Source organism: Streptomyces sp. NPDC103540, from assembly GCF_055584445.1.
Genome location: NZ_JBVJMA010000005.1, coordinates 284,646 through 342,078, shown reverse-complemented (window position 1 = coordinate 342,078; position 57,433 = coordinate 284,646). Strand labels below are relative to the sequence as shown.

Here is a 57,433-nt window from a genome sequence, read left to right as displayed (position 1 = left end):
GGTGCTGACCACCAGGACGCCGAAGACGATCATCGCCAGCTGACCGAACTGCATTCCGGCGAAGCTCATCAGGGTGGGGTCGAAGGTGGCCTGCTCGATCCGGCTCATGTCGTCGAAGCCCGCGGCGGCGGCGGTGCAGATCAGCGTGCCGAGGCCGACGGTGACGACCAGGGCCAGGGCGAGCGTCCAGCTGGTGGAGGCCACGGTGCGGATCTTGGTCCACTCGGACCGCAGGACGGGGAGGAAGGCGGCCATGGTCACTTGCCTTCCTTGCGCGTCGCGTCGAAGCCGGCGCCCCAGGCGGGCACGTCGGCCGGCCGGGCCGGGTTGTCGAAGGCCCCTCCCGGCGGCGGGCCGACCTCGCCCGGCGTGTGGGCGTGGTACTCGACGGAATCCGCCGTCATGCGCATGAACGCTTCCTCCAGTGAGGCCCGCTGCGGGCTCAGCTCGTGCAGCACGATCCGGTGCTGGGCGGCCAGCTCCCCGAGCTGTTCGGCCGCGACGCCGTCGATCTCCAGCGCGCCGGTGGCCGGCACGCTGATCGCGTCGATGCCGGCCTCGTGCAGCACGTCCTTGAGCCGCTCCTGCTGCGGCGAGCGCAGCCGTACGTAACTACGGGAGTTCTGCTGGATGAAATCGGCCATCGGCAGGTCGGCCAGGAGCTTTCCTTGGCCGATCACCACCAAATGGTCTGCGGTCAGTGCCATTTCGCTCATGAGGTGAGAGGAGACGAAGATCGTTCTCCCCTCCGCCGCCAGGCCCTTCATGAGATTGCGGATCCAGAGAATTCCTTCCGGGTCCAGACCATTGACGGGTTCGTCGAACATCAAGATCTCCGGATCGCCGAGCAGGGCGGCGGCGATTCCCAGCCGCTGGCCCATTCCGAGCGAAAATCCTTTCGACTTCCTCTTCGCCACGGACGTGAGTCCGACCAACTCCAGCACCTCCGCGACCCGGCGCTCCGGAATGCGGTTCGACTGGGCCAGGCACAGCAGGTTGTTGTAGGCGCTGCGCCCGCCGTTCATGGCTTTGGCGTCCAGCAGCGCGCCGATGTACTTCAGCGGTTCCGGCAGGTCCCGGTAGTGCTTGCCGTCGATCCGGACCGTGCCGCTGGTCGGGTTGTCGAGGTCGAGCATCATGCGCATGGTGGTGGACTTGCCCGCTCCGTTGGGGCCGAGGAAGCCCGTCACCACCCCCGGCCTGACCTGGAAGCTGAGGTGGTCCACGGCGGTTTTCGTGCCGAATCGTTTCGTGAGGCCCTCAAGCTCGATCATGCGGCCAAACCTAGAACGACGAAGGGCCGTACGCCACCTCGAACGGGTGACGTACGGCCCTCGACTCCGGATGCGCGCCGGACACGCGCCGGGTACCGCTGCGGTACTAGCGGCTCTGCTGCGCCGGGACACCACGGGTGACCGGCTCGTCGTCGATCGGGGAACCGGCGGCGGCCACGGCCGCGCCGGTCAGCGTCGCCAGCATCTCGCGGACGTTCGTCAGCTGCGCGTTGATGGAGTCGCGGCGGTTGGTGAGCGCCGCCAGCTCGCGCTCGGACTCGCTCCGGATGCGGTCCGCCTTGGCGTTGGCGTCGGCGACGATGTCCTCGGCCTGACGCTGCGCGGTCTCCACCGTCTGACGGGCCCGACGCTCGGCGTCCGTACGCAGCTTCTCGGCCTCCAGGCGCAGCTGCTCGGCGCGGTGCTCGATCTCCGCCAGGCGCTTCTCGGCCTTCTGCTGACGCGAGGCCAGGTCGCGCTCCGACTGCTCGCGACGCTTGGCCAGGTTGGTCTCGAAGTCCGCGGCGGCCTGGGCGGCCTTGGCGCGGGTCTCCTCGAAGAGGGCGTCGGCCTCCTCGCGCTTGGACGCCGCGTCCTTCTGCGCCTCCGCACGCAGGGTGGAGGCGTCGCCCTTGGCCTTCTCGACGATGCGGACGCCCTCGTCCTCCGCCTTCGACTTGCGGTCCGCCGCGAACGACTCGGCGTCGTTGCGCACCTGCTGGGCGGCCGACTCCGCCAGCTCGCGGTGCTGCTCGGCCGCGCGACGGGCCTCCTCACGGAGGTCCTTCGCCTCCTCCTCGGCCAGCCGCAGGATCTTCTCGACCCGGGCGCCCAGCCCGGCGTACGACGGCTCGGCGTCGCTCACCTGGGCCTGGGCGTTCTGCGTTTCGAGGTGTAGCTCCTCGATCCGCTTTTCCAGAGCATTGATACGACCCAGTGCGCTGTCGCGGTCGGAGACCAGCTTGGTAATGCGGTCGTCCACCTGACCGCGGTCGTAACCACGCCGCACGAGCTCGAAGCCGAAGGGGGAGGAAGTGTCGCTCATGGGGTTCCTGTCGAATGAGACCGATGAGGTGCTACGTGAGGTGTTGGGGGAATCCTAGGCGCCCGGACGGCGTGTCATCGAGTCAATCCGCGTTTGCCCTGGACAATGACACCCCTTTTGAGTGGCAAGGCGACGGAATGCTTGTCACCCGTTCACCTGAACCTTCATCAGGAGCACACATCCATGCGTTCTGACTAGCCCTCCGACGACTTGCCGCCCGAACGAGTGGATCCCGCTGTAGCGCCGGCCTTCACGCCCCCCGCGCCCTGGCCGCCGATCGCTGACTTTCCGCCACCCGAAGGTGCCTCGAAAGATTCCAACGCCTCAAGAACGTCCTGGACACGGGAGATCTCGGCCTGAATGTCCTCGCGCCTGCGCACCAGGACCTCCAACTCGCGCCGCCCCTCGTCGACCAGCTGCTCCGCCTCCGCCTTCGCCTCCGACAGGGCCCGTTCGGCCTGGCGCGCCAGCTCCGCCTTCTTCTGCTCGGCCTCCTTCAGGAGCGCCTCGGCCTTGCGCACCGCGGCGATGCGGACCTTGCTCGCCTCGCTGCTCGCGTCCGAAACCAGCTCCTTGGCCTTCGCCTCGGCCTCGACGCTCTGCTCGGTCGCCGCGCGCACCAGCTTGTCCACGCGCTCGCCGGCCGACTTCATCTGCTCGGCGGACTCGCGACGGGCGCGCTCGTGCAGCTCCTCGACCTCGGACTCCACCCGGCCGCGCAGCTCCTCCGCGCGCTCCCTTATGGCGGCGGCGTCCGTACGCGCCCCGACCAGCAGCTCGTCGGCGTCCGTACGGGCCTTCTCCACCACGGAGTTGCCCTCGACGGTGGCCTCCGAGGTGATCCGCGCGGCCTCCTTGCGGGCCGCGTCGACCATCGCGTCGGCCTGCTCCTCGGCGGCCGTGGTCGCGGCCAGCGCCTGACGGCCCGCGTCCGAGGTCAGCTTGTCGGCCTCCGACGCGGCCTCGGTGATGAGCCGGTCCACCTGCTCGGCCGCCTCGGTGCGCCGCTTGTTGGCCTCCTCGCGCGCCTCGTCCAGCACCCGCTCGGCCTCCGTACGGGCCTGCGTGCGCGTACGCTCCGCCGCCGTCGCCGCCTCGGACTTGACCCGCTCCGCCTCGGAGCGCGTACGGGCCGCGTGCTCCTGGGCGGAGGCCAGCGCCTCCGCCGCGTCGGCGCGCAGCCGCTCGGCCTCGGTCGCGGCCTCGCCGACCGTGCGCTCGTTGTCCTTGCGGGTCCGCTCGGTGAGCTTGTCCGCCTCGGACGCCGCCTCGGTGATGAGCCGGTCCGCCTGCTCGGCGGCCTCGGTGCGCTGCCGGCCGGCCTCCGTGCGGGCCTCGTCGAGCGTCTGCTCGGCGTCCCGCTCCGCCCCGGCCAGGGTCTCCTGGGCCGCGACCGTGACGCGCTCCGCCTCGGCCGTGGCCTCGCCGATGATCCGGCCGCCCTCGGCGCGCGCCTCCTCCAGCGTCCGCGCGGCCTCCGCGACGAGCCGCTCGGCCTCGGCCGCGGCCTCGCCGACCGTGCGCTCGTTGGCCGCGCGGGTCTCCTCGACGAGCCGGTCGCCCTCCGCGCGGGACTCCACCAGGATCTTCGCCGAGTCCCGCTCGGCGGCGGCCAGGGTCTCGGCCGCCTGCGCCTTCAGCGCCTGGGCCCGCGTCCGCGCGTCCTCCAGGACCCGCTCCGCCTCGGTCGTCAGCCGCTCGGCCTCCGCCGCGGCCTCGCCGACCGTGAGCGCGTTCGCCGCGAGGGTCTCCTCGGTGAGGCGCTCCGCCTCGGACGCCGCCTCGGTGATGAGGCGGTCCGCCTGCTCGGCGGCCTCGCTGCGCAGCCGGTTGCCCTCGGCCCGGGCCTCGTCCAGCGTGCCCGCGGCCTCGGCGCGGGTGGCGTCCGCCGCCTCGACGGCCTCGGCCGTGAGCCGTTCCGCCTCCGCCGCGGCCTCGCCGACGGTGACGGAGTTCGCGGCCAGGGTCTCCTCGGTGAGGCGCTCGGCCTCCGCCGTGGCCTCGGCCACGATCCGCACGCCCTCGGCGCGCGAGGTCTCCAGGGACTCCGCCGCCTCGCCGCGGATCCGGTTCGCGTCGTCGCGGGCGTCCGCCCGGGTGCGCGCCGCGTCCCGCTCCGACGCCGCCAGGGCGTCCGTGGCCTCCGTACGCACCCGCTGCGCGTACTCGGCCGTGTCGGCCCGCAGCTGCTCGGCCTCGGCGATCGCGTCGCCGACCGTCCGCGCGGCCAGCTCCTTCGCCGCGTCCGTCTCGACGCGGGCCTCCTCACGGACCCGGCCGGCGTCCTCGGCGGCGCGCTCGCGCTCCGCGTGGGCGTCGGCGCGGACCCGGTCCGCCTCCTCCTCGGCCTCGGTGCGCGTACGGTCCGCCGCGTGCTCGGCGGCACTGCGCAGCCCGGAGATCTCCTCCTCGGCCTGCTCGTGCAGCCCCGCCACGGAGTCGCGCACCTGCTGGGCGGTGGCCTCCGCCGCCGCGACCAGCTCGGCCGCGCGACGCTCCGCCTCCTCGGTGAGACGGGCCGCCTCGGCCTGCGCCTCCTCCGAGCGCTTGCGGGCCTGCGCCAGCAGTTCCTCGTTCTGCTCGCGGGCCTGCGCCCGCTCGTTGCCGGCGTCCGTCCGGGCCGCCGACAGGGTCTCCTCGGCCTCGCGGCGCCGCCGCGCGGCCTCCTCCTGGGCGGCGGCCAGCGCCTCCGCGGCCTCCTGCGCGACCCGCTCGGCGGCGGTCTTCGCCTCCGCGCGCAGCCGGTCCGCGGTCTCCTGCGCCTCGGCGCGCACGCGCTCCGACTCGGCCTCGGCCTCGGCGCGCAGGCGTACGGAGACCTGCTCGGCCTCCGCGCGGACCCGGCCCGCGTCCTGCGCGGCCTCCTCGCGCAGCCGGCCGGCCTCCGCCTCCGACTGGCCCTGGAGCGTGCGGATCCGTTCCGCCGACTCGGCGCGCAGCCGGTCGTTCTCCTCGGTGGTCTCCCTGCGGATGTTCTCCGCCGCCGAGCGGGCCTCGCGCAGCGTCTGCTCCGCCGACGCCAGCCGGTCCTCGGCCTCGCCGTGCAGGCGCACCAGCTCGGTGTCGGCCTCCGCCCGCTTGGCGGCCAGGGCCTGCTCGGTCTCCTCGCGCCGGGCGCGGACCGCGGCGTCCGTCTCCGCGGTCAGGGCCTCGGCCCGCTCCTCGGCCTCGGCGCGCAGCCGCTCGGCCTCGGCGCGGGTGCGCTCCAGGGTCTCCTCGGCCTGCTTGCGCAGGGTCGTGGCCCGCTCGACGGCCTCGGCGCGGACCCGCTCGCTCTCGGCGCCGGCGCCGGCGCGCAGCTCGTCGGCGTCCGACTTGGCCTTGCCGAGGAGCTCCTCGGCGGTACGGGCCGCCTCCTCGATCTGCTGGACCGCCTCGCGACGTGCCTCTCCGCGGATCCGCTCGCCCTCGGCGACGGCCTCCGCGCGCAGCTGCTCGGCCTCGCCGCGCAGCCGGCGGGCCTCCTCCTGGAGTTCGACCGTACGGGCCCGGTACTCCTCGGTGTCGTCCTTCGCCGCGCCCTTGAGCTCGTCGGCGGTGGCCGCCGCCTGGGCGCGCAGCCGCTCGGACTCGGCCTCCGCCTCGCGGCGGATCCGTTCGGCCTCCTCGGACGCGGCGCGGGTGGTGGCCCTGGCGTCCTCCGAGGCCTTGTTCAGCACGTCCTCGGCGGTGCGGGCGGCCTTCGCCAGCTGCCCGGCCATCTCCTCGGCGGCGGCCGTACGGGCCTTCTCGCCGGCGTCGGTGCGCAGCCGCTCGGCCTCGGCGCGGGCGTCGGCCATGGCCTGCTCGGCCTCGGCCTTGAGGGCCTCGGCCTCCTTGGTGGCCTCGCCGACGAGCCGGGCGACCTGCTCCTTCGCGGTGCGGGTGCGCTGTTCGTTGACGGACTCGGCGGAGGCGAGTTGGCGCGCCGCGCTCTCCTTGGCCTCCGCGAGGAGGGTCTCGGCCTCGGCGCGGGCGGTGCGCAGGGCGCTGTCCGCCTCCTGCACCCGGGACTCGGCCACCCGGCCGAGGTCCATGGTCTGCTGCCGGCTCTGCTCGGCCTCGGCGCCGGCGGTGGTGCGCAGCCGCTCCGCGTGCTCCGTGGCCTCCTGGGCCTGGGAGGAGGCGGCGGCCAGCAGCCGCTCGGCCTCCTTGCGGGCGCGCAGCAGCGTGGTCTCGGCCTCGCTGCGGGCGGCCTCCGCGTCGGCGGAGAGCCGGCGGCGGGCCTCCTCGGCGGTCCGGGCGGCCTCGGCGCGGGCGGCGTTCAACGCCTGCTCGGCCTCGGCACGGGACTCGTCCATGAGCCGACGGGCCTGGGACTCGGTCCGGGCGCGCAGTTGCTCGGCCCAGGCGACGTTCTCGTTGACGTGCGCCTCGACGGTCTGGCGGCGCTCGTTGAGCTCCTGGTCCAGGCGCTGGCGCCGGTTGACGGCCTCGGTGTGCAGTTCGGCCTGGAGGCGCGCCTGGTGCTCGGCGTGCTCCTGGAGGATCCGCTGCGTCTGCGCCCGGGCGTCGCGCAGCTCGCGCTCGGCGTCCGAGCGCATCTGGTCGGCCTGGATCTGGGCGTTGCGGAGCAGCTGCTCCGCCTGGTAGCCCATGTCCGCGCCGTCGTAGGCGGGACGGGACGCGAGGGCCCGGCGCACCTCATGGAGCTTGGCGCGCAACACCTCGACCTGGTAGCCCAGGTCCTCGGCGTGTTGGACGGCCTTCCCGCGCTCCTTCTTCAGCCGCTCCATCTCGGCCTCGAAGCGCGAGAGATGGTCGGCCTCGGCCTGATGGCTCTCCTGGCTTTCGTAGCCCCGCACAGCGCGGTCCCATCCGTCCCCTGGTCGCAAGCTCACTCCCAAATGAGCATCGCTCGCCCGCTGAACGACGCCCCCGGGGAATGGTGTCAGATACCGGGGCAGGGGTCACAGGCCCCGACCCCGTCTCCGCACCGAACCCCGGCCGAGCCACCCTCACTCTACCGGCCGGGGAATGGGGGCATCAGTGATCGGGGTTGGAGGTGACCAGTTCGGTCAGGACGCCGTGGCAGTCCTTGGGGTGGAGGAAGGTGATCCGGGAGCCCATGGAACCGATCCGGGGCTCGTCGTAGAGGACCCGTACGCCCTTGCCGCGGATGGCCTCCGCGTCGCCGTCGACGTCGGCGGTGCCGAAGGCGATGTGGTGGACGCCCTCGCCGTTCTTGGCCAACCATTTGCCCACCGCGGAGTCCTCGCGGGTGGGCTCCAGGAGCTGGAGGTAGGAGGCCCCGCCGTCCGAGGTCCCGTTGATCTTGAGCATGGCCTCGCGGACGCCCTGCTCCTCGTTGACCTCGGTGTGGAACACCTCGAATCCGTACGTGGCACGGTAGAACTCGACGGTCTTGTCCAGGTCGAAGCAGGCGATCCCGATGTGGTCGATTCTTGTCAGCATGGGACCAGTGCACCGCCGAGGAGGGTGGTCACGCAACGTGCCAGCGATCACACCGACTGCCCGGTGACTGCGCGGGTACCGCTCAGTACATTCGGGTAAACCCTCGTTCACTCCTCATCCAAGGGGCTGTGCCTCATGTCCGGAACGAACAACACCACTTCAGTGATCGTCGCCGGGGCCCGCACGCCCATGGGGCGGCTGCTCGGCTCGCTGAAGTCCTTCTCGGGCGCCGACCTCGGCGGCTTCGCGATCAAGTCCGCGCTGGACCGGGCCGGGATCTCCGGCGACCAGGTCCAGTACGTGATCATGGGCCAGGTGCTCCAGGCCGGCGCGGGTCAGATCCCCGCCCGCCAGGCCGCCGTCAAGGCCGGCATCCCCATGAACGTGCCCGCCCTCACCATCAACAAGGTGTGCCTGTCGGGCCTCGACGCGATCGCGCTGGCCGACCAGCTCATCCGCGCCGGGGAGTTCGACGTCGTGGTCGCGGGCGGCCAGGAGTCGATGACCAACGCCCCGCACCTGCTGCCGAAGTCCCGCGAGGGCTTCAAGTACGGCGCGATCGGGATGCTCGACGCGATGGCCCACGACGGCCTCACCGACGCCTTCGAGAACATCGCGATGGGCGAGTCCACCGAGAAGCACAACACCCGCCTGGGCATCGAGCGCGCCCCGCAGGACGAGTTCGCCGCCGCGTCCCACCAGCGCGCCGCCGCGGCGCAGAAGAACGGCGTCTTCGAGGCCGAGATCACCCCGGTCGAGATCCCGCAGCGCAAGGGCGACCCGGTGCTGTTCTCCGCCGACGAGGGCATCCGCCCCGAGACGACCGCGGAGTCCCTCGGCAAGCTGCGCCCGGCCTTCGCCAAGGACGGCACGATCACCGCCGGCACCTCCTCGCAGATCTCCGACGGTGCGGCCGCGGTGGTCGTGATGAGCAAGGCCAAGGCGGAGGAGCTGGGCCTGGAGTGGATCGCCGAGATCGGCGCCCACGGCAACGTGGCCGGCCCGGACAACTCGCTCCAGTCGCAGCCGTCCAACGCGATCCTGCACGCGCTGAAGAAGGAGGGGCTGGAGGTCTCCGACCTGGACCTCATCGAGATCAACGAGGCCTTCGCGGCGGTCGCCGTGCAGTCAATGAAGGACCTCGGCGTGACCCCGGAAAAGGTGAACGTCAACGGTGGCGCGATCGCCCTGGGCCACCCCATCGGCATGTCGGGAGCGCGTGTCGTGCTGCACCTGGCGCTGGAGCTGAAGCGTCGGGGCGGCGGGGTCGGCGCGGCCGCGCTGTGCGGCGGCGGCGGCCAGGGCGACGCCCTCGTCATCCGCGTCCCGAAGGCGTAGGTGCCCGTATGACGACGGTGGACGTCCCCACGCTGGTGGCCCAGGCCCGCGAGGGCCGGCCGCGTGCGGTGGCCCGGCTGATCTCACTGGTCGAGGGGGCGTCCCCGCACCTGCGCGAGGTCATGGCCGCCCTGGCCCCCCTCACCGGCCGCGCGTACGTGGTCGGCCTGACGGGTTCGCCCGGGGTCGGCAAGTCGACCTCGACCTCGGCGCTGGTGTCCGCGTACCGGGCCGCCGGCAAGCGGGTCGGCGTGCTCGCGGTGGACCCGTCCTCGCCCTTCTCCGGCGGGGCCCTGCTCGGCGACCGGGTCCGCATGTCGGACCACGCCTCCGACCCGGGGGTCTACATCCGCTCCATGGCCACCCGCGGCCACCTGGGCGGGCTCGCGTGGGCCGCGCCGCAGGCGATCCGGGTGCTGGACGCGGCCGGCTGCGACGTGATCCTGGTCGAGACGGTCGGCGTCGGGCAGTCCGAGGTGGAGATCGCCTCGCAGGCCGACACCTCGGTGGTGCTGCTGGCGCCGGGCATGGGCGACGGGATCCAGGCGGCGAAGGCCGGGATCCTGGAGATCGGCGACGTGTACGTGGTGAACAAGGCCGACCGGGACGGCGCCGACGCGACCGCCCGGGAGCTGAACCACATGCTGGGGCTCGGCGAGTCCCGGGGCCCCGGCGACTGGCGGCCGCCGATCGTGAAGACGGTGGCGGCGCGCGGCCAGGGCATCGACGAGCTCGTCGAGTCGCTGGAGAAGCACCGGGCGTGGATGGACGAGCGGGGGGTGCTGGAGCAGCGGCGCACGGCCCGTGCGGCGCGGGAGGTCGAGACCATCGCGATCACCACGCTGCGCGGTCGCCTGGCGGACCTGCGCGGCGACGCGCACCTCGACGCGCTGGCCGCGCGGGTGGCGCAGGGCGAGCTGGACCCGTACGCGGCGGCCGACGCGCTGCTGGAGAGCCTGACGGAGGGCTGAGCCCGCGGCGGGGTGCCGGACGTGCGGGGCGGGAGCGTGCGGGCACGCTCCCGCCCCGCCGTGCGTCGGGCGCCCGGCGGTGCCGTGCGTCGGGCGCCCGGCGGTGCCGTGCGTGGGCGTCCGCTCCGCCGTGCGGCGTCCGGTCGTCGGCGCGGCGTCGTGCGGGTCGCGGGGCGTCGCGCGGGCGGCTCAGTTCCCGTCGTCGTCCTGATCGGAGTCGTCGTCGGAGTCGTCGTCCGCGTCGGACGCGGTGACCTTGCCGGTCTTCGCGTCGACGTCGACGTTCCAGGTCTTGCCGTCGGAGCCCTTGACCTCGACGTTCCAGTGCGAGCCGCCGCCGTTGTCGTCCTCGTCGAAGTCGACGGACACGACCTCGCCCTTGTGGGCGGCCAGGGCGGCCTTCATCGCCGCCGCGGCGTCGGTCGCGGCCTCCTTGAGCCGCTTGGAGTCGTTCGGGTTCTCACCGGTGTCGACCTCGCGCCGTACGACGCCGCCGTTCGCGTCGAGCTCGACCTCGGCGTGCGATTTCCCGTCGGCGCTGATCACGTCGACGTGCCAGGTCGTCCCGTCCTTGTCGAGGGACTCGACCTTGCCGGGGAAGGACTTCAGGGCGGCCTGGACGGCCCCCTGGGCGTCCACGGCGGTCGGGACCGCGAAGGCCGCCGCGGTCGCGGCCGACGGGGCTCGCGCCGCCTCGGCGCCGGCCGCCGCGGCGACCGCCGGGCCGGTCGCCACCAGGGCGACGGACGCGGCCGCGCAGACGTACAGGTTGCGCTTCATGGGCTGGACCTCCTCGGGCCGGTGGCCCGAGCGCCTGCGACGTCCGGCGGCCGACCGGCGGTGAGCGATACCGCTCACCATTTTCCGGCCGGAGGCCCGCCGCGGCGCGGCGGGACCCCGGATCGGCCCTCCGCCGGGGCCGCGGAGCCCCGCGCGGACCGCGCGGATCAGATCTTGCCGCGGTTCTCCCGCAGGTGCTCCGCGACGGGCTTCAGGGAGGCGTGCAGGGCCGCCAGCGCCTCCGGGGGCAGCAGGTCGATGAAGTGGTCGCGCACGGACGCCACGTGGTGCGGCGCGACCTTGCGCATCGTCTCCATGCCCTCGTCCGTGAGCACCGCGTACAGGCCCCGGCGGTCGGACTCGCAGTTGACCCGGCGCACCAGTCCCGCGGTCTCCATGCGGGTGATCTGGTGGGACAGCCGGCTCTTGGACTGCAGGGTCGCGGTCGCGAGGTCGCTCATGCGCATCCGCAGGCCTTCCGACTCCGAGAGGTTCACGAGGATCTCGTAGTCGTTGTTGGTGAGTCCGAAGGGCTGGAGATCCTTTTCCAGCTGGTGCATCAACAGTCTGCTGACGTCCAGGTGGGTGCGCCAGGCGCACTGTTCGGCATCGGTAAGCCAGCGGGTGGCCGTCTCGGTCTCCATGAATGAACTCTACCTAAGAAGTTGAATTACGTACAAAAATCGGAAGATCTGCCGAACGGACGCCCGTCGGCCGTCACAGCCCGAGGCGCCGCTGGATGTCGCCGAGCTGCCCCGGCATCCGCGGCACGCCCATCTGCCCCAGCGGGCCCTGGCCCGCCCCCGGGACGCCCTGGGCGTTGCCCGTGGCCGCGTTCGCGCCCACCGCGCCGATCGCCTGCTCCGCCATCAGCAGCTCGGACGACTGCAACAGCACCGTCCCCGCGCCGACGAACTCGAACTGGTGCTCCTCGCCCGAGGCGCCACCGATGCCGGTGAGCGCGCGCAGCCCGCCCATCACGCCCGACATGTACCCGTGGTCGTAGTGGTGACACGGAGAGGGGCAGTCCGCCCAGCCCACCAGCGCCTGGGGGTCCACGCGCAGCGGCGGCTCCATGAACACCACCGGACCGTTGGACGCCGCCACGAACTTCCCGGTTCCGATCAAGGTCAGGAAGCCCGGGACGATCGACTGCTTCAGCGCCAGCGACGGCTGGTACGCCAGCAGGTTCCCCGACCGGATCGTCAGGTTGCCCTCGTCCAGGTCGTAGGAGTTCACGTCGAAGGCCCGGTCGGCGAGGAGCATCTTGCCGGAGCCCTCGGCCACGACCCAGTCGCTCGCGTGCAACGGAGAGTGGAAGCTCGTGCGCAGCAGCCGCTCGAAGCGGCCGTTGCCGACGCCGTTGAACTCGATGTTCCCGTAGTACGAGATCATCTTGCCCTTCTGGAGAAGCCACTGGCTCCCCTTGAGCTCCACGCAGAAGGTGTAGGCGTTGACGTTGTCGTCGGAGGGCAGGGTGTACGGGTCGAAGACCGTCGGGCCGCCGGGGCCGCCCGTCACGGGACCGAAATTCACAGCTTCTCCTCCGAGGCCTGTACGAACACCGCGCCCTGCCCCGACAGCTCCAGCTGGAACGCCTCGCCCGAGCCGCGCCCGACCATGTCCCGCCAGCCCAGCGCCGCGGACAGCTTGTTGCGGACCTCGCCGTGGTGGGCGACGTAGGCCTGCGGATCGACGTGGACGGGCCGGTTCGGCGTGATGGGCAGTTCGATCACCCCGCCGTGGGCCATCACCGCGACCGCGCCGTGGCCCTTGAGCGTCGTGGTGAACAGGCCCTGGCCGGTCACCTGGCCGCGCACCATGCCCATGACCCCGCCCTGCGAGCCCATGAACATCGTGCCCTGCTGGAGGGCGCCGTCGAAGGCCAGCAGCCGGTCGGCCTCCACGTAGAGGGTCTCGCCGGTGAGGTTGATCACCTGGATGTGGTGGCCGCCGTGGCCGAACAGCACGGTGCCGTTGCCCTCGACCGACATCAGCGGGGTCTGCTCGTTCGCCACCCGGCGCCCGATCATCCCCATCACGCCGCCCTGACCGCCCGTGATGCTGGGGGTGAAGGAGACGTCGCCGCGGTAGGCGAGCATCGCGCCGCGCTGGCTGTACATCTTCTGGCCGGGGGCCACCCGGGCCTCGACCATCTTCGAGTTGATCTCGCGGAACGGCATCAGACGTCGCCCCCGACCGTGTTGCGCTCGCTGGGCTGCACGTAGACCAGGCCCTCGCCCTCGAAGCGGATCTGGAAGGCCTCGCCCGAGCCCTCGCCGATCAGGGTGCGGAAGTTGACCCCGGACTGGAAGGACTGTCGGAGGTCGCCGGTGTGCGCGACGTACGCGCCGGGGTCGACCGAGAGCGGGTACTGCGCGCTGACGCGGAGCACCACCGCCGGGCCGTCGGACATGATCGCGGCCTGGCCCGAGCCCTCCACGGTCGTCGTGAACAGGCCGTTGCCGGAGGTGGCGCCGCGCAGCCCGGTGAAGGTCGTGCCGGTGCGCAGGCCGGCGTCGGCGCACAGCAGGTTGCTGGACTCCACGTACAACTTCTCGCCGCGCAGATTGACCAGATTGATCTCACTCGCGCGGTCCGCGAAGTAACAGGTGCCGTGCCCCTGTACCTCCATCACCGTCATCTGCTCGCCGGTCAGACGGCGGGTCACCATCCCGCGGAGGCCCTCACCGCCGCCGGTCATCTTCTTGAAGGCCATCTGGCCGTCGTACGCGACCATGGCGCCGTTCTTCGCTTTCACGGCGTCACCGGTCAGGTCGACGGCGAGCACCTTGCTGCCTTGGAGTCGGAACTGAGCCACGGGATGACGGTATCCGCAGCGGGCGGGAGCGAACAGGGCCCCGTGGCCGAGATATGCCACACTCCGTCCCCTTCGGGGGCCCGGAGCAAGATCTCCACGGGCGGCTGAGACACTGGGGAGGACCCCCGGCCTCCCACCCGCGAAGGTTCCACGTGGACATCAAGACCGCTTCCGCCCTGCACCGGCTGCGCCTCATCTCCGTACCGGAGGCGCTGTCGTTCCCGGCCCTGCTGATCTTCGGCTCGCTGCTCAGCCGGGTGTCGGACATCGACTACCTGATGATGCCGCTCGGCGTCCTGCACGGGATCCTCTTCGTCGTCTACGCCCTCTTCCTGCTCGACGTCTGGAACAAGGCGAAGTGGCCGCTGAAGAAGGTCGCCCTGTTCTTCGTCCTCGCGCTGCTGCCCTTCGGCGGCCTCTACGGCGACAGGCTGCTCAAGCGCGACGAGACCGACAGCGTCATCGCCGCGCGCGCCCGTCAGGCGGCCGACGCGTGATCGTCGCGTTCTCCGTCACCCCGCTGGGGGTCGGCGAGGAGGTCGGCGAGTACGTGGCCGAGGCCGTGCGCGTCGTGCGCGAGTCGGGACTGCCCAACCGCACCGACGCCATGTTCACCACCGTCGAGGGCGAGTGGGACGAGGTGATGGACGTCGTACGGCGCGCGGTGGCGGCCGTCGAGGCGCGGGCGCCCCGGGTCTCCTTCATCCTCAAGGCCGACGTCCGGCCGGGTGTCACCGACGGGATCACCTCGAAGGTCGAGACCGTCGAGCGCCACCTCGCGCGGGGCTGACCGCCCGGCGCCGTCCGAAGCCGACGCCCGTACGCCCCCGGTCCCTTCCAGGCCGGGGGCGTACGCGTTCCCCCTCCGGGCGCGCCGCCGGTCTCACTCCCGGGCGCGGCGGGCCAGGCCCAGCGCGTGGTCCGGCCACCAGACGCCGGCCTCCGGCCCGCCGCGGCAGGTGCCGTCGGAGGCGCCCGGCGGCTTGACCCACAGGTACGCGTCCACGAGCGGGTCGCCCGTACGGTCGGTGGGCGGTGTGCCGAGGGCCCGGCCCGGAGGGTTGCACCAGGACCGGTCGGCGGTCGCGTCGGGGGCCCCGGCGGACTCGGAGGGCGGGCCCGCGCCGTTGCGACCGGTGTCCACGACGAAGTGCCGGCCGCCGAGGGCCCGCGAAAGCCGGGCGCCGTACTCCCGGACCTCCGTGTCGGGGCGGAACCCGGCCACGTTGAGGGCGAATCCGTCGGCACGCTCCAGGCCCGAGCGGCGCAGGGGTTCGACGAGGTCGTCCGGGTCCCGGATCCAGTCGGGGTGCCCGGCGTCCAGGTAGACCCGGGTGCCGGGGTCGCGCTTGAGCCGCTCCACCGCCTCCGCGAGCAGCCGGTACCGCTCCTCGCGCGGGCCGGGCCCGGCACAGCCGTCGACCAGGTGCGCCACCGCCCCCGGCTCCAGGACCACCAGGGCCCGGGCGCCGGCGAGGGCGTCGGCGAGGGAGCCGATCCAGGCCCGGTAGGCGCCCGCGTCCCGGGCCCCGCCGGTCGGCCGGTCCGCGCAGGAGGGGCGCGGGGCGGCCCGGTGCGGGATGTTGTACGCCGCCACGACCAGGGTGCGGCCCGCGGCCCGGGCGGCCGAGGCGGCCCGGCGGACCGCGGGGCGGGGGTCACCGCCCGGCGCCCACAGGGCCCCCGGCCGCTCGGAGATCCGGCGCAGCAACTGGGCGTCGCCGTTGCGGCCCTGCGCCTCCCAGGCGGCGACCTGGCGGGCGGCGGGGCTGTTCGGGTCCACCCAGAAGGGCGGGGCCGCGGCGTCCGGGCCGGCGGCGGGGGAGGCGGGCGCCCCGGGCCGCGGCCCGGGGGCGGGGTCGGCGTCCGAGGCGCAGGCGCCGGAGCCGGCGAGGAGCAGGACGAGCCCGAGTGCGGTGGCGGGGCGGCGGGGTCGGCGGTGTGCGGCGGGTGGCATCCGGCTCCTCGGGGCGGTGTACGAGGCGTGTTCGGAACCGCCATATCGTGACATAACGGACAGTCAACCTCCTGTGCGACACCGCCCCGCACCCCCCCCCGCCCGAGGCTCAGGTGTCGGGGGCGCGCGTCGTCCTCGGAGATCGGCGGCTGCGTGCCCTGACCCTGTTGTGTTGGCTCCCGCCCGTCTTCGTGATCGTGCCCGAGGCCCTGCTCGCCCCGTACGCCGCCGGCATCGGGGCCGGGACCGTCACGCTCGGGGTGCTCATGTGCGCGCTCCCGGTCGGCACCGTCGCGGGGGAACTCTGGGCGGGCTCCGCCCTCACCGCCCGAACGCGTTCACGGATCGTGGCCCCGCTCGCCCGCGCCGCCCCGCTGCCGCTCCTCGTCTACCTCGTCCGCCCCGGCGCGGGCGCCGTCCTCGCCGCGCTGCTGCTCGTCGGGCTGGCCCACGCCTACACCCTCGGCCTCGACCGGATGTACGTCGACGCCGTCCCCGAGGAGCTGCGGGGCCGCGCCATGACGCTGCTGACCACCGGCATGATGACCGCGCAGGGCCTCGGCATGGTCCTCGCCGGGTTCGCGGCCGAGTTCCTGCCCGTCCACGTCGTCGTCGCCGGCGCCGGGGCCGTCGGGGCGGGCGTCGTCCCGCTGTTGCTCGCCGAGGTGCGGGCCACGGAGCCCCGGGCCGTCGGGGGCGAGGGGCGGGGGCGAAGGAGGGGGTCGAAGGATGAGACAGGGGTGGTCGCCAAATGACCGCCCGGTAGGGTCTGGTGGGTGCCCAAGCCGCTCAGTCTCCCCTTCGACCCCATCGCCCGCGCCGACGAGCTCTGGCAGCAGCGTTGGGGGCCGGTGCCCTCCATGGCCGCGATCACCTCGATCATGCGGGCCCACCAGATCCTGCTCGGCGAGGTCGACGCGGTCGTCAAGCCGTACGGTCTGACCTTCGCCCGCTACGAGGCCCTGGTGCTGCTCACGTTCTCGCAGGCCGGCGAACTGCCGATGTCGAAGATCGGCGAGCGTCTGATGGTCCACCCGACCTCCGTGACGAACACCGTGGACCGTTTGGTGAGGTCCGGCCTGGTCGACAAGCGGCCCAACCCGCAGGACGGTCGCGGCACCCTCGCGTCCATCACGCAGAAGGGGCGCGAGGTGGTCGAGGCGGCCACCAAGGACCTGATGGAGATCGACTTCGGGCTCGGGGTGTACGACGCCGAGGAGTGCGGGGAGATCTTCGCGCTGCTGCGCCCGCTGCGGGTGGCGGCCGCCGACTTCGACGAGAGGTAGCGGGTAGGCCTGCGGGGGCGGGGCCGCGTCAAGATCGAGCAAAACGGACGGTTAGGCTCGACGGCATGAAACGAAGCGTGCTGACCCGCTACCGCGTCATGGCCCTCGTGACCGCGGTCATGCTCCTGATCCTCTGTGCCTGCATGGTGGCGAAGTACGGCTTCGACACCGGGGCCGACCTGACCTTCGCGGTCTCGCAGGCCCACGGCGTCCTCTTCATGATCTACCTGGTCTTCGCCTTCGACCTGGGCTCCAAGGCCAAGTGGTCCTTCGGCAAGCTGCTGTGGGTGCTGGTGTCCGGCACCATCCCGCTGGCGGCCTTCTTCGTCGAGCGGAAGATCCGCGCCGAGGTGGAGCCGCTGGTCGCGGGCGCCCCGGCGACCGCCGAGGCGTAGGGCGCGCCGCCGCGCGGCGCCTCCCGGCGCTCGCGCCGGCCTGGAGCCGACACCCCCGGGGAAGACTCTCCGGGGGTTTGCCATCGACATTTACTAGGACGTCCTAGTAAATTCGAGGGTATGGACGCTGACGCCATCGAGGAGGGCCGCCGCCGCTGGCAGGCCCGTTATGACAAGGCCCGCAAGCGGGACGCCGACTTCACCACGCTCTCCGGCGATGCCGTCGACCCCGTCTACGGACCCCGGCCCGGGGACGCGTACGAGGGCTTCGAGCGCATCGGCTGGCCGGGCGAGTACCCCTTCACCCGCGGCCTGCACGCCACCGGCTACCGCGGCCGGACCTGGACCATCCGCCAGTTCGCCGGCTTCGGCAACGCCGAGCAGACCAACGAGCGCTACAAGATGATCCTCGCGGCCGGCGGCGGCGGTCTGTCCGTGGCCTTCGACATGCCCACCCTCATGGGCCGCGACTCCGACGACCCCCGCGCCCTCGGCGAGGTCGGACACTGCGGGGTCGCCATCGACTCCGCCGCCGACATGGAGGTCCTCTTCAAGGACATCCCCCTCGGCGACGTGACCACCTCCATGACCATCAGCGGGCCCGCCGTCCCCGCCTTCTGCATGTACCTCGTCGCCGCCGAGCGCCAGGGCGTCGACCCCGCCGTGCTCAACGGCACCCTCCAGACGGACATCTTCAAGGAGTACATCGCCCAGAAGGAGTGGCTCTTCGAACCCGAGCCGCACCTGCGCCTCATCGGCGACCTGATGGAGTACTGCGCGAACGGCATCCCCGCCTACAAGCCGCTCTCCGTCTCCGGCTACCACATCCGCGAGGCCGGGGCCACGGCCGCGCAGGAGCTCGCCTACACCCTCGCCGACGGCTTCGGCTACGTGGAACTCGGCCTCTCCCGCGGCCTGGACGTCGACCACTTCGCCTCCGGCCTCTCCTTCTTCTTCGACGCGCACCTCGACTTCTTCGAGGAGATCGCCAAGTTCCGCGCCGCCCGCCGCATCTGGGCCCGCTGGATGAAGGAGGTCTACGGAGCCAAGTCCGACAAGGCCATGTGGCTGCGCTTCCACACCCAGACCGCCGGCGTCTCCCTCACCGCCCAGCAGCCGTACAACAACGTCGTGCGCACCGCCGTCGAGGCCCTCGCGGCCGTCCTCGGCGGCACCAACTCCCTCCACACCAACGCCCTCGACGAGACCCTCGCCCTGCCCAGCGAGCAGGCCGCCGAGATCGCCCTGCGCACGCAGCAGGTGCTGATGGAGGAGACCGGCGTGGCCAACGTCGCCGACCCGCTCGGCGGCTCCTGGTACGTCGAGCAGCTCACCGACCGCATCGAGGCCGACGCCGAGAAGATCTTCGACCAGATCAAGGAGCGCGGCCTGCGCGCCCACCCCGACGGCCGCCACCCCATCGGCCCCATCACCTCGGGCATCCTGCGCGGCATCGAGGACGGCTGGTTCACCGGGGAGATCGCCGAGTCGGCCTTCCAGTACCAGCGCTCCCTGGAGAAGGGCGACAAGCGCGTCGTCGGCGTCAACGTCCACCACGGATCGGTCACCGGCGACCTGGAGATCCTGCGCGTCAGCCACGAGGTCGAGCGCGAGCAGGTGCGCGTCCTGGCCGACCGCAAGGAACGCCGCGACGACACCAAGGTCAAGGCCGCCCTGTCCGCGATGCTCGACGCCGCCCGCGACGGGTCCAACATGATCCCCGCCATGCTCGACGCCGTGCGCGCCGAGGCCACGATGGGCGAGATCTGCAACGTCCTGCGCGAGGAGTGGGGCACCTACACCGAGCCGCCCGGCTTCTGACGGCTCGCCGCGCGCGACGAAGGCCGGCCACGGATCCCCCGTACGGGAGGGCCCGCGGCCGGCCTTCCGCGTACGGGACGGACGCGCTCAGGCCGGCGCGGCGCCCTGGAGGCCGTTCATCAGCAGCCCGGTGAAGGACGCCACCCACAGCTCGTCCACCGGCTCCGAGCTCACCAGCGCCCGGTGCACCACCGTGCCCGCGATCACGTCGAAGATCAGGTCCGTGGTGTGCGCGGTGAGGGTCGCGTCCTGCTCCGCCGGCAGTTCCCCCCGCTGCTGCGCCCGTTCCCGCCCCAGGACGACGAGACGTTTCTGCCGGTCCACGATCGCCGACCTGATCCGGTCGCGCAGGGCCTCGTCCCGGGTGGACTCGGCGACCACCGCCATCAGGGCCGTACGGGCCTCCGGGCGGCGCAGCAGCTCCGCGAACTGGAGCACCACGTACTCGACGTCCGCTTCGAGCGAGCCCCGGTCGGGCAGTTCGAGGGCGTCGAACAGCTCCGCGACCGCGTCCACGACCAGCTCGTTCTTGCCCGCCCAGCGCCGGTAGAGGGTGGTCTTGGCGACGCCCGCCCGGGCCGAGACGTCCCCCATCGTCAGCTTCGACCATCCCAGCTCCACCAGCGCGTCCCGCGTCGCCGCCAGGATCGCGGCGTCGGCCGCCGCGTTGCGGGGGCGACCGGTACGGCCGTGCGGGGAGCTGCCTCCGGGGCTGGGGTTGCGCATGGCCGAGACCATACCGGCCGGTAGGGCAGTCGGCGGGGGCGCGGGAGGTGTGGTTCAGATCACGGGGCGCGGCCGGCGCGGGGGAGTTACGCTACGGCTCGTAGCGAAAGAGCGACAACCACGCGAACCGCTGCCGGCGCCAGGTGGGGACCCGGCGCCACATCAGTCGAACACAGCTGGACACGGCGATTCACGGACGATCTTCCGGGATCCTTTTCGCCGGCGCGCGCACTCGGGGGAGGATGTACGCATGCAGCCCAGAAACATGTCCATGAGCGGCGTGGTCGACCTCGCCGCGGTGAAGGCGGCCGGCGAAGCCAAGGCGAAGGCCGAGCAGGCCCGCGCGGACGCGGCCCGTCAGACAGGCGAAGGCGCGGGCGCCGCGCCCGCCGGCGCGGTGGCGCCCTCCTCGCTGGTCCTCGACGTCACCGAGGCCGGCTTCGAGCGTGACGTACTCCAGCTCTCCAACGAGGTACCGGTCGTCCTCGACTTCTGGGCCGAGTGGTGCGAACCGTGCAAGCAGTTGAGCCCCCTCCTGGAGCGGCTCACCGTCGAGGCGAACGGCCGCCTCGTCCTGGCGAAGGTCGACGTCGACGCCAACCAGATGCTGATGCAGCAGTTCGGCATCCAGGGCATCCCGGCCGTGTTCGCCGTCGTCGCCGGCCAGGTGCTGCCGCTGTTCCAGGGCGTGGCCCCCGAGCAGCAGATCCGCGAGACCCTGGCCCAGCTGGTCCAGGTCGCCGAGGAGCGCTTCGGTCTCATCGGCCTCCAGGTCGACCCCGACGCGGAGGGCGGCCCGGTGGCCCCCGCCGAGATCCCGGTCGGCCCCCACGACGCGCTGCTGGAGGCGGCCGTCGTCGCGCTGGACGCGGGTGACCTGGGCGGCGCCGTCCAGGCGTACCGCAACGTACTGTCCGACGACCCCGGCAACACCGAGGCGAAGCTGGGACTGGCCCAGGCCGAACTGCTCACCCGGGTGCAGCACCTGAACCCGCAGACGGTGCGCGCCGAGGCCGCGGCGAACCCGAAGGACCCCGCCGCGCAGATGGCCGCCGCGGACCTGGACCTGGCGGGCGGGCACGTTGCCGACGCCTTCGGTCGACTGGTGGACACCGTACGGGTGACCTTCGGCGACGAGCGCGACGCCGTACGGGTGCGCCTGCTGGAGCTGTTCGAGGTCATCGGGGCGGACGACCCCCGGGTCGCGGCGGCGCGCACGGCCCTCGCGCGGGTGCTGTTCTAGGACCCCTGCGCGCGCCGGTGCGGAATCCGGCCGGGCGTCGCCCCGGTCCGCCGTTCGAGCCCCGGTGATTTATTGACACGGAGATAAACAGCGGCCGCCTTTTGCCAAATCTTGGCCATGGCGGCCGCTGTTACTCGCAGTAAGTCGAACCCCGTGAACTGTCCGGTTGGTTCGCACTTCCGCCGTTGTGTCGTGGCCCTGGGTGGCACCCAGCGTGCCCACCCGACGGCGCCCGGTCGCACCCCGGTTATCCAGCCGTTACCCGCCAGTAACGAACCCCCTTGTGCCCCGGCCTGGAATGGACCACGATCGGCGACGCTCGGTCCTTCCCGCGGAGCCGCTCATCCGGAGCCGCGGCGGAGGGTCCCCACCGGGCCGGCCGGTGGCAGTGGCACCGGCCGTGGACAGGGGGGTCCCCGCCACAACGGCAGGGCCTGTCCTCCAGGTTGCGCGAACGCGTGGCCCAGTGGTTGTCGCTCGGGGGTGAACGCCGGTGAACGCGATGTGGCAGAGCCATACCTCGGCCGCCTGCGCTCCTTCCCGAGGACGTAGCACTTCTCCCATCCCAGGACGGGCACGGCCCGGACCGGAGATGTACGTCCGAGAAGGAGGAACCAAATGAGTTCTCAGGTTCGTGGCGGGACCAGATGGAAGCGCTTCGCTCTCGTCATGGTCCCGAGCATCGCGGCCACCGCCGCGGTCGGTGTGGGTCTGGCACAGGGCGCCCTCGCGGCGTCGTTCAGCGTCTCGGGCCAGAGTTTCAAGGTGTCGGCCGACAAGCTCGTCGGCGAGAACCTGATCCAGTACGGAAGTGTCGCCGAGGGCTCCATCATCGGCGAGAAGGACCCGAACAAGAAGCAGAAGCACCCGGTCACCGTCTCGGGCTTCAGCAAGGCCACGATCACCAACATGTGCCAGTCCCTGGTCACGCCGGTGCCGGGCCTCGGCGCCATCACGCTCCAGCTGCGCACCGGCAACAAGGGCACCCCGGCGGTCGCCGAGAACATCTACCTCGACGTCGCCGAACTGGACGCGGACGCCTACTTCGAGCAGCTCGACATCGGTGTCGCGGTCGGTGACGGCTCGCACACCACCAAGCCGGCTCCGGGAACGGTGGCGGACAACGGACTGTTCTCGCAGCGCGCCAAGACGGCCACGCTGACGAAGGTCCGGCAGAAGGCGTGGGCGACGACGGCGGGTACCTTCACGCTGCCCGACCTCAAGCTGCGCCTGCTCAGCGGCGACAAGCCGTGCTACGAGGACGAGGACTGATCCCGTCCCGTACGTGACCGCGCGGGCGCGCGACGACGGCCGTCGCCGCGCGCCCGCGCGGGCTCCACAGAGTTCTCCGTACCACCGTTTCCAGGGAGCTGTTGTCCATGAACCCCCAGGCCCCGGTTCACGCCGCAGACGATCACTGGCTCACTGTCATGCGCCACCGCTTCCGTGCCTGGCGAGGTACCCGTCCCTTCTGGGCCGGACTGTTCACGCTCCTCGGCGGCGTGCCGATCATCTACTTCCCCTTCGCGGACATCCGGCTGGCCAACGTCACCCTCGCGATGGCGACGACCTCCGGATCCGTCTCGTTGATCCTCGGCGTCCTGCTGATCACCCTGGGCCTCGCCCTCTGGTTCCAGCAGGGCATCCGCGTCTTCGCCGGCGTCGCCGCCATCCTGCTCGCCCTGGTGTCGATCCCGAAGTCGAACCTCGGCGGCTTCTTCATCGGCTTCATCACGGCCATGATCGGCGGCTGCCTCGCACTGGCCTGGGCCCCCGGGGTGCCGGCCGACGAGGACGCGGAGCGGGACGGGGAGGAGGACGCGGACAAGGCGCGGGTGACGGCGGGCAACCCCTTCGGGCTCCCGGGCCCCCGCGACACGGAGACGGCGTACGCGACCGAGACGACGACTGCCCACGCCGACGGCGGGAGGAACAGTGCGGGGTGAACAGACGCACCGGGACGTGGCCCCCGGAGCGGAGTCCCGTGAGAGGAAGGGCCCGCGCCACGCGGCGCCCAGGAAGTCCCTGCTGAACAAGCTCCAGATACCCGTGGGCAAGACGATGGCGCTGGCGGCGATGCCGACGGCCGTGTTCGTCGGCATGGGCATGGCCCCCAGGATGGCGCTGGCCGACGAGAAGGACATCCCCTTCGCCCCCGGCCCGTGCGTGACCCGCTCCGACGAACCGTCGGCGTCGGCCTCGTCCTCACCCTCGCCGTCGCCCTCCACGTCCGCGTCGAAGACGCCCTCGCCGGGCACGTCGCCCGGCGCGACCGCCTCACCGGGCGCGAGCAAGGCCCCGAAGCCGGCCACGAGCCCCGCGGCGAAGCCCTCGGGCACGGCGTCCGCGACGGCGAACAGGCCGTCCGCGACCCCTTCGCCGTCGGCCACCCCCTCGGCGACGAAGACCGTCAACCCGCTGGACCCGCTGGGCGTCGGCGACGCCCTCAAGGGTCTGGTGGACGCCTTCGGCAAGCCCCTCCAGGACGCGAGGAAGCCGGCCGCCCCGACCCCCGCGCCCACCACCGCGCCCGGCAAGGACCCGGCGGCCGACGCGATCCGCGAGGCGGCGAGGAAGGCCGGCGCCGCGGTCACGGAACTGCCGCAGGACGTCAAGGACACGGCGACGAAGCCGAAGGACGAGACGGGCGGCGCGTCCGGAGCCGAGGACGAGGACGAGGACGGTCCCTCGCCGAGCGCCTCCGCCTCCGCCTCCGTTTCCGCCTCCGCCTCCCCGACGGCGACGAAGGACGCGGACGGGAAGGAACCCTTCCCCTGCCCGACCTACGACGCCGAGGCCCTGGCCAACGCCAAGTTGGACCCGGGCGTCCCGCTCCTGCCGGACGAGCCCTGGTACCTCGACAGCTCCCTGCTGACCCTGTACGGCCTCGACTACGAGGGCATCGTGGAGGTCCGGACGGCGGGCGGCAAGGTCAAGAAGGTCCTGAAGTTCACAGCGGACTCCCTGGACATCAAGGACCTGTACCAGACCGTCGGCAAGGGCCCGAACATCGCCCACCTGAAGTCCCGCCCCGGCTCCACGTCCAAGATCCGCGACGGCAAGGTGACGATGTACACGGAGAGCCTGAAGGGCAACCTCTTCGGCCTCATCCCGATCGAGTTCACCCCGAACTCCCCGCCGCCCCTGAACGTCCCCTTCGCGTTCTTCACGAACGTCAAGGTCGTCCAGGCCGGCCAGTTCGGCGGCAATCTGACCGTCCCGGGCCTCAGGAACTACATCGGCCCGGCGGAGAAGTAGCCCCCGACGCACCGAGGGCGGCACCCCGGATCGGGGTGCCGCCCTCGCTCTGTGCGGCAGAGTCGTGGCGTCAGGCGTCAGGCGCGGGTGCCGCCGCCGACGTGGTGGACGCGGACCATGTTCGTGGTGCCGGGGACGCCGGGGGGCGAGCCGGCCGTGATGATCATGGTGTCGCCCTCGTTGTACCGGCCCAGCTTCGAGAGCTCGGCGTCGACCAGGTCGACCATGGCGTCGGTGCTGTCCACGTGCGGGACGACGTGGGACTCGACGCCCCAGCTCAGCGTGAGCTGGTTGCGGGTGTTGACGTCCGTGGTGAACGCCAGGATCGGCTGGCAGGCGCGGTAGCGCGACAGGCGGCGGGCCGTGTCACCGGACTGGGTGAAGGCGACCAGCGACTTCGCGTCCAGGAAGTCCGCGATCTCGCAGGCCGCGCGGGCGACGGAGCCGCCCTGCGTACGCGGCTTCTTGCCCTGCACCAGCGGCTGGAGGCCCTTGGACAGGAGCTCCTCCTCGGCCGCCGTGACGATCTTCGACATCGTCTTGACGGTCTCGATCGGGTAGGCGCCGACCGAGGACTCGGCCGACAGCATGACCGCGTCCGCGCCGTCGAGGATGGCGTTGGCGACGTCGGAGGCCTCGGCGCGCGTCGGGCGCGAGTTGGTGATCATCGACTCCATCATCTGGGTCGCGACGATCACCGGCTTGGCGTTGCGGCGGCACATCTCGATGAGCCGCTTCTGGACCATCGGGACCTTTTCGAGCGGGTACTCGACGGCGAGGTCGCCGCGGGCCACCATGACCGCGTCGAACGCGTCGACCACGGCCGCCATGTTCTCGACGGCCTGCGGCTTCTCGACCTTGGCGATGACGGGGACCCGGCGGCCCTCCTCGTCCATGACGCGGTGGACGTCCTTGACGTCGTTGGCGTCGCGGACGAAGGACAGCGCGACCATGTCGCAGCCCATCCGCAGGGCGAAGCGCAGGTCGTCGACGTCCTTCTCCGACAGGGCGGGGACGTTCACGGCGGCACCCGGCAGGTTGATGCCCTTGTGGTCCGAGATGACACCGCCCTCGATGACGATGGTCTTGACCCGCGGGCCCTCGACCTCGGTCACCCGGAGCTCGACGTTGCCGTCGTTGATCAGGACCTGGTCACCCTTGGCGACGTCGCCCGGGAGGCCCTTGTAGGTGGTGCCGCAGATGGACTTGTCGCCCGGGACGTCCTCGGTGGTGATGGTGAACTCGTCACCGCGCACCAGCTCGACGGGACCCTCGGCGAAGGTCTCCAGACGGATCTTCGGACCCTGGAGGTCGGCGAGGACGCCGACGGCGCGCCCGGTGTCCTCGGAGACCTTCCGGACGCGGTCGTACCGCTCCTGGTGTTCTGCCTGGGACCCGTGGCTGAAGTTGAATCGGGCCACGTTCATACCTGCCTCGATGAGCGCTTTCAGCTGCTCATACGAGTCGACGGCGGGGCCCAGCGTGCAGACGATTTTGGAACGGCGCATGGAGCGGATCCTATCCGTTTGTTTCGTAGCGGAATATTCCGTCTGGTGGAAAGTCCAAGTGACTACTCGGTAACCAACGCGTACGCCTGGGTGGCGATCTCCAGCTCCTCGTCGGTCGGGACCACGGCCACCGCCACCCGGGCGTACTCGGCCGACACCAGCCGGGGCTCGGGGGAGCGCACCGCGTTGGCCTCCAGGTCCAGGGCGAGGCCGAGCTCCTCCAGACCGGCGACGGCCGCCGCCCGGACGCCGGCCGCGTTCTCGCCGACGCCCGCCGTGAAGGTCACCGCGTCCACCCGCCCCAGCACCGCCGTGTACGCGCCGATGTACTTCTTCAGCCGGTGGACGTACGCGTCCAGCGCGAGGCGGGCCGAGGCGTCGCCCTCCTCCGCCCGGCGCGTCACCTCGCGCATGTCGTTGTCGCCGCACAGCCCCAGCAGACCGCTCTTCTTGTTGAGCAGCGAGTCGATCTCGTCGATCGACAGCCCGCCCACCCGGGCCAGGTGGAAGATGACCGCCGGGTCCAGGTCGCCCGACCGGGTGCCCATGACCAGGCCCTCCAGCGGGGTCAGCCCCATCGAGGTCTCCACGCACACCCCGCCGCGCACGGCCGAGGCGGACGCGCCGTTGCCCAGGTGCAGCACGATCACGTTCACGTCCTCCACCGGCCGGCCCAGCAGGGCGGCCGTCGCGCGGGAGACGTAGGCGTGGGAGGTGCCGTGGAAGCCGTACCGCCGGACGGAGTACTTGTCGGCGGTCGCGGCGTCGATCGCGTACCGGGCCACGTGCTCCGGCATCGTGGAGTGGAAGGCCGTGTCGAAGACGGCGACCTGCGGGAGGTCCCCGCGCAGGGATCGGGCCACCTCGATGCCCGTCACGTTCGCCGGGTTGTGCAGCGGGGCGAGCGGGATCAGGCTGCGGATCTCCGCCAGCACCTCGTCGTCGATGACCGTCGGCCGGTTGAACCGGGTCCCGCCGTGCACCACCCGGTGGCCGACGGCGGCCAGCTCGGGGGAGTCCAGCCCCATCCCGTCGGCGGCCAGCTCCGCCGCCACCGCCTTGAGCGCGGCCTCGTGATCGGCGATCGGACCGGTCCGCTCGCGCCGGCCGCCCGCCGCGCCCGGTCCGGTCAGCGGTTCGTGCGTCAGCCGCGAGGTCTCCTCGCCGATGCGCTCCACCAGGCCGACGGCGAGGCGGGAGCGGTCCGCCATGTCGAGGAGCTGGTACTTCACCGACGAGGAGCCGGAGTTGAGGACGAGTACGCGCGATGCGGTCACGATGAGGGTCTTTCCTGGTCGTGGACGGGGTGGGGGGAAGGCGGGGTACGGGGGCGCGGGCCGGGCTCAGGCGGTGGGGGCGCCGCCGGCCGGGGACTGCGCCTGGATCGCGGTGATCGCCACGGTGGTGACGATGTCCTGGACCAGCGCACCGCGCGAGAGGTCGTTGACCGGCTTGCGCAGACCCTGGAGCACCGGACCGACCGCGACGGCGCCCGCCGAACGCTGCACGGCCTTGTACGTGTTGTTGCCCGTGTTGAGGTCGGGGAAGATCAGCACGCTCGCCCGGCCGGCCACGTCGGAGTTCGGCAGCTTCGTCGCCGCGACCGAGGGCTCCACCGCGGCGTCGTACTGGATCGGCCCCTCGACCGCCAGGTCGGGGCGCTGCGCGCGCACGATCTCGGTGGCCTTGCGGACCTTGTCCACGTCCGCGCCCGAGCCGGAGGTGCCGGTCGAGTACGAGAGCATCGCGATCCGCGGCTCGACGCCGAAGGCGGCGGCGGTGGCGGCCGACTGGACGGCGATGTCGGCCAGTTGCTCGGCGTCGGGGTCCGGGTTGACCGCGCAGTCGCCGTAGACCAGCACCTGGTCGGCCAGGCACATGAAGAAGACCGAGGAGACGATCGAGGCCTCCGGCTTGGTCTTGATGATCTCGAAGGCCGGGCGGATCGTGGCGGCGGTGGAGTGCACCGAACCGGAGACCATGCCGTCCGCGAGGCCCTCCTGGACCATCAGGGTGCCGAAGTAGTTGACGTCGGTGACCACGTCGTTGGCCAGCTCGACCGTCATCCCCTTGTGGGCGCGGGCCCGGGCGTAGTACTCGGCGAACCGTTCCCGCAGCGGGGAGGTCGCCGGGTCGATGAGCTGGGCGCCCGTGATGTCGATGCCGAGGTCGCCGGCCTTCTTCAGGATCGCCTGCTCCTCGCCCAGCAGCGTCAGGTCGCACACCCCGCGCCGCAGCACCACGTCGGCGGCGCGCAGCACGCGCTCCTCGGTGCCCTCGGGCAGGACGACCCGGCGCCGCTGGGAGCGGGCCCGCTCCAGCAGTTCGTGCTCGAACATCATCGGCGTGACCCGCTCGGAGCGGGCCACCGACAGCAGGTCGCGCAGCTCGGCGGTGTCCACGTGGCGTTCGAACAGGCCGAGCGCGGTCTCCAGCTTGCGTGGGGTCGCGGAGTTCAACCGGCTCTGGAGCGAGAAGAGTTCGGCGGCGGTCGGGAAGCTGTTGCCGGCGACGGAGACCACCGGGGTGCCCGGGGCCAGCTTCGAGGCCAGCGTCAGGATGTCCTTGCTCGGACGCTCGTTCAGGGTCAGCAGGACGCCCGCGATCGGCGGGGTGCCGGAGGTGTGGGCGGCCAGCGCGCCGACGACCAGGTCCGAGCGGTCCCCGGGGGTGACGACCAGGCAGCCGGGGGTCAGGGCGTTCAGGAAGTTCGGCAGCATCGCCCCGCCGAAGACGAAGTCGACGGCGTCGCGCGCGAGGCCCGCGTCGTCGCCGAGGAGCACCTCGCCGCCGAGCGCCCGGGTGATCTGGGCGACGGTCGGGGCGGAGAGGGACTTGTCGTCCGGCAGGACGTAGCAGGGCACGGGGAGGCGGGCGGAGAGCCGCTCGGCTATGGGGTCGCGGTCCTCGGGGGCCACCCGGTTGACCACCATCGCCACGACGTGGCAGCCCAGGCTCTCGTAGGCGCGGTAGGCGTTGCGGGCCTCGGCGCGCACCGCCTCGGCCGGGTGTTTGGTGCCGCCGACGACCGGCACGACGACCGCGCCCAGCTCGTTGGCGAGGCGGGCGTTCAGCGCGAGCTCGTCGGGCAGGTTGGTGTCGGCGTAGTCGGTGCCGAGGACGAGCATGACCTCGTAGTCGCGGGCGATCCGGTGGTAGCGGTCGACGAGTCGGGAGACCAGTTCGTCGGTCCCCTTCTCCGCGAGGATCGCGGAGGCTTCGTGGTACTCCATGCCGTACGCCGTCGCGGCGTCCTGGTCGATCCGGTAGCGGGCCTTGAGGAGGTCGAAGAGGCGGTCCGGCCCGTCGTGCAGCAACGGTCGGTAGACGCCGACCCGGCCCGTCTGGCGGGTCAGGAGCTCCATGATCCCCAGCTCGACGACCTGGCGGCCGTCCCCCCGCTCGATACCGGTCACGTACACGCTGCGCGTCACGCGTGCTCTCCGTCCCATGAAGGTCTGTGGTCAGTGTCAGTGTGGTCGGTGCTGTGCTGTCGGTGCTCGTCAGCGCCCGCCGGCGCGTCACGGTGCCCCACCCCGCTGCGGGTGGGCCGGCGCTCTGTTGTCCCGGTTAGGGTGGGCTTGACCTCTTGACAATACCTCTGCGGGTGGATAGGACGCCCGCCGGGAAAACGGCCCGACCGAGAGGGCCGAAAGGCCCCGGGGCCGTCCGGCGCGCAGCGCGCGCCCCGTGCGGCCCGTGGAACAATCGGACAGGCTTCATCAATACGCCCTTCATATGTACGGCCGTCCGCCCGCACGTGTACGGCCCGGTACGACCAGGAGCAGGAGACACAGGACGATGCGCATCGGAGTTCTCACCGCAGGCGGCGACTGCCCGGGCCTGAACGCCGTCATCCGTTCGGTCGTGCACCGGGCCGTCGTCGGTCACGGGGACGAGGTCATCGGCTTCGAGGACGGTTTCAAGGGCCTCCTCGACGGCCACTACCGTCCCCTCGACATCAACGCCGTCAGCGGCATTCTGGCCCGCGGCGGCACGATTCTGGGTTCAGCGCGCATGGAGCGCGCCCGCCTGCACGAGGCCGCCGAGAACGCCGCCGAGTTGGCCCGGCGCTACGAGATCGACGCGCTGATCCCGATCGGCGGCGAGGGCACCCTGACGGCGGCCCGGATGCTGTCGGACGCCGGGATGCCGGTCGTGGGCGTACCGAAGACCATCGACAACGACATCTCCTCCACGGACCGCACCTTCGGCTTCGACACGGCCGTGATGGTGGCCACCGAGGCGATCGACCGTCTGAAGACCACCGCCGAGTCGCACCAGCGCGTGATGGTCGTCGAGGTCATGGGCCGCCACGCGGGCTGGATCGCCCTGGAGTCGGGCATGGCCGGCGGCGCCCACGGCATCTGCCTGCCCGAGCGCCCCTTCGAGGTGGACGCCCTGGTCAAGATGGTGGAGGAACGGTTCGCCCGAGGGAAGAAGTTCGCCGTCATCTGCGTCGCCGAGGGCGCGCACCCGGCCGAGGGCTCCATGCCGTACGAGAAGGGCGCCATCGACCAGTACGGTCACGAACGCTTCGCCGGTATCGGCAACCGTCTCGCGGTGGAGCTCGAACACCGCCTCGGCAAGGAGGCCCGTCCGGTCATCCTCGGTCACGTCCAGCGCGGCGGCACCCCCACCGCCTACGACCGCGTCCTGGCGACCCGCTTCGGCTGGCACGCCGTCGAGGCCGTGCACCGCGGGGAGTTCGGCAACATGACCGCCCTGCGCGGCACCGACATCGTCATGGCCCCGCTGGCCTCGGCCGTCACCGAGCTGAAGACCGTCCCGGACGACCGGATGTACGAGGCCGAGTCGGTCTTCTGACCGGGCCGCCCGCCCCGCCGGGCCGGGACCTTCGTCCCCTCTTGTACGCCGAACGGCCCCGGACGCACCCCCGCGAGGGAGGCGTCCGGGGCCGTTCCGCGTCCCCGGGGCGGCTTCGATGTGACCGGTCACGCACCGCCGACCAGGGACCAGAACCGGTCCGTGATCTCCGCGAGGAACTCCCGCCCCGCGTCCCCGGCGCCGGCCGTGCCCGCGCCGCCGCCCCAGCTCAGGGTGGCGACCATCCGCGACTGGTAGTCGTTGTGGAGCGTCTCCAAGGCCCGCTCCAGGTGGGCCTTGGGTACCGGCAGCAGCTTGGCCAGCGGTTTCACGTAGGCCTGCCAGCGCGTGGTGACCGCACTGCGCAGCAGGTCGGCGAGTTCCTCGTGCTTGCCGGTCGCCGTCACGAACTGGGCGAGGCTCAGGCCGAGCACCGAGGCGAGGGCGGCGGACTGCCGCTCGTTGCCCTTCCAGCGCCCGGTGTCCTCCATCTTCTGGTACGCGCCGGCGTCCACGCCGATCCTGCGGGCGAGGTCGTCGGGATCCAGCCCGCGCGCCATGCGGTGTTCCCGCAGGGTGACGGGCTCGGCGAGGAGCTCCCCGGGGGAGCACCAGAGCACACCGGCGAGCGCGGTGAGTTCGGTGGAGGTGGGCGACTGTTCGCCCCGCTCCCAGGCCATCACGGTCTCGGGTGCGACGAGCAGGCCGTACTGGGCTCTCAGGCCGTAGGCGACGTGGCCGGGAGCCATGCCCAGGGCCGCGCGCAGGCGCCGCGCGGCGGGGGCATTGAAAGGGGGGCTGGAGTGCACACGCCACACCGTAGGAGTGTCCGAGGGGTGGCGACTACAGACCATTCAAACAAGGCCATAACTCGTAGGAAAGTCCTATGGAGTTCGGCGCTTTGGCCGGGTTTCCCTGCGACTGTCCGGTAATCGGATCGTCGGAAGATCCATCCACAGCGTACGGATCCGGCCACTCCATTTCAGGTGGGTCCTCGGACTCGTCGAGTGATCCGCGTCACACGGCCCGAACCGGCCGCCCACCCCGTACGTGATCACTGTCGGGGCCCTCGCCCACGGGGGTGGCGAGGGCCCCCGCGGCCCTTGCCTTGACGTCGGCGTCAAGGAATACGGTCGGTCCATGCGCATCGGCGAACTGGCGAAGCGGGCCGGCACCAGCACGCGGACCCTCAGGTACTACGAATCACGCGGGCTGCTGGCCGCCCGGCGGAGCGAGAACGGCTACCGCGACTACGACGAGGACGACCTGTGCCTGCTGCGGCAGATCCGCACCCTCCAGGACTTCGGCTTCGACCTGGAGGAGACCCGCCCCTTCGTCCACTGCCTGCGCGCCGGCCACCCGGCCGGGGACTCCTGCCCGGCCTCCCTGGTCGTCTACCGGCGCAAGCTCGCCGAGCTGGACGGCCTCATCGACCGGCTGGCCGACGTACGCGCGACGGTCGCCCGGCAACTGGCCGACGCCGAGGCGACGGCCGGCTCCGACGCCGGAGCCGGAGCCGGAGCCGGAGCCGGGGGAGCTGTCGACGGGGAGCCGCCCGCCCCGCGCTGCGAGATGACGGGCTGAACACGCCCCCGCACGACGCGCCCACGACGCACGCAACGCACAGGACGCATGACGCACACGCGCGAACACACGACACGAACCACCGGAGGGGAACCACATGATCCACGCACACGGTGTGCCCGAAGTGACCGACGCCGACTTCGCCGCCGAGGTACTCCAGGAGCGGGGCCGGCCCGTCCTGGTCAAGTTCACCGCGGACTGGTGCGGCCCCTGCCGCCAGCTCGCCCCCGTCCTCGGCGCCCTCGCCGCCGAGGAGGGCGACCGGCTGAAGGTGGTCCGGATCGACGTGGACCGCAACTCCGCCACCGCCGCCGCCCACGGGGTCCTCGCCACCCCCACCATGCTGCTCTTCCGCGACGGCGAACCCGTACGGCAGCTGGTCGGCGCCCGCGCCAAGCGCAGGCTGCTCCAGGAGCTGGAGGAGCACCTGGAGCAGCGCGCGGACGCCACCGCCTGAGCCGGACGGCGCCCTCCGTTTCCGCCTACGGCCTCAGCCAGACCGTCGCCATCGGCGGCAGGGTCATCCGCAGGCTCGCCGCCCGTCCCTGGGCCGGCACCGGCTCCGGCTTCAACGCGCGGTCGTGCCGGACGCCGCTGCCGCCGTAGGCCTCCAGGTCGGTGTTGAGGACCTCCCGCCACAGCGGGACCTCCTCCGGCACCCCGATCCGGTACCGGTGCCGCACCACCGGGGAGAAGTTCGACACGCACAGCAGCTGGGAGCCGTCCTGGGCGAACCGCAGGAACGCGAACACGTTGTCGTCGGCCGCGTCCGCCTCCACCCACGCGAAGCCCTCCGGGACCGTGTCCCGCTCCCACAGCGCCGGCGCCGCCCCGTACGCGCGGTTCAGGTCGCGCACCAGGTCCCGCACGCCCCGGTGATCATCGGCCGCCGGGTAGGAGGAGTCCAGCAGCCACCAGTCCGGTCCGTGGCTCTCCGACCACTCCGAACCCTGCGCGAACTCCTGCCCCATGAAGAGCAGTTGCTTGCCCGGATGGGCCCACATGAAGCCCAGGTACGCGCGGTGCGTGGCCCGCTGCTGCCACCAGTCGCCGGGCATCTTCGAGACCAGCGAGCGCTTGCCGTGCACGACCTCGTCGTGCGAGATCGGCAGGACGTAGTTCTCGCTGAACGCGTAGACCATCGCGAAGGTCATGTCGTGGTGGTGGTACTTGCGGTGCACCGGCTCCTTCGACACGTAGCGCAGCGTGTCGTGCATCCACCCCATGTTCCACTTCAGCCCGAACCCCAGCCCGCCCGCGTCCGTCGGCCGCGTCACCCCGTCCCAGGCCGTGGACTCCTCCGCGATGGTCATCACCCCGGGGCAGCGCCGGTAGACCGTCGCGTTCATCTCCTGGAGCAGCGCCACCGCGTCCAGGTCCTCCCGGCCGCCGTGCGCGTTCGGCGTCCAGTCGCCCTCGCCGCGCGAGTAGTCCAGGTACAGCATCGAGGCCACCGCGTCCACGCGCAGCCCGTCCACGTGGAACTCCTGGCACCAGTACACGGCGTTGGCGACGAGGAAGTTGCGGACCTCCTTGCGCCCGTAGTCGAACTCCAGGGTCCCCCAGTCGGGGTGCGCGGCCCGCCGCGGGTCCTGGTGCTCGTACAGCGGCCGCCCGTCGAACTCGGCCAGCGCCCAGGCGTCGCGGGGGAAGTGCGCCGGCACCCAGTCGACGATCACCCCGATCCCCGCCCGGTGCAGGGCGTCCACCAGGCCGCGGAACTCGTCGGGAGTGCCCATCCGCGAGGTCGGCGCGTAGAACCCGGTCACCTGGTAGCCCCACGAGCCCCCGAAGGGGTGCTCGGCGACCGGCATGAACTCCACGTGCGTGAAGCCCAGCTCCTTCACGTACGCGGGAAGCTGCTCCGCCAACTGCCGGTAGCTGAGTCCCGGCCGCCACGAGGCGAGGTGCAGCTCGTACACCGACAGCGGGGCCTGGTGCGGGGGCCGGGCGCCGCGCGCGGCCATCCACGCCTCGTCCCGCCACTCGTAGCGCGACCGCGTGACCACCGACGCGTTCGCCGGCGGGACCTCCGCGTGACGGGCCATCGGGTCGGCGCGCAGGGTGTGGCCGCCGTCCGGCCGCGTGATGTCGTACTTGTACAGGGTGCCCTCGCCGATCCCCGGCAGGAACAGCTCCCACACCCCGGTCGAGCCGAGCGAGCGCATCGGGTAGGCGACCGAGTCCCAGTACGAGAAGTCCCCGGTGACCCGCACGCCCTGCGCGTTCGGCGCCCACACCGTGAAGCGGGTCCCCGCCACGCCCTGGTGCTCCATCGGCTCCGACCCCAGGGCCGTCCACAGCTCCTCGTGCCGGCCCTCGCCGATCAGGTGCAGGTCCAGCTCGCCGAGGGCGGGCAGGAACCGGTAGGGGTCGTGGACCTCCACCTCGTCGCTGTCGTACGCCACCAGCAGCCGGTAGTCCGGCACCCCGGTCAGTGGCAGCAGCCCGGAGAACAGCCCGTCCCCCTCGTCGAAGAGCTCGGCGCGCAGCCCCTTCGCGACGACGGTCACCGCCTTCGCGTACGGCCGCAGCACCCGGAACGCCACCCCGCCGCGCTGGGTACGGGCCCCCAGCACCGCGTGCGGGTCGTGGTGGCGGCCCTCCAACAGCCGGGCCCGTTCCTCCGCGCCGAGCGCCGGCGCCGGCCGGACCCCCCGGGACGGCGCCGCGCGCCGGGCCCTCGGGGTGCGGGTCCCCCGCGCCGGGCCCTCGACCGGGGGCGCGGCCGGCACCTCGGCGGGCGCCGCGGCGGGCGGTGGCGGTGCGGCTTCCTCGCGGACGGTCGGGGGCGGGGACGACTGTCGTGCGGCGCTCACGCGAGCGGCCTCCTCGGGGGCTTCGGGTGGGGGGTGCTGCCGGGGGTCGGCGGGGGCATGCGGTGGGCGGGGCGCTGCGGCTCCGACAGCCGGCGGATCGCGGCCATCGGCACGTGCAGCCAGTCGGGGCGGTGGCGGGACTCGTAGCGGGCCTCGTACACCGCCTTGTCGGTCTCGTAGGCGCGCAGCAGCACCGGGTCCTCGCGGGGGTCCCGGCCCGTGGTGCGGGCGTAGCCCTCGCAGAACGCCGAGCGGCAGGCGTCCGCCCAGGCGGGGGCGAACGGCCGGTGCGAACGCGCCGCGTAGTCGAAGGAGCGCAGTATCCCGGCGATGTCGCGCACGGCCGGTTCGGGGCGGCGCCGGTCGGCGAGGGGCCGGGCCGGTTCCCCCTCGAAGTCGATCAGCGCCCAACTGCCGTCGACGGTGCGCAGGGTCTGCCCGAGGTGGAGGTCCCCGTGGATGCGCTGGGCGGGCACCCCGGCCCCGCGGGAGGCGGCCAGGGCGTCGAAGGCCCCGCGCAGGCCGGCCTCGTAGGGGCGCAGCGCGGGCACCTCGCGGGCGGTGGCGGCCAGCCGGGCCGTCATGCCGGCCGCGAGGCGTGCCGTCTGCTCGGGGCCGAGCGCCAGGGTGGGCAGGGCGTCGGCGAGGGCGCTGTGGACCTCGGCGGTGGCCCGGCCGAGCGCGTGGGCCTCGGTGGTGAAGTCCGCTCCGGCGCCGAGCCTGCGCAGGGCGAGCTGCCAGCCGTCGTGGGAGCCGCGCAGGTAGGGCTGGAGCACGCCGAGGGTCAACGGTTCTCCGCCGGGCAGGTCCGCCTCGTACCAGGCGACCGGCGCGGGCACGCGTCGGCAGCCGGCGGCGGCCAGGGCTCTGGGCAGCTCCAGGTCCGGGTTGACCCCCGGCCCCACGCGGCGGAACACCTTCAGGATGTACGCGTCCCCGTAGATCAGTGAGGAGTTGGTCTGCTCCCCGGACAGCGGCCGGGGGGTCAGCCCCGCCGGGACGGGGGCCTCGGGGTCGCGGTCGAAGCGCAGCGGCCCCAGGGATCCGGGGGCGCGCAACCGTTCCAGCAGGAGTGCGGCGAGCCGGGGGTCGCCCAGCGCGTCGTACATCGCCCGGCCCGCGTACGGGCCTTCCTGGGGGTGCCCGATCAGGGCGGGTGCCAGGGCGGGCGGCAGGGGTGACGGGCGGCTGCCGAGCAGGAGTTGGTAGCAGTCCCCGTCCACGTCGAGCAGGAGGTGGAGCAGGCCCGGCGTGGAGCCGGGCGGCAGGAGTTCGGCCGCCGAGACGGTCCGTAGCCTGCTGATGGCGCGGCCCTTGCCCGCGAACCAGCGTTGTGCGGGCAGCCAGGCCCGCAGCATCGGATCCAGCGGGCCGAGCCCGCCGGCCCGGTCGGCGGTGAGCCGGCTCCGGGCGGATGCAGCCTCCGACATGGCGTCGCGTCCTTTCCCCGGGCCGTCAAAGAATGCGCAGAGTGTCCCGGATGTGCGGCAGTTGCTTCTCCGGTATGGGCGAGTGTCGGGTCAGGATGATCCGTACAGGGGCGGGCGGTTGACCCGTTCGGGCGACCCGCCCCCTTCTTCGCGCTCGGTTACTCGCTTCGCGGAACGCTCCGCCGCTCGTTTCGCGGCTCGCTCCGCGTCTCGTTCCGCAGGCGGAACCAGTAGAAGCCGTGGCCCGCCAGGGTCAGCAGGTACGGCCACTCGCCGATCGGCGGGAAGCGCACGTCGCCCGTGAGTTCCACGGGGACCCGCCCGTTGAACGACCGCAGGTCCAACTCGGTGGGCTGCGCGAAGCGGGAGAAGTTGTGCACGCACAGCACCAGGTCGTCCCCGAACTCGCGCAGGAACGCGAGCACCGCCGGGTTGGACGAGGGGAGTTCCGTGTACGAGCCGAGTCCGAAGGCCGGGTTGGCCTTGCGGATCTCGATCAGTCGCCGGGTCCAGTGCAGCAACGAGGAGGGCGACGCCATGGCCGCCTCGACGTTGGTGACCTGGTACCCGTAGACCGGGTCCATGATGACCGGCAGGTTCAGCCTGCCCGGATCGCAGGAGGAGAAACCGGCGTTGCGGTCCGGGGTCCACTGCATGGGCGTGCGGACGCCGTCGCGGTCGCCGAGCCAGATGTTGTCGCCCATGCCGATCTCGTCGCCGTAGTAGAGGATCGGCGAGCCGGGCAGGGACAGCAGCAGGGCGGTGAACAGCTCGATCTGGTTGCGGTCGTTGTCCAGGAGGGGGGCGAGGCGGCGCCTGATGCCGATGTTGGCCCGCATGCGCGGGTCCTTGGCGTACTCGGCGTACATGTAGTCGCGCTCTTCGTCCGTGACCATTTCGAGGGTCAGCTCGTCGTGGTTGCGCAGGAAGATGCCCCACTGGCAGCGGTCCGGGATGGCCGGGGTCTTCGCCAGGATCTCGGAGACGGGGTAGCGGGACTCTCTTCGCACCGCCATGAAGATGCGCGGCATGACGGGGAAGTGGAACGCCATGTGGCATTCGTCCCCGCCCTTCGTGTAGTCCCCGAAGTAGTCGACGACGTCCTCGGGCCACTGGTTGGCCTCGGCGAGCAGGACCGTGTCGGGGTAGTGCGCGTCGATCTCGGCGCGGACCCGCTTCAGGAGGCGGTGGGTGCGGGGGAGGTTCTCGCAGTTGGTGCCCTCCTCCGCGTAGAGGTAGGGCACGGCGTCGAGGCGGAAGCCGTCGATGCCGAGGTCCAGCCAGAAGCGCAGCGCCGAGATGATCTCCTCCACGACGGCCGGGTTCTCGTAGTTGAGGTCCGGTTGGTGCGAGAAGAAGCGGTGCCAGTAGTACTGCTTGCGTACGGGGTCGTACGTCCAGTTCGAGGTCTCGGTGTCGACGAAGATGATGCGGGCGTCCTGGTACTGCTTGTCGTTGTCGGCCCACATGTAGTAGTCGCCGTACGGGCCGTCGGGGTCCTTGCGCGACTGCTGGAACCACTCGTGCTGATCGCTCGTGTGGTTCATGACGAAGTCGATGATCACCCGCATGCCGCGGGTGTGCGCGGCGTCCACGAACTCCACGAAGTCGGCGAGGTCGCCGAACTCGGGCAGCACGGACGTGTAGTCGGCCACGTCGTAGCCCCCGTCGCGCAGGGGCGAGGCGAAGAACGGCGGGAGCCACAGGCAGTCGACGCCGAGCCACTGGAGGTAGTCCAGTTTCGCGGTGAGCCCCTTGAGGTCACCGACGCCGTCGCCGTTGCTGTCGTGGAAGGAGCGGACGAGGACCTCGTAGAAGACGGCCCGCTTGAACCAGTCGGGATCGCGGTCCTTGGCGGGGGTGTCCTCGAAGGTGTCGTGGACGGGATCGTTGATCATCATGTGGTGGGTGACCCTCCGGTGGGCGGGGACGGTCGCAGGGCGGCCAGTACGTGCGCGGGCGTGCGGCCCGGTTCCAGGCGCACGTAGTTCGCCCTGCCCCAGTGATAGGTCTCGCCGGTGAGCTCGTCGCGCACCGCGAGGGACCCGTGCCAGTCGAGGCCGAGTACCGGCATGTCCAACGAGACCGTCGCCTCCTGGGTGTGGTGCGGATCGAGGTTGACGACCACCAGTACGGAATTGCTCCCCGCGTGCTTCGAATAGGCGATCACCTGTTCGTTGTCGGTCGAGTGGAAGTGGATGTCGCGCAGCTGCTGGAGGGCGGGATTGCGCCGGCGCATCCGGTTCAGGGAAGTGATCAGCGGGGCGATGGAACGGCCCTCGCGCTCGGCGGCGGCCCAGTCGCGCGGGCGCAGCTCGTACTTCTCCGAATCCAGGTACTCCTCGCTGCCCTCGCGCAGCGGCTCGTTCTCACAGAGCTCGTAGCCGGCGTAGACGCCCCAGGTGGGGGAGAGGGTGGCGGCCAGGACGGCCCGGACCTCGAAGGCGGGCCGACCGCCGTGCTGGAGGTACTCGTGGAGGATGTCCGGGGTGTTCACGAAGAAGTTCGGGCGCATCACGGAAGCCGAACGGGTGTCGGACAGTTCCGTCAGGTATTCGGTCAGCTCGGCCTTGGTGTTGCGCCAGGTGAAATAGGTGTACGACTGCTGGAAGCCGATCGCCGCGAGGGCGCGCATCATCGCCGGCCGGGTGAAGGCCTCGGCCAGGAAGATCACGTCGGGATCGGACTTGTTGATGTCCGCGATCACCTTCTGCCAGAAGACGACCGGCTTGGTGTGCGGATTGTCGACGCGGAAGATCCGGACGCCGTGGTCCATCCAGTACCGCAGGACCCGGCAGGTCTCCTCGACGATTCCCGCCATGTCGGTGTCGAAGTGGATCGGGAAGATGTCCTGGTACTTCTTCGGCGGGTTCTCGGCGTACGCGATCGTGCCGTCCGCCCGGTGGCGGAACCACTCTGGGTGCTTGTCCACCCACGGGTGGTCCGGGGAGCACTGGAGGGCGAAGTCCAACGCGATCTCCAGGCGCAGCTCGCGGGCGCGCGCGACGAAGGCGTCGAAGTCCTCGATCGTGCCGAGGTCCGGGTGGACCGCGTCGTGCCCGCCCTCCGGGGAGCCGATGGCCCAGGGCACCCCGGGATCCCAACTCCCGGCCGAAAGCGTGTTGTTGGGGCCCTTGCGGAAGGTCGAGCCGATGGGGTGGATCGGCGGCAGGTAGACGACGTCGAAGCCCATCGCGGCGATCGCCGGCAGCCGCTCGGAGGCCGTGGCGAAGGTACCGCTCACGGGAGCCGAGCCGGGCTCCACCACCGCTCCCTCGGAGCGGGGGAACATCTCGTACCAGGAACCGAAGAGGGCCCGCTTGCGTTCGACCAGCAGGGGCAGCGGCTTGGCGGCGCTGACCAGCTCCCGGTACGGGCGCCGGGCGAGCGCCGCGTCCACGGCGGGCGCGAGCGCCGCCGCGTGGCGCGCCCCGACGGGCCGGTCCTCGTCGCGCATCGCGTCGGCGGCGGCCAGCACGGCCTCGCGCCCGTCGCGCTTGGGGACCTTGGCGGCGGCCCGTTCGTAGAGCTCGGCGCCTTCGAGCAGCGTCAGACCGGTGTCGAGGCCCGCCGGGATCTTGACGGCGGCGGTCGCCCGCCAGGTGGCGACGGGATCGCTCCACGCCTCGACGGTGTACGTCCACCTCCCCTCGACCTCGGCGGACACGCGGGCCCCCCACCGGTCGGTGCCGGGGGCCAGCTCGCGCAGCGGTACGGGCGGGCGCAGCCGCCCGCTCGGATCGCGCAGGACGACGTGCGCGGCCACGGCGTCGTGGCCTTCTCGGAACACGGTGGCGGAGATCTCGAAGACCTCGTCGACCACCGCCTTGGCGGGTCTGGCGCCGCAGTCGACGGCGGGGCGGACGTCCAGCACGGGAATGCGACCGATCATGATGGGATCACCTGGGGGCAGTTCGCAGGGCTCGGTGACAACAGGCCGGCAGGAATCACAGCCGGTAGTGCACGCTCTGTTCGCTCTGTTTCTAGCCGCTCGGAAGACGGCTGGGCTGCGGGCATGGCCGCTCCTGTCCGCGTTCACTCGGGTGGCGGGGAAAGGTGGTGGGCGGGTGCGCCGTGCGTGTACCGCGTGTACCCGCTGAGCCCTTCCCACTCACGCCCCGACCAATCCGTGCCGTTGGTTAACTACTCGTACGTAGTGGAACGCGGATCGCCGGGGCCCGGATCGACATCGGGCCGAGGCCCCGTCAAGTCGACGAGGAACCAACCATGTACGCGATGACACCCCCCGTCCCAACCGTCCCGCCCGCCTCACAGCCGGTGTTCACGCTGCCCTGCGGGTTGGTGCTGCGCCCCTGGCGGGAGGCCGACGCGGGGGTGCTCGTCGCCGCCTACGAGGATCCCGGCATACGCCACTGGAACCGTCCGGAGCCCGAGACCCCGGACTCGGCGGTGGCCCGTATCCGACGCTGGCACGGCCGCTGGTCGGAGGGCGGGGCGGCGGTGTGGGCCCTGGGCCGGCCCGGCCCGGATCCGGCCGTGGGCCTCGTCGGCCTCGGCGACATCGACCGGCGCGGCGGCAGCGCCGAGTTCCTGTACTGGCTGCTGCCCGAGGGCCGGGGCCACGGCGCGATGGAACAGGCCGTGCGGGCCGTGTCCCACTGGGCGTTCACCGACGCCGGGCTGCACCGGCTGCGGATCTGCCACTCGGTCGCCAACCCCGCCTCCTGCGCCGTGGCCACCCGGGCCGGCTTCCCCCTGGAGGGCACCATGCGCGGCGCCCTCCTGCACGCCGACGGGTTCCACGACGAACACCTCCACGCGCGCCTGGCCACCGACGGCCCGGTCCTCGCCGAGCCCATGCCCGGCCCCTGAGGTCGCGCCGGGCCGCCGAGGTCGGGCGACACCCCTGAGGCCGGGCGGGACCCCCGAGGTCGGGCGGGCGTGCGGCGACCGCGCGGGCATCCGGTGACCGCGCGGCTTCGAAAAGGGGAAACCCCGCTGCTCAGGGGGTCGGGCTACCGCCGGTACGGGGGAGAATGCCGGCATGGGCCTGACGCAACAGCTGGCAAGTCCCGACCCCCGGGAACGGGAGGCCGCCGCGCACGCCGTGGCCCGCGCGGTGTGGGACCCGGACGCGGAGACGGTGCTCGCCGCCGCGCTCACCGCAGCAGCCGCCGACGAGGAGGACCCCGCCGCGCGCCGGGCCCAACTGGAGGCCCTCCCGGCCGTCGAAGGGGGCCTGGGCGACGCCGACCTGGAGCGGCTCGGCCGGCTGTGGCCGGCCCCGCCCGCCCTGGACCGCCTCCTCGCCCGCGCCGGCCGGCTCCAGGTCTGCGCCCCCGCCCGACCCAGCGGCGCCGCGACCCTCACCGAGGTGCGCTGCCTGCGCGGCGCCCCGCACACCGGACTCGGCCTGCGCACCCCCGAGGGGGCCTGGGTGGTCCTGGAGCGCATCGAGTTCCAGGGCCGGGCCGTCGCCCGCCTCGAAACCGGCCGCACCGCGCGCGTCCTGCTCTCCGGTCCGGGGGCGCGCGACCTGGGGGAGTGGGACCGGCTGGAGGCCGACCCCCGCGCGCGGGAGTACGTACGCCTGCTGCGGGCCCCCGATCCGCGCGTGCGCGAACTCGCCGCCGCCGGGACCGCCGACTGGCCCGACTCCTGGGACCCCGACACCGGGCGCCTCCTGTGCGCCGCCCTCGCCCGGGCCGCGCGCGCCGAAGCCGACCCCGAGGCCCTGGAATCCCAGCTCCACGCCCTCCTGCAACTCGGCGACCACCTCGCGCCCCCGACCCTCGCCCTGCTGCGGACCCTGGACCCGGCGGCCCTGCCGGCCCCGGTGCGCCCCTACCTGGACGAGCTGTTGGCCCCCTGACGCCCCGATGCCCTCGACGCCTCGACGCCTCGACGCCTCGACGCCTCGACGCCTCGACGCCTCGACGCCTCGACGCCTCGACGCCCCGACGTCCCGGCGCCGCGCGGCCCGGACGGGCTCCCCGGGCCCCGACCGCCGGGAGGCGCCATGGTCGGTCCGGGGCTTCGACGCTAGCCTTCCGGGGGCGATGCGCGGGTGCACAGCGTGGTGCGGCCGCTCCTGTCCGTCATCCCCTGCGAAGGTGGAACACGTGAAGGCTATCCGTCGATTCACCGTGCGCCCCGTCCTCCCGGAACCCCTGATGCCGCTCGCCGAGCTGGCGCGCAACCTGCGCTGGTCCTGGCATACGGAAACCCGCGAACTCTTCCAATCCGTCGACCCCGAGGGCTGGCAGGCCGCCGGCGGTGACCCCGTCCGGCTCCTCGCCGCCGTACCCGCCGCCCGTCTCGCCGAACTCGCCGCCGACCGACGCTTCCTGCGCCGCCTCGCCGTCGCCGTCGCCGACCTCGACGACTACGTCCACGGCGGCCGCTGGTACCAGACCAACGAGAACGCCGCCGACCTGCCCGCCGCCATCGCCTACTTCTCCCCCGAGTTCGGCATCACCGCCGCCCTCCCGCAGTACTCCGGCGGCCTCGGCATCCTCGCCGGGGACCACCTCAAGGCCGCCAGCGACCTCGGCGTCCCCATCATCGGCGTCGGCCTGCTCTACCGGCACGGCTACTTCCGCCAGTCGCTGTCCCGCGACGGCTGGCAGCAGGAGCACTATCCCGTCCTGGACCCCCACGAACTGCCCCTCGCGATGCTCCGCCACGAGGACGGCGCCCCCGCCCGGGTCTCGCTCACCCTCCCCGGCGGACGCACCCTGCACGCGCAGGTCTGGCAGGCCCTCGTCGGACGCGTGCCGCTGCTCCTGCTCGACTCCGACGTCGAGGACAACGACGCCGGCGCCCGCGAGGTGACCGACCGGCTCTACGGGGGCGGCAGCGACCACCGCCTCCTCCAGGAGATGCTCCTGGGCATCGGCGGGGTCCGGGCCGTCCGCGCCTACTGCGCCATCACCGGCCATCCCGACCCCGAGGTCTTCCACACCAACGAGGGCCACGCCGGCTTCCTCGGCCTCGAACGCATAAGGGAACTGGACGGGGAGCAGGGCCTCGGCTTCGACGCCGCCGTCGAGGCCGTCCGCGCCGGGACCGTGTTCACCACCCACACCCCCGTGCCCGCCGGCATCGACCGCTTCGAGCGCTCCCTCGTCGCCCGGCACTTCGGCGAGGGCGGGGAACTGCGCGGCGTACCCGTCGACCGGATCCTGGAACTCGGCGCCGAGACCTACCCCGGCGGCGACCCCGGCGTGTTCAACATGGCGGTGATGGGCCTGCGCCTGGCCCAGCGCGCCAACGGGGTCTCCACCCTGCACGGAGCCGTCAGCCGGGGCATGTTCGCCGGGCTCTGGCCGGGCTTCGACCCCGTCGACGTCCCCATCGCCTCCGTCACCAACGGCGTCCACGCCCCGACCTGGGTCGCCCCCGAGGTCGTGCGGCTCGGCGCCCGCCAGATCGGCGCCGGGCGCGCCGAGGACGCCCTCGCCGTGGGCGCCTCCCCGCGCTGGGACGCCGTCGCGCAGATCCCCGACCAGGACGTGTGGGACGTACGCCGGATCCTGCGCGAGCAGCTCGTCCAGGAGGTGCGCGACCGGCTGCGGGCCTCCTGGAAGCAGCGCGGAGCGGCCGACGCCGAACTCGGCTGGGTGGACTCCGTCCTCGACCCGGACGTCCTGACCATCGGCTTCGCCCGCCGCGTCCCCTCCTACAAGCGGCTCACCCTGATGCTCCGCGACCCCGAGCGGCTGCGCCGACTGCTGCTCGACCCCGACCGGCCCGTGCAGATCGTCGTCGCCGGCAAGGCCCACCCCGCCGACGACGGCGGCAAGCGGCTCGTGCAGGAACTGGTGCGCTTCTCCGACGACCCCCGGGTGCGCCACCGGATCGTGTTCCTGCCCGACTACGGCATGGCCATGGCGCAGAGGCTCTACCCCGGCTGCGACGTGTGGCTGAACAACCCGCTCCGCCCGCTGGAGGCCTGCGGGACCAGCGGGATGAAGGCCGCGCTCAACGGCTGCCTCAACCTCTCGGTGCTCGACGGCTGGTGGGACGAGTGGTTCGAGCCCGACTTCGGTTGGGCCATCCCCACCGCCGACGGGCTCGGCACCGACGAGGACCGCCGCGACGACCTGGAGGCGAACGCCCTCTACGAGCTGATCGAGGAGCGGGTCGCACCCCGCTTCTACGACCGGGCCGGCCGGGCCGGGCTGCCCGTGCGCTGGATCGAGATGGTCCGCCGCACCCTGGTGTCCCTGGGCCCCAAGGTGCTCGCGGGCCGGATGGTGCGGGAGTACGTGGAGCGGCTCTACGCCCCCGCCGCCCACTCCCACCGGGCCCTGGACCCCGCCGCCGCGCGGGACCTCGCCTGGTGGAAGGGGCGCGTACGGGCGGCCTGGCCGCGGGTGGCGGTCGAGCACGTGGAGGCCGTCACCGCCGCCCCCGTCGCCGGCACCGCGGAACTGGGCGCCACCCTCACGCTGCGGGTGCGGGTCGCCCTCGACCCGCTCGCGCCCGAGGACGTGGAGGTGCAGGCCGTCGCCGGCCGGGTCGACGCCCAGGACGTGATCCGGGACGGGCGGACCTTCCCGCTCAAGCCCGCCGGCGGACCCGACCTGGAGGGCCGCTGGGTGTACGAGGGGCCCCTCGCCCTCGACCGTACGGGCCCCTTCGGCTACACCGTGCGCGTCCTGCCCGCGCACCCGCTGCTGGCGACCCCGGCCGAACTGGGACTGGTCGCGGCCCCGGTGGACACCGACGCCGTCGGCGGCGTCCTGCTGCGCTGACCGCGCCGGCCGGGATGCTCGGGGGCGGGCGGTGGCTCCACCGGCCGCCCGTCCCCGACCAGCGTCCCGGCCCGCTCGGGAGGATCGGCGGATGGCCCCGCAGGGCGCTCCGGAAGGGTGAACCCTCGAACGCATCTCGCATGCCGCGCCGCTTGGGCGGCGGATTCCGCTCCTACGCTGCCCCGGCGGCTGCCCGTCGGAAAGGGCACCCGCGGAACCCCGAGAACGGATCCCCCATGCGAATGCGCACCACGGCAGCGGCCCTGCTCGCCTCGCTCGCGCTCGTCCTGCCCACGGCCGGGCAGTCCCAGGCGAACGCGAACGACCGCGACTACCCGGACACCCTCGGCGAACTGCACTACCGGTACGTCGACAACAGCGGTGACACCCGCCGCAGGACGATCGAGCCGGCGGACAACGACACCTGCTACCAGCTCACGGGCACGCGCCGCAATCCGGCCTACTGGGCCAAGAACGAGACGGACTCGCTGGCCTTCCTCTACGAGGGCACCAGCTGCGGCGGCAACCCCGAGGAGATCCTGCGACCGGGCGAGTACGCCCGCGACCTGAACGTCCGCTCGGTCCAGTTCCAGCCGACCGACCACGGCGGCCACCACGGCCGCGACCACGACGACTGGGACGACGACCGCAACCGCGCGGGCGGACAGCAGCGGCACGGCTCCCTTCAGGGCCGGGCCCTGCGGGAGGCCGGCATCCCCGCCGCCCTCGCCCGCCACATGAACTGACGCACACCGCGGCACGGGGCCGGGACGGCCGGCGCCCCCGGCCCGAAGGCCCCGACCCCGCACGCGCGGCCCCGGCACCGAAGCGGTGCCGGGGCCGCGCACGCGTCCACCCGGGTCCGCCCGGCCCACCCGGTCCACCCGGGGCCGGTCGCAGCGGGCGCGGGGTCCGTCGGGTCAGGCGCGGGGCGCGGCCCCGACCCCCGTCGACAGCCACGCCACCACGTCCGCCGCCGTGTAGGGCGCCGCGTCGGGTGCCAACCGGGTCAGGAAGGACAGGTCCTTCCCGATCGTCACCAGCGGCGGTTCGATCCGCCCGCGCGGACGCCGCTGCGCCAGGCCGATCGTGGCCAGCAGCCCGTTGCACAGACACCGCCTGCCCACCGTGTCCGCCTCGGCCCCGCCCTTGCGGACGTACGCCGCGACCGGCTCGGCCGCGCACCGGTACGCGAGCCCGCGCGGCCCCCGCACCGGGGTCCGCAGGAAGCCCAGGTCGCAGACCCGGCGCCGGGCCGCGGCCACGTCCGGCTCGGAGAGCGTGCCGGGCAGCTCCGCCACCTTGAAGGGGAAGGCGGTCGGGGAGGCCGCGGGGTCGTTGCGGACCGTCAGGGTCCCGGCGTGCGCCCGCCCCAGCAGCTCCTCGCGCAGCGCGCGCGTCATCCCCGACTCCTCGCACAGCGCGAAGGCGCTGCCGACCTGCACCCCGGCCGCGCCCGCCGCCCGGGCGGCGGCGACCGCCTCGGGGCTCGCCTGCCCGCCCGCGAGCCAGAACGGCAGGCCCAGCGCGGCCATCCGGGCCGGGTCGGGCCGGTCGCGCGGACCGTAGACGGGCTCGCCGTCCGCGTCCAGGGTCAGCGGACCGCGCGGCGGGGCGCTGTGGCCGCCCGCGCCGCTGGTCTCCACGACGAAGCCGTCGGGTCGGGTGGCCTCGTCCCGCGCCAGGTAGGCGGCGAGGACCGGCAGCGAGACGATCGCCAGGACCTCGGGGCGCCGCAGTCGGCCGGGCAGGGGCCCGGCCGACAGGGAGCCGGGATCGAAACGGTGGGCCAGGGGCTCCTCGTCGCCCTCTACCGCGACGCGCGTGACGACCGGTTCGCAGCGCGCCAGCCGGTCGGCGAGGGCAGGGATCTGACCGGGTACGCCGGCGCCGACCAGGACGTGGTCGACGCCTGCCAGGATCGCGCCGAACATCGCGGGGGCGGTGGCGAGCTGGATCTTCTCCAGGTAGTTGATGCCGACGAGACCATCGTGTCCCTCCTTGGCGAGCCAGACCTCGACGAAGTTGCCGAGTACGGTGAGGATCTCGGCCCGGCGTCCCCCGTCGGCGCGCAGACGCGGCGTGGTGCGCATCGGCGTGTCGTCGTCGAGACCGTCCGGGCGGAAGTACGCGTCGAGCGCGGCGTCCGCCAACTCCGGCAGCGGGAACGCGGCCAGGGCGCGGCGGGCGTGGCCGCCGGGGTCGCCCGTCTGGAGGACGCGGACCAGGACCACGTCCAGGGCGGTGCCCGAGACCACCCCGAGCTGGCCGGTCAGGGAGACGGCCCGGGCGAGGCGCCAACCGGAGACGCCGACGCCCATGCCGCCCTGGATCAGCCAGGGGCGCCGCCGGGCGGGAGGGGGCGTGGGGATCTGGGGCACGGTGCACGTCCTCGGGGATGACCCGAACCTACGGTTCCGTAGGTTCGGCTTCCACTATCCCTGCGCGCCGGGCCGCCGCAGGGCGCCGAAGGTCCCGGTCCGGCGGGCAGCAGGTCCCGCGCCGGGGGGCCGTGGGGCACGGGCCGGTGGGGTCGGTGGGGCCGTGGGGGCCGGGGCCGGCCCCGTTCCCGGACGTGGAACAGGGCCGCCCGGGGAGGTTTTCTCCCGGGCGGCCCCGTGATCTGGCGGTTCAGCCGTCGCTCATCGGATTCCCGGAGGGGATCAGAAGGTGAGCTTCCAGCTGTTGATGTAGCCGACGTCGGCGCTCGCGAGGTCGGCGACCCGGAGCTTCCAGACACCCTGGGCCACCTCGGAGGAGGCGTTCACGGTGAAGGACTGGACGATGTTGTCGGCGCTGCCGCCGGTGCGGTTGCGCAGGTTGTACACCGAGCCGTCGGGGGCGACCAGGTCGACCCGCAGGTCACCGACGTAGGTGTGGACGATGTTGACGTCCACCTTCAGGGTGCTCGGCGCGTTGCCCGTGCGGGTGACGGTGATCGGCGACTCGACCGTGGAGTTGTCGGCGATCTGGTAGTCGTTCGTGTTCTCGAAGACGTTCTGCTGGGCGGTGCCGACCGTCCAGGTGAAGGACGCCGTCCCGGTCTGGTTCTGGGCGTCGCGCACCGTGACGGTCACGTTGGACGTGGCCGCGGTGGTGGCGGTGCCCGAGATCAGGCCGGTGGAGGAGTTGATCGACAGGCCGGCCGGCAGGCCGGTGGCCGAGTAGGTCAGCGCACCCGGGTTGGTGCTGGTGGCCTGGACCTGGAGGCTCACCGCGGTGTTGATCTGGGTGGTCTGGTTGGCGATCGGGGTGACCGTCACGCCGTTGTTGATGCGTCCGCCGACGGCGACGCCGGCCCACGCGTTGGCCACGTTGTTGTAGGTGGCCGAGCCCTGGCCGTAGAGGTCCGCGGCGGCCTGGAGGGTCGCGGTGCGGGCGGCGGCGTAGTTGGTGTTCGACTTGAAGTAGCCGACCGTCAGCGCGCGGAACCAGATCTTCGAGGCGGCGTCACGACCGATCGCGGTGACGGGCAGGCCGTCCGAGGTCGGGGAGTCGTAGCTGACGCCGTTGACGACCTTGGCGCCCGAACCCTCGGAGGCCAGGTAGTACCAGTGGTTGGCCGGACCCGAGGAGTAGTGGACGTCGATGCCGCCCAGACCCGAGTACCAGTAGTCCTTGGACGAGCCGTCCTTGCTCGGCTTGTCCATGTAGCGCAGCGGGGTGCCGTTGCCGCGGATGTCGATCTTCTCGCCGACCAGGTAGTCGCCGACGTCCTGCGGGTTGTTGGCGTAGAACTCGACGGCCGCCGCCATGATGTCGGAGGTCGCCTCGTTCAGACCGCCGGGCTCACCGCTGTAGGTCATGTTGCCGGTGACCGAGGTGAGGCCGTGGGTCATCTCGTGCGCCGCGACGTCGGTGGAGGTGAGCGGCTTGTTGTTGCCCTCGCCGTCGCCGTACGTCATGCAGAAGCAGGAGTCGTCCCAGAAGGCGTTCACGTACGCGTTGCCGTAGTGGACGCGGGTGTACGGGGAGACCCCGTCGTTGCGCAGGCCGTTGCGGCCGTGCACGTTCTTGTAGTAGTCCCACGTCACGGCGGCGCCGTAGTGCGCGTCCGCGGCGGCGGTCTCCAGGTTGGACGGCGCTCCGTTGCCCCAGACGTCGTCCGGACCCGAGAACAGGGTGCCGGTTCCCGACGAACCGCGGTTCAGGTTGTACGTCTTGTGGTTGCCGCGCGAGGCGTCGGTCAGCGTCCAGTTGCTGCCCGACTGCGAGGTGCCGAGGGTGACCTGGCCGCTGTACATGGTGTTGCCGGTGCCGGTCTCGATGGCCTGCCACTCGGTGATCTTGGCGCCGGTCTTGGCGTTGGTCACCACGTGCAGCTCGTTCGGCGTGCCGTCGTGCTGGAGGCCGCCGACGACGGTCTCGAACGCGAGGACCGGGGCGCCTTCGGCGGCCCAGATCACCTTGCGGGCGTTCTTGGAGGCCTTGGCCTCCTTCGAGCCCTCGGCGTTGGCGGCGGCGACCGCCTGGCCCTCGGCCGCGGACGGGGTGACCGTGGCGTTGGTGTCCGCGACCTTGATGTCGTGGTTGGTCGCCTTGGTCACGCTCTTGGTGACACCGCCCTTGGCGTGGACGGTGAGGTCACCGCCGAGCACCGGCAGACCGTCGTAGGTCCGCTCGTAGGACGTGTGCGTGGTGCCGTCCGCGTCCTTGACGACGTCGCGGACGACGAGCTTCTCGCCGGCGCCGAGGCCGAGGGCCTTCGCGGCCTGCACGGTGGTCGAGTTGGCCTCGGCCAGGAGCGTCGCACGCTCCGAAGCGCTGAGTTTGAGGTTGGCCGCGCCCGGGTTGGGCTGGGCGGCCGTGGCGGCCTGCGACGCGGTGGCGTCGGCGGTTGCGGTGCCGGCCTGTATGCCTACGGCGAGCAGGGCCGCCGCGGCGATGAGTGCTCCGGCGGCGGTGGCGCGCCTCTGGGGGGTGGGACTCAACGCAGACTCCTTCTGCAAGGGGGGTTCCGGACGGCTGGGTGGGCCTCCGGGCAGATCAGGGCTGGTGCGATGAACGGTCGAAGAGTGCCGGCTGTGGGCCGTGATGTCAGGGCCGCGTCAAAAGGTTGGCTGGAAACGGTTCGTTGTCCGAAGATACGTATCCGGTATCCGAACCATTCACCTTCGCGTGCGTGGAACCTGACGCGGCGTCGGAATGGTTGATACCGGTTCCTAACGCTTGAGCAACGAGTGGCTTCGTTAACCCAAACGGCATTTACCGTACGGGTGTTTGTCGTACTGTTTCCCGGTGCGACAGTCGCTCGTGGTCAGGGGAAGCCACGGGCATGCGCCACCGACATAGACCACGTGCCAGGGGGGCTCATGAGGCATGTCCATTTTCCTGCGCAAAGAGTGGCCTCGGGCGCGGACGGGACGGACGGTACGGCGACCGCCCCGGCCCGGCGCATCGGCGACAAGGCCCGCTGGTACCTGCCCGCCGCCGTCGCCGCCGACCTCGCCGGTGCCGCCCTCCCCGTCGGCCTGGTCTTCGAGGCCGCCGGCCAGGCCCGTCCGGCCTACTGCGCCCTGGCCGCGGCCCTCGCGTGGACCGGCGTGCAGGCGCTGCGCCGCCGTTATGCCTCCCGGGCCCTCGGAGAATCGCGCGGAGTCCTGCCCGTCGTACACGACTGGCTGATTCTCATCGGTCTCCTGGCCGTCGCCCGGGTCCTGACGGACGAGAGCACCCCCCGCCTCGCCGCCGTCGGCGCCCTCCTGCCGGCCCTCCTCGTCACCGTCGCCCACCACAAGTTGACCTACCGCCATCTCGCCGCCGCCCGCCGCGAGGCGCAGGCCGTCAGCCGGGTCCTGGTGATCGGCGAGCCGGACGCCGCCGAACACCTCATCGCCCACCTGGCCGCACGGACCGACCACCCCTACGTCGTCGTCGGCGTGGTGCCCGTCGGCGCGGGCTCCCTCACCAGCGGCGTTCCCGTCGCCGCCCGCCTCGCCGCGACCATGCCCGAGACGGTGACCGGCGACGCGAACCCCGTTCTCGGCGCCGTCCGCAGCCACCACGCCGACCTGGTGCTCGTGGCCCCCGGCGCCCGGATCGCCGGCGAGCGCCTGCGCCGCGTCGCCTGGGCCCTGCACGACGAGGGCCTCGAACTGGCCGTCTTCCCGGGCCTGGTGGAGATATCCGTCAAGCGGCTGGAGACCCTCTCCGCCGGCGGGATCGCCGTCCTGCGCGTCGCGCCGCCCGTGCGCGGGGGCGTGCAACCCCTGCTCAAGTCGGTGCTCGACCGCGTCGGCGCCGCCCTCGGGATCCTCGCGCTCTCGCCGTTCCTCCTCGCCGTCGTGCTGGCGATCCGCGTGGGCTCGCGCGGCCCCGCCTTCTACAGCCAGCGGCGCATCGGCCGCGACGGAGTCCCCTTCGTCATGTGGAAGTTCCGCACGATGGTGGTGGACGCCGACCGGCTCAAGGCCGAACTGGCCGGGGCCAACGAGAACGACGGCCTGATGTTCAAGATGCGCCGCGACCCCCGCGTCACCCGGGTGGGCCGGCTGCTGCGCCGCACCTCCATGGACGAACTGCCGCAGCTCTTCAACGTGCTGACGGGCAGCATGTCCCTGGTCGGCCCCCGCCCCCCGCTCCCGGAGGAGGTGGCGGAGTACGACGAGGTCGAGCTGCGCCGGCTCTCGGTGCGCCCCGGCATGACCGGCCTGTGGCAGATCAGCGGACGGTCCGACCTGTCCTGGGACGAAACGATTCAGCTTGATCTCCAGTACGTCGACAACTGGTCCTTCACCAGCGACGTCGACGTGATGGGCCGCACGCTCCGCGCCGTCGTCGACGGTCGCGGAGCGTACTGAGCGACCCGTGGACAGGTCAGTTCCGCTCCAGCCACCAGCGGTAGGTGGACGCGATGCCGTCCTTCAGCGGGATGCCCGGCTTCCAGCCCAGCGAGGTCAGGCGCGACACGTCCAGCAGCTTGCGCGGCGTCCCGTCGGGCTTCGAGGTGTCCCAGGCGAGCCGGCCCTCGAAGCCGGTCACCTCGGCGACCGTCTCCGCGAGCGCCTTGATCGTCAGGTCCTCGCCGCAGCCGATGTTGACCGGCTCGTCCCCGTCGTAGCGCTCCAGCAGCACCGCGCAGGCCGCCGCCAGGTCGTCCACGTGCAGGAACTCCCGGCGCGGGGTGCCCGACCCCCACAGGGTGACCTCCTCGCGCCCCTCGGCCGCGGCCTCGTGGAAGCGGCGGATGAGGGCGGGCAGGACGTGCGAGGACTCCAGGTCGAAGTTGTCGCCCGGACCGTAGAGGTTCGTGGGCATCGCCGAGACGTACGAGGCCCCGTACTGCCGGCGGTACGACTGGACCTGCACGATGCCGGCGATCTTGGCCAGGGCGTAGGCCTCGTTGGTCGGCTCCAGCGGGCCGGTCAGCAGGGCGTCCTCGCTGATCGGCTGCGGGGCCAGCTTCGGGTAGATGCAGGACGAACCGAGGAACAGCAGACGGGCGACACCGGCCGCGTGCGCGCCGGCGATCACGCTGAGCTGGATCCTGAGGTTGTCCTCCAGGAACTGCACCGGGTAGGTGCTGTTGGCCATGATGCCGCCCACCTTGGCGGCGGCCAGCACGACCGCGTCCGGCCGGACGTCGCGCAGGTACGCCTCGGTCGCGGCGGCGTCGCGCAGGTCGAGATCGGCACGGCCCCGGGTGAGCACCTCGTGGCCGTCGGCGGTCAGGCGGCGGGCGACCGCGGACCCCACGAGGCCGCGGTGTCCGGCGACGAAGACACGGGCGTGCGGGGGCAGGAGCGGCGGCGAACTTGTCATACCGCCGATGATGCCAGGCCGTTGGCGCGGGCCACCGGGGAGCCCGGGATCCCGGGGCCCGCCGCGAGCCCCGACCGGGGCGCGTGTACGGTACCCATCCGACCCCGGGGGCAGGGTCCGTAGGCACGACCGACCGCCCGCAGGACACCGCCGGCGCCGCGCGCCGGTCCGCACACACCGAGGCTCGGCCTCGACCGACGACAATCGACCACGGGGGGACCCCACATGGGCAAGACCGCACTGATCACCGGCGTCACCGGACAGGACGGCTCGTACCTCGCCGAGCTCCTGCTCTCCAAGGGCTACACGGTGCACGGGCTCGTGCGGCGGTCCTCCAGCTTCAACACGGAGCGGATCGACCACATTTACCAGGACCCGCAGACGGCGAATCGTTCCTTCGTCCTGCATCACGCCGATCTCTCCGACGGTGTGGCCCTGGTGAACCTGCTGCGCGACATACGTCCCGACGAGGTCTACAACCTCGGCGCCCAGTCCCACGTCCGCGTCTCCTTCGACGCGCCCCTGTACACCGGCGACGTGACCGGGCTCGGTGCGCTGCGGCTGTTGGAGGCCATCCGGGCCAGCGGCGTGCGGACCCGCATCTACCAGGCCTCGTCCTCCGAGATGTACGGCGCCACCCCGCCGCCGCAGAACGAGTCCACGCCGTTCCACCCCCGCAGCCCCTACGGCGCCGCCAAGGTGTTCGCGTACTGGACGACGGTCAACTACCGCGAGGCGTACGACATGTTCGCCGTCAACGGGATCCTCTTCAACCACGAGTCCCCGCGCCGCGGCGAGACCTTCGTGACCCGGAAGATCACCCGCGCGGTCGCCCGCATCAAGGCCGGTCTCCAGGACCACCTCTACCTCGGCAACCTCGACGCCGTGCGCGACTGGGGCTACGCCCCGGAGTACGTGGACGCGATGTGGCGGATGCTCCAGCAGGACGAGCCGACCGACTACGTGGTCGCCACCGGAGTCGCGGCCACGGTCCGGGAGTTCGTGGAATCCTCCTTCTCCCACGCCGGCCTCGACTGGAACGACCACGTCCGCTACGACCCGAAGTACGAGCGCCCGAGCGAGGTCGACGCCCTCATCGGCGACGCCTCGAAGGCGCAGGAGCTGCTTGGCTGGAAGCCGTCGGTCCTGGTCCCCGAGTTGGCGCGCATCATGGTCGACGCGGACATCCGGCAGGTCGAGGACCAACTCGCGGGCGTGAGCGTCCGGATCGACCGCTGAGGACGTATATTTCGCCTGTGCTTTGCCGTGTTCCGGCCGGGTGGCGCGGCTCTCCGCGCCCCTGGCCGGGGCAAAGCTGCCGTATGTCCGAAGTGCGTCCTCCGTGTTGAGCCCGGTTGATTCCAAGTTGGCATTCATTGGGTCAAGTGAGGTGACCGGGCCTTCGCGTGAGCCCTAGTCTGCGCCAGTACATATGGCTGTTCGGATAGTTCCAGCCATCAAACCGGGCGATTGCCCTGGGGGGTTCATGCGTAGATCCAGAGGGCTGACTGCTGCCCTCGTCCTGTCCCTGACCGGCGCCGGCACCGGCCTGGGTCTGGTGTTGATACCCGAGGCGTCCGCCATCACGGCGCCGGTGGCCTTCACCGCCGACGAGCTGCCCACCTGGCAGCCGAACGGCGTCGTGTTCGCGATGGCCGAGGCGAACGGCACCGTCTTCGCCGGCGGCACCTTCTCCACCGTCCGCCCGCCCGACGACAGCGGCAGCTCCGCCGAGCAGGACGCCGTGAACTTCGTGGCCCTCGACGCGGCCACGGGCAATCCGACCTCCTGCGCGCTCGCCTTCACGGTCGGCGAGGGCACCGCGACCGTCCGGGCGCTGGCCGTCTCCAAGGACGAGAAGACGCTCTACGCGGGCGGTTACTTCGGCGCCGTCAACGGCACCCCGGTCTCCAGCCTCGCGGCGATCGACATCGAGACCTGCACCCCCAAGGCCGCCTTCCACCCGAGCTTCCCCGCCACCGTGCGCGCGCTGGCCGTCTCCGACGACACCCTGTACGCGGCCGGCGACTTCGGCTCCGTCGAGGGCCAGACCCGCGAGCGGTTCGCCGCGGTCGACGCCGGCACGGGCGCGCTCAAGCCCTTCGTCGCGAACGCCGACGAGCCCGGCCGGGCCCTCCAGCTCAGCAACGACGGCAAGAGCCTGCTGATCGGCGGCGACTTCTTCTCCGTCAACGGCTCCAACTCGCACGCGCTGGCCGTCGTCAACGCGACCACCGGCGCCGTCGCCAAGACCTACGCCACCATCCCCTCCAACTCGGTGGTCAAGCACATCTCCGCCGACGCGACGGGCTACTACACGGCCAACGAGGGCTCCGGCGGCGGCGTCTTCGACGGGCGCCTCGGCCTCGGTCTCGACTTCAACGAGAAGTGGCGCGACCGCTGCCTGGGCGCCACCCAGTACGTGCTCCCGTACGACGGGGTGCTCTACAGCTCCTCGCACGCGCACGACTGCTCCACCGAGCGGGAGTTCCCCGACGGCAAGCGGCACTTCCTGCTGGCGCAGCCGACCGACCACAACGGCGCCGCCCCCGCGCCCGTGGACGGCTTCGTGCGCGGCCCGCGCAAGCTCGGCTGGCACCCCACCGCCAACGACGGCATCGGCGAGGGCATCGGCCCGCGCGTCATGTCCGTGGCGCAGAAGGGCGACGTCAAGTACATGTGGGTCGGTGGTGAGTTCACCCTCATCAACGGCAAGGCGCAGCAGGGCCTGACCCGCTTTGCCTCCACCGGTGACGTCGGCGCCCCGACCACCCCGGTCGCGAGCGCGGCGAGCGTCAAGCCCGGCGAGGCCCAGGTCCGCTGGCGCACCAGCTACGACCAGGACGACAGCAAGCTGACGTACCGGATCTACCGCAACGGCTCGGGCACCCCGATCCACACCATGACCGCCGACTCCCTGGAGTTCGAGCGGCCGCAGGCCTCCTGGACCGACACCACCGTCAAGGCCGGGCAGGCGTACACCTACCGCGTGACCGCCACCGACGCCGCCGGCAACACCAGCGCGCTGTCCACGAGCGTCTCCGTGACCGTCCCGACCTCGGTCCAGTCCTACCCGGACAGGGTCCGCGCCGACGGCGCGAACCTGTACTGGCGCTACGACGACACCGTGAGCCCGTTCGTCGCGGACTCCTCCGTCGCCGGCAACACCAGCGGCATCCAGGTGAACGCCCCGGCCCTGCGCCAGAGCCCCGGCGCCGTCAGCGGCACCAGCACGGCGATGGGCTTCAACGGGTCGAGCCAGCAGGTCCACAGCGACCACCGCCAGGACGTGGGCACCTCGTACACCATCGAGACCTGGTTCAAGACGAACACCACGCGCGGCGGCAAGCTGATCGGCTTCGGCAACAACACGACCAGCAGCAGCGGTTCGTACGACAAGCAGATCTACATGACCAACACCGGTCGTCTGTTCTTCGGCGTCTACAACGGCTCCGCCCGCACCGTCTCCACCGGCCTCTTCGACACCTACAACGACAACAAGTGGCACCACGTCGTCGCCACGCAGGGCCCCGGCGGCATGGCGCTGTACGTCGACGGTCAGAAGAAGGACTCCAACAGCATCACCAACCACACGCCGTACGCGGGCTACTGGCACGTCGGCGGTGACAACCTGAGCAGCTGGCCGAGCCGTCCGACCAGCAACTTCTTCGCCGGGCAGATCGACGAGACCGCCGTCTACCCGTCCGTGCTCACCCAGGCCCAGGTCAAGTCCCACTTCGACCTGGCCAAGGCCCCGACCGACACGGTCTCCAAGGTCGCCGTGACCGAGGACACCTACGTCAACCAGGGCGCCCCGAACGCCGCCTACGGCACCTCCACCCAGCTCGCCGTGCGCGGCACCTCCGCCTACGAGAGCTACCTGCGCTTCACCCTCCCGGCCGCGCCGGCCGGGCAGGTCCTGAAGGCCGCCTCGCTCCAGGTCAAGACCTCCACGCAGGCGGGCGCCGGCAGCGCCGACACCGTCTCCGTGGTCCCGGTCACCGGCACCTGGAACGGCACGGACAGCACGTTCAACACCAAGCCCACCCTCGGCACCACCACGCTCGGCAGCATCACGGGCGTGCCGGACGGCTCGGCGATCCAGAGCATCGAGCTGGACACCGCCGCGCTCACCCCGGTGCTGGGCGGCGCCTACAGCCTCGGTCTGACCAGCACGGGCACCGACCCGCTGTGGCTGTGGTCCTCCGAGGCGACCGCCGCGGACGCCGCTCCGCAGCTGATCCTCACCTTCGGCGCGAAGCAGTAACGAGCCGACGACCGTACGGGGCCCGGACGCACGCGCCGGGCCCCGTACGCGCACGACCGACCGATCGACCACCCGGCACGTCCGGTGAGCACAGGAGCCCCGATGTACCGACGCACCGCAGCGGCTGCTGTCCTGCTGGCCGCCGCCCTGACCCTGACCGCCTGCGGCTCCGGGGGTGACGACAAGGCCGCCGCCCCCTCCTCCTCGG

At 72.3% G+C, this 57,433-nt stretch carries 46 protein-coding genes (2 of these 46 only partly in view); 23 read left to right on the top strand and 23 right to left on the bottom strand.

What is annotated here, in order from left to right:
* From ACZ6ZI_RS14870 to mce, 5 genes are all read right to left on the bottom strand, one after another.
* Positions 1-255 carry the start of an ABC transporter permease gene (locus ACZ6ZI_RS14870; protein WP_469520588.1) on the bottom strand. 525 nt of this gene lie to the left of the window's left edge, so 255 of the gene's 780 nt are visible here — the first part of the coding sequence; it begins with the start codon at positions 253-255; its stop codon lies off the left edge, out of view.
* 2 nt (positions 256-257) lie between these two features.
* Positions 258-1,274 (bottom strand): ABC transporter ATP-binding protein, encoded by a 1,017-nt coding sequence (locus ACZ6ZI_RS14865; protein WP_469520166.1) that lies wholly within the window; start codon positions 1,272-1,274, stop codon positions 258-260.
* Positions 1,275-1,380: 106 nt separating this feature from the next.
* Complete coding sequence (locus ACZ6ZI_RS14860) at positions 1,381-2,319, bottom strand: coiled-coil domain-containing protein (protein WP_363053330.1); 939 nt, start codon at positions 2,317-2,319, stop codon at positions 1,381-1,383.
* Between the two features lie 194 nt (positions 2,320-2,513).
* Positions 2,514-7,103 carry a polarized growth protein Scy gene (scy, locus tag ACZ6ZI_RS14855; protein WP_469520162.1) on the bottom strand — a complete coding sequence of 1,530 codons (4,590 nt, stop codon included), beginning with the start codon at positions 7,101-7,103 and terminating at the stop codon, positions 2,514-2,516.
* 181 nt (positions 7,104-7,284) lie between these two features.
* Entirely contained in the window at positions 7,285-7,713 is a 429-nt protein-coding gene (mce, locus tag ACZ6ZI_RS14850; RefSeq protein WP_469520157.1) for a methylmalonyl-CoA epimerase, read from the bottom strand.
* A gap of 135 nt (positions 7,714-7,848) precedes the next feature.
* On the opposite strand from mce, the gene ACZ6ZI_RS14845 reads away from it, so the two are divergent.
* Together ACZ6ZI_RS14845 and meaB are read left to right on the top strand one after the other, a co-directional pair.
* The gene (locus ACZ6ZI_RS14845; protein WP_363053332.1) at positions 7,849-9,051 is read left to right on the top strand and encodes an acetyl-CoA C-acetyltransferase; all 1,203 of its coding nucleotides are present in this window, start codon (positions 7,849-7,851) and stop codon (positions 9,049-9,051) included.
* Positions 9,052-9,059: 8 nt separating this feature from the next.
* Positions 9,060-10,022: a methylmalonyl Co-A mutase-associated GTPase MeaB gene (gene meaB / locus ACZ6ZI_RS14840; protein ID WP_363053333.1), complete on the top strand. Its 963-nt coding sequence runs from the start codon at positions 9,060-9,062 to the stop codon at positions 10,020-10,022.
* Positions 10,023-10,211: 189 nt separating this feature from the next.
* Here the strand turns inward: meaB and ACZ6ZI_RS14835 are convergent, their stop codons facing one another.
* From ACZ6ZI_RS14835 to ACZ6ZI_RS14815, 5 genes are all read right to left on the bottom strand, one after another.
* Entirely contained in the window at positions 10,212-10,802 is a 591-nt protein-coding gene (locus tag ACZ6ZI_RS14835; protein ID WP_469520154.1) for a PepSY domain-containing protein, read from the bottom strand.
* 167 nt (positions 10,803-10,969) lie between these two features.
* Positions 10,970-11,446, bottom strand: coding sequence for a MarR family winged helix-turn-helix transcriptional regulator (locus tag ACZ6ZI_RS14830; RefSeq protein ID WP_363053335.1), 477 nt, complete (start codon positions 11,444-11,446; stop codon positions 10,970-10,972).
* 73 nt (positions 11,447-11,519) lie between these two features.
* A complete protein-coding gene (locus ACZ6ZI_RS14825) occupies positions 11,520-12,323 on the bottom strand; it encodes an AIM24 family protein (protein WP_363053437.1) in 804 nt (267 codons plus the stop codon).
* 11 nt (positions 12,324-12,334) lie between these two features.
* Entirely contained in the window at positions 12,335-12,985 is a 651-nt protein-coding gene (locus ACZ6ZI_RS14820; protein ID WP_363053336.1) for an AIM24 family protein, read from the bottom strand.
* Positions 12,985-13,623 carry an AIM24 family protein gene (locus tag ACZ6ZI_RS14815; protein WP_363053337.1) on the bottom strand — a complete coding sequence of 213 codons (639 nt, stop codon included), beginning with the start codon at positions 13,621-13,623 and terminating at the stop codon, positions 12,985-12,987. The genes ACZ6ZI_RS14820 and ACZ6ZI_RS14815 overlap by 1 nt, the downstream gene beginning before the upstream one ends.
* Positions 13,624-13,775: 152 nt before the next feature.
* On the opposite strand from ACZ6ZI_RS14815, the gene ACZ6ZI_RS14810 reads away from it, so the two are divergent.
* Entirely contained in the window at positions 13,776-14,120 is a 345-nt protein-coding gene (locus ACZ6ZI_RS14810) for a DUF3817 domain-containing protein (protein ID WP_363053338.1), read from the top strand.
* Positions 14,117-14,413, top strand: a complete 297-nt coding sequence (locus ACZ6ZI_RS14805) for an MTH1187 family thiamine-binding protein (protein WP_363053339.1) — start codon at positions 14,117-14,119, stop codon at positions 14,411-14,413. The genes ACZ6ZI_RS14810 and ACZ6ZI_RS14805 overlap by 4 nt, the downstream gene beginning before the upstream one ends.
* 93 nt (positions 14,414-14,506) lie before the next feature.
* Here the strand turns inward: ACZ6ZI_RS14805 and ACZ6ZI_RS14800 are convergent, their stop codons facing one another.
* Positions 14,507-15,580 carry a glycoside hydrolase family 6 protein gene (locus ACZ6ZI_RS14800; protein WP_469520147.1) on the bottom strand — a complete coding sequence of 358 codons (1,074 nt, stop codon included), beginning with the start codon at positions 15,578-15,580 and terminating at the stop codon, positions 14,507-14,509.
* A 113-nt stretch (positions 15,581-15,693) separates the two neighbouring features.
* On the opposite strand from ACZ6ZI_RS14800, the gene ACZ6ZI_RS14795 reads away from it, so the two are divergent.
* The 4 genes from ACZ6ZI_RS14795 to ACZ6ZI_RS14780 all read left to right on the top strand — a co-directional run bounded on the left by ACZ6ZI_RS14795 (position 15,694) and on the right by ACZ6ZI_RS14780 (position 19,082).
* On the top strand, positions 15,694-16,335 hold the full coding sequence (locus tag ACZ6ZI_RS14795; RefSeq protein WP_469520145.1) for an MFS transporter: 642 nt from the start codon (positions 15,694-15,696) through the stop codon (positions 16,333-16,335).
* Between the two features lie 21 nt (positions 16,336-16,356).
* Entirely contained in the window at positions 16,357-16,866 is a 510-nt protein-coding gene (locus ACZ6ZI_RS14790) for a MarR family winged helix-turn-helix transcriptional regulator (protein ID WP_363053343.1), read from the top strand.
* Positions 16,867-16,931: 65 nt separating this feature from the next.
* Positions 16,932-17,261, top strand: coding sequence for a DUF3817 domain-containing protein (locus ACZ6ZI_RS14785; protein ID WP_363053344.1), 330 nt, complete (start codon positions 16,932-16,934; stop codon positions 17,259-17,261).
* Positions 17,262-17,381: 120 nt separating this feature from the next.
* Positions 17,382-19,082, top strand: coding sequence for an acyl-CoA mutase large subunit family protein (locus tag ACZ6ZI_RS14780; RefSeq protein ID WP_469520141.1), 1,701 nt, complete (start codon positions 17,382-17,384; stop codon positions 19,080-19,082).
* Positions 19,083-19,169: 87 nt separating this feature from the next.
* On the opposite strand, the gene ACZ6ZI_RS14775 is transcribed toward ACZ6ZI_RS14780, so the two are convergent.
* The gene (locus ACZ6ZI_RS14775) at positions 19,170-19,808 is read right to left on the bottom strand and encodes a TetR/AcrR family transcriptional regulator (RefSeq protein WP_469520138.1); all 639 of its coding nucleotides are present in this window, start codon (positions 19,806-19,808) and stop codon (positions 19,170-19,172) included.
* 250 nt (positions 19,809-20,058) lie between these two features.
* Between ACZ6ZI_RS14775 and ACZ6ZI_RS14770 the strand changes: the two genes are divergently transcribed.
* The 4 genes from ACZ6ZI_RS14770 (at position 20,059) to ACZ6ZI_RS14755 (ending at position 24,309) form a co-directional block, all read left to right on the top strand.
* Positions 20,059-21,051 carry a tetratricopeptide repeat protein gene (locus tag ACZ6ZI_RS14770; protein WP_469520135.1) on the top strand — a complete coding sequence of 331 codons (993 nt, stop codon included), beginning with the start codon at positions 20,059-20,061 and terminating at the stop codon, positions 21,049-21,051.
* Positions 21,052-21,669: 618 nt separating this feature from the next.
* The gene (locus ACZ6ZI_RS14765) at positions 21,670-22,323 is read left to right on the top strand and encodes a DUF6230 family protein (RefSeq protein ID WP_469520131.1); all 654 of its coding nucleotides are present in this window, start codon (positions 21,670-21,672) and stop codon (positions 22,321-22,323) included.
* Positions 22,324-22,430: 107 nt separating this feature from the next.
* Complete coding sequence (locus tag ACZ6ZI_RS14760) at positions 22,431-22,997, top strand: DUF6114 domain-containing protein (RefSeq protein WP_469520128.1); 567 nt, start codon at positions 22,431-22,433, stop codon at positions 22,995-22,997.
* Positions 22,987-24,309, top strand: coding sequence for a hypothetical protein (locus ACZ6ZI_RS14755; protein ID WP_469520125.1), 1,323 nt, complete (start codon positions 22,987-22,989; stop codon positions 24,307-24,309). The genes ACZ6ZI_RS14760 and ACZ6ZI_RS14755 overlap by 11 nt, the downstream gene beginning before the upstream one ends.
* A gap of 77 nt (positions 24,310-24,386) precedes the next feature.
* On the opposite strand, the gene pyk is transcribed toward ACZ6ZI_RS14755, so the two are convergent.
* The 3 genes from pyk to pta form a co-directional block, all read right to left on the bottom strand.
* On the bottom strand, positions 24,387-25,817 hold the full coding sequence (gene pyk / locus ACZ6ZI_RS14750; protein WP_363053351.1) for a pyruvate kinase: 1,431 nt from the start codon (positions 25,815-25,817) through the stop codon (positions 24,387-24,389).
* A 62-nt stretch (positions 25,818-25,879) separates the two neighbouring features.
* Positions 25,880-27,094, bottom strand: a complete 1,215-nt coding sequence (locus tag ACZ6ZI_RS14745) for an acetate kinase (protein ID WP_469520122.1) — start codon at positions 27,092-27,094, stop codon at positions 25,880-25,882.
* Between the two features lie 66 nt (positions 27,095-27,160).
* Positions 27,161-29,251: a phosphate acetyltransferase gene (gene pta / locus ACZ6ZI_RS14740; protein ID WP_469520120.1), complete on the bottom strand. Its 2,091-nt coding sequence runs from the start codon at positions 29,249-29,251 to the stop codon at positions 27,161-27,163.
* Positions 29,252-29,618: 367 nt separating this feature from the next.
* Between pta and ACZ6ZI_RS14735 the strand changes: the two genes are divergently transcribed.
* The gene (locus ACZ6ZI_RS14735; protein ID WP_363053354.1) at positions 29,619-30,644 is read left to right on the top strand and encodes an ATP-dependent 6-phosphofructokinase; all 1,026 of its coding nucleotides are present in this window, start codon (positions 29,619-29,621) and stop codon (positions 30,642-30,644) included.
* Positions 30,645-30,772: 128 nt separating this feature from the next.
* Here ACZ6ZI_RS14735 and ACZ6ZI_RS14730 read toward each other — a convergent pair whose 3' ends face one another.
* Entirely contained in the window at positions 30,773-31,498 is a 726-nt protein-coding gene (locus tag ACZ6ZI_RS14730; protein WP_469520117.1) for a helix-turn-helix domain-containing protein, read from the bottom strand.
* Between the two features lie 286 nt (positions 31,499-31,784).
* On the opposite strand from ACZ6ZI_RS14730, the gene ACZ6ZI_RS14725 reads away from it, so the two are divergent.
* Complete coding sequence (locus ACZ6ZI_RS14725; protein ID WP_469520113.1) at positions 31,785-32,228, top strand: MerR family transcriptional regulator; 444 nt, start codon at positions 31,785-31,787, stop codon at positions 32,226-32,228.
* Between the two features lie 97 nt (positions 32,229-32,325).
* Positions 32,326-32,685, top strand: a complete 360-nt coding sequence (locus tag ACZ6ZI_RS14720; protein WP_469520111.1) for a thioredoxin family protein — start codon at positions 32,326-32,328, stop codon at positions 32,683-32,685.
* 25 nt (positions 32,686-32,710) lie between these two features.
* On the opposite strand, the gene glgB is transcribed toward ACZ6ZI_RS14720, so the two are convergent.
* The 4 genes from glgB to ACZ6ZI_RS14700 all read right to left on the bottom strand — a co-directional run bounded on the left by glgB (position 32,711) and on the right by ACZ6ZI_RS14700 (position 40,369).
* Positions 32,711-35,047: a 1,4-alpha-glucan branching enzyme gene (gene glgB, locus ACZ6ZI_RS14715; RefSeq protein WP_469520108.1), complete on the bottom strand. Its 2,337-nt coding sequence runs from the start codon at positions 35,045-35,047 to the stop codon at positions 32,711-32,713.
* Positions 35,044-36,477: a maltokinase N-terminal cap-like domain-containing protein gene (locus tag ACZ6ZI_RS14710; RefSeq protein WP_469520106.1), complete on the bottom strand. Its 1,434-nt coding sequence runs from the start codon at positions 36,475-36,477 to the stop codon at positions 35,044-35,046. The genes glgB and ACZ6ZI_RS14710 overlap by 4 nt, the downstream gene beginning before the upstream one ends.
* Before the next feature lie 158 nt (positions 36,478-36,635).
* Positions 36,636-38,378, bottom strand: coding sequence for a maltose alpha-D-glucosyltransferase (gene treS / locus ACZ6ZI_RS14705; protein ID WP_469520104.1), 1,743 nt, complete (start codon positions 38,376-38,378; stop codon positions 36,636-36,638).
* The gene (locus ACZ6ZI_RS14700; protein WP_469520101.1) at positions 38,375-40,369 is read right to left on the bottom strand and encodes an alpha-1,4-glucan--maltose-1-phosphate maltosyltransferase; all 1,995 of its coding nucleotides are present in this window, start codon (positions 40,367-40,369) and stop codon (positions 38,375-38,377) included. The genes treS and ACZ6ZI_RS14700 overlap by 4 nt, the downstream gene beginning before the upstream one ends.
* Before the next feature lie 344 nt (positions 40,370-40,713).
* Here ACZ6ZI_RS14700 and ACZ6ZI_RS14695 point away from each other — a divergent pair, with 344 nt between their 5' ends.
* The 4 genes from ACZ6ZI_RS14695 (at position 40,714) to ACZ6ZI_RS14680 (ending at position 45,943) form a co-directional block, all read left to right on the top strand.
* A complete protein-coding gene (locus ACZ6ZI_RS14695; RefSeq protein WP_469520097.1) occupies positions 40,714-41,310 on the top strand; it encodes a GNAT family N-acetyltransferase in 597 nt (198 codons plus the stop codon).
* A 172-nt stretch (positions 41,311-41,482) separates the two neighbouring features.
* Positions 41,483-42,310: a hypothetical protein gene (locus tag ACZ6ZI_RS14690; protein WP_469520094.1), complete on the top strand. Its 828-nt coding sequence runs from the start codon at positions 41,483-41,485 to the stop codon at positions 42,308-42,310.
* 250 nt (positions 42,311-42,560) lie between these two features.
* Complete coding sequence (gene glgP, locus ACZ6ZI_RS14685) at positions 42,561-45,197, top strand: alpha-glucan family phosphorylase (protein ID WP_469520091.1); 2,637 nt, start codon at positions 42,561-42,563, stop codon at positions 45,195-45,197.
* A gap of 236 nt (positions 45,198-45,433) precedes the next feature.
* Positions 45,434-45,943: a hypothetical protein gene (locus ACZ6ZI_RS14680; protein ID WP_469520089.1), complete on the top strand. Its 510-nt coding sequence runs from the start codon at positions 45,434-45,436 to the stop codon at positions 45,941-45,943.
* 174 nt (positions 45,944-46,117) lie between these two features.
* Here ACZ6ZI_RS14680 and ACZ6ZI_RS14675 read toward each other — a convergent pair whose 3' ends face one another.
* Together ACZ6ZI_RS14675 and ACZ6ZI_RS14670 are read right to left on the bottom strand one after the other, a co-directional pair.
* Positions 46,118-47,578: a nitronate monooxygenase gene (locus tag ACZ6ZI_RS14675; RefSeq protein ID WP_469520086.1), complete on the bottom strand. Its 1,461-nt coding sequence runs from the start codon at positions 47,576-47,578 to the stop codon at positions 46,118-46,120.
* Between the two features lie 282 nt (positions 47,579-47,860).
* Positions 47,861-50,128 (bottom strand): M4 family metallopeptidase, encoded by a 2,268-nt coding sequence (locus tag ACZ6ZI_RS14670; RefSeq protein ID WP_469520084.1) that lies wholly within the window; start codon positions 50,126-50,128, stop codon positions 47,861-47,863.
* A 381-nt stretch (positions 50,129-50,509) separates the two neighbouring features.
* Between ACZ6ZI_RS14670 and ACZ6ZI_RS14665 the strand changes: the two genes are divergently transcribed.
* Positions 50,510-51,997, top strand: a complete 1,488-nt coding sequence (locus tag ACZ6ZI_RS14665; protein WP_469520083.1) for a sugar transferase — start codon at positions 50,510-50,512, stop codon at positions 51,995-51,997.
* Between the two features lie 16 nt (positions 51,998-52,013).
* Here the strand turns inward: ACZ6ZI_RS14665 and ACZ6ZI_RS14660 are convergent, their stop codons facing one another.
* The gene (locus ACZ6ZI_RS14660) at positions 52,014-52,958 is read right to left on the bottom strand and encodes a GDP-L-fucose synthase family protein (RefSeq protein ID WP_469520080.1); all 945 of its coding nucleotides are present in this window, start codon (positions 52,956-52,958) and stop codon (positions 52,014-52,016) included.
* 225 nt (positions 52,959-53,183) lie between these two features.
* Between ACZ6ZI_RS14660 and gmd the strand changes: the two genes are divergently transcribed.
* The 3 genes from gmd to ACZ6ZI_RS14645 form a co-directional block, all read left to right on the top strand.
* Complete coding sequence (gmd, locus tag ACZ6ZI_RS14655) at positions 53,184-54,197, top strand: GDP-mannose 4,6-dehydratase (protein ID WP_469520077.1); 1,014 nt, start codon at positions 53,184-53,186, stop codon at positions 54,195-54,197.
* Positions 54,198-54,444: 247 nt separating this feature from the next.
* Entirely contained in the window at positions 54,445-57,225 is a 2,781-nt protein-coding gene (locus ACZ6ZI_RS14650) for a CBM96 family carbohydrate-binding protein (RefSeq protein ID WP_469520074.1), read from the top strand.
* 102 nt (positions 57,226-57,327) lie between these two features.
* On the top strand, positions 57,328-57,433 hold the 5' end (the start) of the coding sequence (locus tag ACZ6ZI_RS14645) for a hypothetical protein (RefSeq protein WP_469520071.1). The gene runs 602 nt beyond the window's last position; only the first 106 of its 708 coding nucleotides appear in the window; the start codon lies at positions 57,328-57,330; its stop codon lies beyond the right edge, outside the window.

Bases quoted from the DNA above. Each gene is read 5' to 3' on its own strand.
- ACZ6ZI_RS14865 (WP_469520166.1), bottom strand. From the start codon at position 1,274: ATGATCGAGCTTGAGGGCCTCACGAAACGATTCGGCACGAAAACCGCC.
- ACZ6ZI_RS14860 (WP_363053330.1), bottom strand. From the start codon at position 2,319: ATGAGCGACACTTCCTCCCCCTTCGGCTTCGAGCTCGTGCGGCGTGGT.
- mce (WP_469520157.1), bottom strand. From the start codon at position 7,713: ATGCTGACAAGAATCGACCACATCGGGATCGCCTGCTTCGACCTGGAC.
- ACZ6ZI_RS14845 (WP_363053332.1), top strand. From the start codon at position 7,849: ATGTCCGGAACGAACAACACCACTTCAGTGATCGTCGCCGGGGCCCGC.
- meaB (WP_363053333.1), top strand. From the start codon at position 9,060: ATGACGACGGTGGACGTCCCCACGCTGGTGGCCCAGGCCCGCGAGGGC.
- ACZ6ZI_RS14835 (WP_469520154.1), bottom strand. From the start codon at position 10,802: ATGAAGCGCAACCTGTACGTCTGCGCGGCCGCGTCCGTCGCCCTGGTG.
- ACZ6ZI_RS14830 (WP_363053335.1), bottom strand. From the start codon at position 11,446: ATGGAGACCGAGACGGCCACCCGCTGGCTTACCGATGCCGAACAGTGC.
- ACZ6ZI_RS14820 (WP_363053336.1), bottom strand. From the start codon at position 12,985: ATGCCGTTCCGCGAGATCAACTCGAAGATGGTCGAGGCCCGGGTGGCC.
- ACZ6ZI_RS14800 (WP_469520147.1), bottom strand. From the start codon at position 15,580: ATGCCACCCGCCGCACACCGCCGACCCCGCCGCCCCGCCACCGCACTC.
- ACZ6ZI_RS14785 (WP_363053344.1), top strand. From the start codon at position 16,932: ATGAAACGAAGCGTGCTGACCCGCTACCGCGTCATGGCCCTCGTGACC.
- ACZ6ZI_RS14780 (WP_469520141.1), top strand. From the start codon at position 17,382: ATGGACGCTGACGCCATCGAGGAGGGCCGCCGCCGCTGGCAGGCCCGT.
- ACZ6ZI_RS14775 (WP_469520138.1), bottom strand. From the start codon at position 19,808: ATGCGCAACCCCAGCCCCGGAGGCAGCTCCCCGCACGGCCGTACCGGT.
- ACZ6ZI_RS14770 (WP_469520135.1), top strand. From the start codon at position 20,059: ATGCAGCCCAGAAACATGTCCATGAGCGGCGTGGTCGACCTCGCCGCG.
- ACZ6ZI_RS14765 (WP_469520131.1), top strand. From the start codon at position 21,670: ATGAGTTCTCAGGTTCGTGGCGGGACCAGATGGAAGCGCTTCGCTCTC.
- ACZ6ZI_RS14760 (WP_469520128.1), top strand. From the start codon at position 22,431: ATGAACCCCCAGGCCCCGGTTCACGCCGCAGACGATCACTGGCTCACT.
- pyk (WP_363053351.1), bottom strand. From the start codon at position 25,817: ATGCGCCGTTCCAAAATCGTCTGCACGCTGGGCCCCGCCGTCGACTCG.
- ACZ6ZI_RS14735 (WP_363053354.1), top strand. From the start codon at position 29,619: ATGCGCATCGGAGTTCTCACCGCAGGCGGCGACTGCCCGGGCCTGAAC.
- ACZ6ZI_RS14730 (WP_469520117.1), bottom strand. From the start codon at position 31,498: ATGGTCTGTAGTCGCCACCCCTCGGACACTCCTACGGTGTGGCGTGTG.
- ACZ6ZI_RS14725 (WP_469520113.1), top strand. From the start codon at position 31,785: ATGCGCATCGGCGAACTGGCGAAGCGGGCCGGCACCAGCACGCGGACC.
- ACZ6ZI_RS14720 (WP_469520111.1), top strand. From the start codon at position 32,326: ATGATCCACGCACACGGTGTGCCCGAAGTGACCGACGCCGACTTCGCC.
- ACZ6ZI_RS14710 (WP_469520106.1), bottom strand. From the start codon at position 36,477: ATGTCGGAGGCTGCATCCGCCCGGAGCCGGCTCACCGCCGACCGGGCC.
- treS (WP_469520104.1), bottom strand. From the start codon at position 38,378: ATGATGATCAACGATCCCGTCCACGACACCTTCGAGGACACCCCCGCC.
- ACZ6ZI_RS14700 (WP_469520101.1), bottom strand. From the start codon at position 40,369: ATGATCGGTCGCATTCCCGTGCTGGACGTCCGCCCCGCCGTCGACTGC.
- ACZ6ZI_RS14695 (WP_469520097.1), top strand. From the start codon at position 40,714: ATGACACCCCCCGTCCCAACCGTCCCGCCCGCCTCACAGCCGGTGTTC.
- ACZ6ZI_RS14690 (WP_469520094.1), top strand. From the start codon at position 41,483: ATGGGCCTGACGCAACAGCTGGCAAGTCCCGACCCCCGGGAACGGGAG.
- ACZ6ZI_RS14680 (WP_469520089.1), top strand. From the start codon at position 45,434: ATGCGAATGCGCACCACGGCAGCGGCCCTGCTCGCCTCGCTCGCGCTC.
- ACZ6ZI_RS14665 (WP_469520083.1), top strand. From the start codon at position 50,510: ATGAGGCATGTCCATTTTCCTGCGCAAAGAGTGGCCTCGGGCGCGGAC.
- ACZ6ZI_RS14660 (WP_469520080.1), bottom strand. From the start codon at position 52,958: ATGACAAGTTCGCCGCCGCTCCTGCCCCCGCACGCCCGTGTCTTCGTC.
- gmd (WP_469520077.1), top strand. From the start codon at position 53,184: ATGGGCAAGACCGCACTGATCACCGGCGTCACCGGACAGGACGGCTCG.
- ACZ6ZI_RS14650 (WP_469520074.1), top strand. From the start codon at position 54,445: ATGCGTAGATCCAGAGGGCTGACTGCTGCCCTCGTCCTGTCCCTGACC.